This is a genomic window from Spirosoma pomorum, assembly GCF_054776615.1.
On sequence record NZ_BAAHBP010000001.1, the window covers coordinates 1,037,494 to 1,095,164 of the forward strand.

Consider the following 57,671-nt stretch of genomic DNA (forward strand, 5'->3'; position numbering starts at 1 on the left):
CGTTCAACAAACTCGCCCAACAGGCCGCCGGTGCCGACGTGGTGCTATTTGGCGAACTGCACAACAATGCTCTTGGCCACTGGCTGGAGCTGCAATTAGCCAAACGTTTGCAACAGGAGAAAAAAGGGGCGCTGGTGATGGGGGCCGAAATGTTTGAAGCCGATAACCAGCAGGCGCTAACAGATTACGTAGATGGCCGTACGACCGACAAAGAGTTTGCCACCCAGGCTCGGCTTTGGCCCAACTTTAACACGGATTACAAGCCTATCGTCGACCTGGCTCGTGACAACAAAGTGCCGTTCGTGGCAACCAACGTACCGCGTAAATACGCCAGCCTGGTAGCCAGAAAGGGACTAACGGCTCTGGATACGTTGTCCACAGAAGCCAAGCAGCAGATAGCTCCACTCCCCATTACGGTTGATCTGACGCTGCCGGGTTATAAAGGAATGCTTGACATGATGGGCGGGCATGGTTCAGGCGATAGCAAGAACCCACATGGCGGAAACGCGGATATATCGGCCAACTTCGCGCGGGCGCAGGCCATTAAAGACGCGACCATGGCGCACTTTATTTTGCAGAATCTGAAGCCCGGTCAGACGCTGTTACATTTCAACGGCGATTATCACTCTAAAAACTTCGAAGGGATTGTCTGGTACCTGCACAAGCAACGCCCCGACCTGAATATCGTAACCATCTCCACGGTCGAACTGCCCGATATTGAGAAACCTAAAGCCGAAAACAAGCAGCTGGCCGACTTTATCCTGGCTATCCCCGACGACATGACTAAAACGTACTAGCCATAACGTCGGGGAGTTCGATGCCACCCTGTTTAGCGAGCTTGCATGAGCATATCTCGGGTTACTTCTTTGTCAATATCGATGTATCCGGGATATTTTACTTCCTTTTTACCCAGCATTAACGTCGGTCTTATCTTCAACGTAATGCGAGAAGGCGAGGTCTGGTCACCACCAGCTAAGCTACGAACCAGATCGATGAAAGCCCGTCGGGTATTTGAGCTGGTCACTAGACCATACACGTTGGCGTTTACAGGGATGGGAACAACTACTTTTCCTCCGCCCGGCGGCACGGCTACTCGCCGGTCAACGATTCCCATCGCCAGTTCGTTGCCATCTAGCAGCAATCGGTAATCAAACTGATTGATGGCCGCTGTATCGTTGGTTGGGTTAACAATTTCCAGGTTGATATTGGCGCCGAAGGGAACGTTCCGCTCAAGTAAACCCGCTGCGATTCTTGGGTATTTGAGTGGGTTTACATCTTCGATTTTCTGGATATCTCTGAACTCTCTGACGTCATAACCGGCTACCGTAACGTTGTCGGCGGAGCGCACGGCGTAACGACTTTTGCTCAACTGCTTGGCCTGTTGTACCTGTCGGTTAACACCACACTGGGAAAGCAAGAGGGAGATAGCTACAAGTGCTATAGTGGCCGTTAGTTGCATCAGTATGCTACGGCGTCGGTTAACGTAAGCGGTACGTGAATAATACATTGAGTGTAGGTAAGTAACCATATTGGCGGAGTTTAGAATCGATTTCATTGTCTAGGCTGCTGTACAGTCGTTGGGTGACGCCAAGTGCATCAACGGTTAGTCGGTTAGAAGAGAAGTTGTTTTGTGTCGTTAGTACTTTCCCCAGGCCTAGCTCCGTGTTCAGGCCGAAGCGTGAATCCCCAAACTGAAACGAGCGTCCCAGCCGAATGCCGGCTACCCAGAGTGTTGATTGCAGATTGAAAACAAATGATGGTGAGTTGAGCAGCCCAAAATCGGAGAAGTCTCGATTGAAATAGATCCCCAGGCCGTCAGCGGGCGTAATCGGTCCTGCCGCAAAATGAACATACTGCCCAAACAGGGTGCCATACCAGGGTGAATTCGCGTGCACACTTACTCCCAGACTAGCCGAGCTCCCTTGTCGAAATGAACGATCGATAACCCGGCTCAAGTTAGGATCCAGGCCAAAACCGTTTAAGAGCCTTAGTGTGTATTGTTCAAAAGGAGCGGCAATCAGTCCTCCCTGTATCTGCGCAGAAACCCGCCGACTGAACCGGAACTGGTACCCCGCGGTGTAGTTCAGGGGAATTTGAAAGCCCGCGAATACTGTATGGGTAGCAACGAAAGGTTGTTGGCTGACAATAAGCGTATCCTGAGCGCGAACAAACGAAGAAAGGCAAACAAGCAGCAGGAGGCTGCCTATCCAGTTAGTAGTGTTTTTCATGATGGGTTGTGTTGAGTGAAATCAGAACTAGTATCCATTACTTAGCCGATGGGGCTGAACGAACAGTGCGATAAGCAAAGGATGTGCTTTGCGCCGGGATAGCCACTCAGAACAATGGACGGCATCCTTTCTGTGGCAACAAAAGCGGCAACAACGGGCGAGACCTAATGAACCAGATTGTTATCAATATCCCTGATCTTATCGATGCTAGCCTGTGCGCTACTTTTAGCCTTATCGGTATAGGCGTCGAATTCATCTTGCACGTCGTTGACAAGCGCCTTCGTGTCAGACGTAGCATCGGAAAAGGTTTGTTTTGCCTGGGATTTACCTTTTCGCCATTGATGCCGCAGCTCGTCGCTTTCGTCTTTAGCAGCACCGATCAGCTTGTCGCGTAATCTCTTACCCGACTGAGGAGCAACGAGAAACCCGATGACCAGACCAACCGCACCACTGATTAGTGTTCCAACCAAGTTATATTGACTAGCTAGTTGATCCAGAGTGTCCTTCCTCTTATAGTTGATAGGTAGCATAGCGACGAGTTAGTTATATTTTACGTAACTCACAGCCACAGAAATAAATGTACCAACAAGATATTATTTGTTCAACTTCTTGATTATCAACAGCCAATTACTATGTAAATAGAATAACTACTAGCAAATGTGTAGGTAATATTACCCAAATTGGGCAATATTACCTAACCGCCTTGTGGCAGGATGCTTGGTAGACGTAATACACTTAGTATGGTTTGATCTGTTTCACTCAGATAACCTGCATGGTACTGTTTGTGCTTAATGCATTACGCTCGATTTTTGACCCGGTAATTAACTTCTTACTACCGAACAGGAAGCAACTGCTTCCACTCCTGACACTATAGATTCTGCTTTACCAAGAGTAGGGGATGATTTAAAAAAGTAGATTTTTATACACCGTATAAATAACTATCTATCAATTAAATACACTCTATTCACAACAAAAATAATTACTAAGTATATTCTAAAAAATTAACTAATAGCTATTAATTACCAACAATTACGATTTCTTTTTTTATTACTCAATATAGTTTTGTACACTGCAACATCATTCGTAATGAATGGTATACACTTAGAAAAGTAAGTAGGCTTATTTTTCAATATTTATATTTTTTCTTTCATTACATGCGTAATTGTTTTACGTTTTTTGTCGCTTTATTAATTGCATCGCTGAGTAATAATCCAGGTCAGGCGCAACAGATACGGGAGAAAAGTACTTATTGGTTAAGCGGGGGCCTTGGCAAGACTCAATTCCTGAGTGGAATGATCGCTGCGGGCTATGAACCAGCGAACAACCGATCAATATTGATTGGCCGTTATTCAGTCAACGCTGAGTTCATGCAAGCCGTTGAGCCCGGCATAAAAGTCAATGAGTTAGGCCTTCTGTACGGCGTCAGAACAGGAAATTTTCGGTTTGCAGCTGGTTTGAGCAGTATCTGGGGAAACAATCGAGGGCAACACCTCTATACTGACCCCGATCCACTCTGGGGTTCTGGCAAGTACTATGAGTTTATCAGCTATAAGACAACAGGCGTACCAGCAGAAATTCGTTTTATTACGTCCTTGAAACACGTAGGCATCGGCGTTACCGCCTTTGGTAACCTTAATTCAAAACGTTCTTTTGCTGGCCTGAATCTATCGCTTTATGTAGGAAAGATGAAGTAAAATCTATCTCGTTGCTAGCCGACGTAAAAACACTAATTGCTTAAATTATTCTATACTTGACCCGTGCTTTATTTACTATTTGACGTGGCAGTATTGTTTATAATTAGCGGCTCGCGTTAACCTTAAAGCAAAGGATATTCGTAGATCAGTTTTTTTATAACGTTCATCTACTCAGGAAATATTCAGTCTGCAAAAATAAACCAGTTGCTACGTAATTTTTGTCCTCCCATTATTATCACTTAGCACCCGGTACTCGGTCAGCAACGCCCAATTATGGGCCTCGCACTGCCAGCGCATCTGCACCCAGCGCTGGTCGGCAAATCGGCGCAACCAAGGCTGCTCGTAAGCGGTCAGCATGCCCGCGATAAAGAAATGAAACGTATCAAACGCCTGTTCAATATTGGCCAGATCAACGGGGGATGGGCTCTCACCCAACCAGTGCAGCGCCGTTGTCAATAATACCTGATCCAGCTGGTTTGTAGTTCGATTGCATTGTTCGTATGCGTCGACAATCAGTCGGGGTCGGCTAACTTCCAGTTCTGGAATAGGAAACGCATTGAGCAACCTCGCCAGGTGATAGATTAGTAGCGAGGTTCGGGCGTAATGAGGAGCACACTGAAATGGCGCTGTTACGTACCGCCCCGTTTCAACGATCGACCGTATGTAGGTCAACGCGTCGGCATCGTGCTGATTGCGGGGCAAATCATTCTGATACACCCAATACAGCAGATTACTCAGCGCACAGGCGTCAAAATCGACGGGCATGTTCTTGCCAAACCAGGTTGAATAGGCTCGTAACTGTTGGTAGTCGGGATACGTATTTTGGATCAGGCGGGGTGGCTGACTCCCGTTAGCGTGCTGACTTAGTTTCTCCTTTAGCCACAGACGCTCGGTCGATGTCGTTTCCGTAGTCAGGTAGACCATCGCCGTGTCGTCAATATCGTCCGGGATGCGGAAATGTTCGAAATGCCGAAATAGGTAGCCGTTGGAAAAATGCTGCGACGGACGCGTTGGCCAGAAGTTATACGTTTTCAGACCATCTTTATTCTGGAACCGCCCGTACGCCCGTTCGGCCCGTTCGGCAATCTGGTCGATCTGTTGCTGAGCAGGTACCGAAACCGACTCCCGCAACCGCTGCAACGTAAAGACGGTAATAACCGTAAAAAAGATGTTGGTATCCGAACGCCGGTAGCGCAACGTCGCGTTGCTCCGGTATGATGCAAACAAACCATCAGGCTGCTGCAAGCGGGTAATCCGGTTAATGAGTACGTCGGGCGTCAACAAAACGGGCAATGATTTCGACAAAAGTAAGCGCCAATGTTAAGAAAATGCTACGTTCATTACAGACCCTGGTTTAGCCTCTGCTTTTCCGATTTAAGGTCGGATATTTGCTATTTAGAACAAGAAGAACGAGGTGAGATAGAAAAAGAAAGACTAATGCTCAGGCCGACCTGTTAGCTCCCATCTTTTATCTTTCGTCTTTCATCGATAAAAAAATGTCCAATCTGATTTTATTCGACGAACCCACGCTGCGCACGGCGTTACTCCCCTTTACGTTTACCCGCCCAGTAGCTGGTATTCGCGTAGGGATTCAGACGGTGGCCGAAAAATGGGCCGACACGGTCAACGTTGCGCCGTCGTTTTTGACGGTGGCGTATTTACAACCGAAATTTCCGCTACTCCCCGGGGTCGATAATTTATACATTAACGGAGCTCTGTGTCCAACATCCGAACTCCAGCAGGCTATAGATCGTCTGGAGTTTGATCAAGGCTTAACTACGCCCGATGGAATGCTGCTAGCGTTACGTACCGAACGCACGCTGACCGAGGTTCCAAGCGCCAACGATACTACGTACTCATTTCAGCCCTTCACCCAACCGCTGACGATTATCCGGCACGTTTGGGACATTTTCGGGGCTAACGGCGAACAGATCCGTGCCGACTTTGCCCGGATTACCGCCGGTCGCCAATCACAACTCATCACCGATCCGTTTACGCGCTGCTATGCCCCGGAGAACATCTTTCTGGAAGAAGGTGCCACGGTGAAAGCCGCCATCCTGAATGCCGAAGCGGGACCTATCTACATTGGCCGGAATGCAACGGTTAGCGAAGGTGCCATCATTGTCGGACCGTTTTCGCTGGGTGAGGAATCAGCGGTTAATCTGGGTGGAAAGATGCGCCCTAATACTACCGTCGGCCCGTTTAGCAAAGTGGGTGGCGAGGTCAACAATGCCGTTTTCTTTGGCTACAGCAACAAAGGGCACGACGGTTTTCTGGGTAACGCGGTCATTGGCGAGTGGTGTAACCTGGGCGCCAACGTCAACAACTCGAACCTGAAGAACGATTACAGCAGCGTCAAGCTCCACTCCTACGTAACGGGGCAGCTTGAAGACACGGGGCGTATGTTCTGTGGCCTTATGCTGGGCGATTTTTCGCGGGTGGGCATCAGCACCATGTTCAATACGGGCACGGTGGTCGGTGTCAGCACCAACGTTTTCGGCGGTAATTTTCAGCCGAAATTCATTCCGTCGTTTGCCTGGGGCGGTACTACCGACGGGTTCACAACGTATCGGATCGACAAGGCACTACAGGTCGCCCGCGAGGCTTTCGCCCGGCGCGGAAAGTCGTTCGATGGCGTCGAAGAATCGATTCTACGTACGATTGCCGACCATCCGCAATCTCATCGTTAACCGTCAGCCAATATGCTTTTCAACGAAATTATTGGTCAGGACGATACCAAACAGTTGCTGCTGCGAGCGGTCCAGACAAACCACCTCGCCCACGCGCTGTTGTTCGATGGTCCGCAAGGGAGCGCTAACCTGGCTTTGGCGCTAGCCCTGGCTCAGTACGTCAACTGCGAGGATAAACAGCGGTCTGACGGTTTGGCTGACGATGCTTGCGGGCGGTGCGCGTCCTGCGTCAAGATGCAGAAGCTCGTCCATCCTGACCTGCACATGGTGTTCCCGGTGGCGAACATGGCGAAAGGCAAAACCTCCGAAGCCTACCTGGCCGACTGGCGTAAATTCCTGCTCGACCAGCCTTATCGAACGTTGTCAGAATGGCTCGAAACGGTTGGCGCTGATAACAAGCAGGGCAACATTTCGGCCGAGGAAGCCCGGAATATCTTACAGAAACTGTCGCTAAAATCGTACGAGGGGGCATACAAGATCATGCTGATCTGGTTGCCGGAACTGATGAACGTTACGTCGGCCAATGCCCTGCTGAAGGTATTGGAAGAGCCCCCCGCCCAAACCTTATTTCTGCTGGTAACAAATCAGTCGGATAAACTTTTGATCACGATTTTGTCCCGGACGCAGCGCGTGGCCGTTTCAGCTTTCTCCGACGAAGAGGTAGCTACCTACCTGCGGCAGCACCAGAATCTGGACGAAACCACCGCCCGGCGACTGGCGTACCTAGCCGACGGCGACCTATCGGAGGCCCTGCAACGTAGCCGATCGGAAGCCGGCGGAATCGAAAGCTCGTACACCCATACCTGGTTTGCCGAGTGGATGCGTACCTGCTACCGGCAGGATCTGATTATGCTTGTCAAGCAGGCCGACCAGTTTGATGCATTCAGCAAGGAAAAACAGAAAGGGGTGCTCGAATATAGCCTTCGTTTATACCGCGATCTGTTTTTGTGGCAGCAGGGGGCCAGTGCTTTGTTACGGCTACCCGACGACGAACTGGCGTTTGTGAAGAACTTCGCCAAAGTATTGACCATTCAGCACATCGAGCGAATTGTATCCGATCTGAACGAGGCTCTGTATCACCTCGAACGGAACGCCCGCGCCAAAATGCTGATGCTGGATATGTCACTGACGTTTAGCCGATTGATTCGTTCCTGACCGGTATGACAGCCCGCGATTTTTTACCCAACCGGCTTATCGGTATGACTGATCGGATCGACTTCCCTGATCTGGGCCTGACCGACGTGCCGGCTAAAATTGATACGGGAGCGCTGACTTCGGCGCTACACTGCCACGACGTATGGCTTGTTCCGTCAGAAACGCACTCGATCCTGCATTTCCGAACTATTGATCAGCACGGACAGGTCTCTCGTCCGTTTACCCGTAATCAGTATAGCCAGCGAATGATCCGTAACTCATTCGGCGTGGCCGAATTGCGGTACGTCATCGAGTTGCGCCTTGTTCTATTCGGCGAAATTATTCAAACCGAATTTTCTCTGGCCGATCGGCAACAGCTTCGCTTTCCGGTGTTACTGGGCCGTCGGCTGTTACGCAACCGTTTTGTGGTCGACGTGGCTCAGAAAAACCTTTCCTACGCGGCCAAACAGCAGAACCGCCCGCAACAAAAAAATTCTTCGACAAACTCAACCGATGGCCCGTCGGCCTAATGACGGACCTCTGACTAATCTTTTCCAGATGCGTATCGCCATCCTGTCGACTAATCCGACATTATATTCGACCCGTCGGCTACTCGAAGCCGCTCAACAGCGGAATCACGAAGCCATTGTGTTGAACCATCTTAACTGCCAGGTGATGATCGAGGGCGGTAAACCTTCGGTATTGTACGAAGGTCAGGAGCTCACCTCCGTAGATGCGATCATTCCTCGTATTGGTGCATCAGTAACCGACTACGGCTGCGCGATTGTACGCCAGTTTGAGATGATGAAGGTCTTTACCACAGCCAAATCGCAGGCCATCAGTCGGTCGCGGAATAAGCTGCGGAGCTTGCAGGTTCTGTCCAAAGCGGGTGTCGAATTACCCAAAACGGTCTTTGCCAATCACCCAAAAAACGGCAACGTAACGCGGCTGATCGAGCTGGTGGGTGGGCCGCCTGTCGTCATCAAGTTACTCGAAGGGACCCAGGGAATCGGTGTTGTATTGGCCGAAACCAGTAAAGCCGCCAAGTCAACCATTGAAGCTTTTTACGGACTGAAGAAACACGTACTGGTCCAAGAGTTTATTGCGGAAGCCAAGGGCTCCGATCTCCGCGCGTTTGTCGTCGGTGGCCGTGTAGTCGGGGCCATGAAACGGCAGGGCATCGACGGCGAGTTTCGGTCCAACATTCACCGGGGCGGCAACGCGGCTCCCGTTACGTTGACCGCGGACGAAGAGCAGACAGCCATCGAAGCCGCCCGCGCACTCGGCCTGAAAGTCGCGGGTGTCGACATGCTTCCCTCCGACCGGGGCCCGCTGGTGCTCGAAGTCAATTCATCGCCCGGCCTGGAAGGCATCGAAACGGCCACCGGCCTGGACATTGCCGCCGATATTATCGCCTATATCGAAGACAAAATCCGCGCTGACGAAAGCGATATGGTGGGGGTTTAACGGCGGCACTAAGTGTCCATTTTTCACTGATCTGAACCACACTCAAACGGTATAATCTCGGTATAAAAAAATTCTGGCGGTTTGTTATGGTTTTCGCCTGCTCTCAGGCTTACAATGCTCCAGATGCCGGTTGCCAGGCCAACCATTAGTTCGTCGGCGGGCAAGTCATCAGCTATGAGACTGATTATTCGGCTTAAAGCCGTTTTGATAGCATCAAACTGCTTTCAGGCATTATACCTGCTTTATACTACTGGCGTTTTAATGAGTGAGTTAGTTGATGCTGATGACTACTTTTCCTTTGGCCCGGCCACTTTCCACGTAAACCAGGGCGTCGTTGGCTTGCTCAAACGGATAAATCTTGTCTACGACGGGTTTGATGATACCCGCTTCCACCAGTTTACTAATTTCGGTCAGTTGTTGGCCACTGGCCCGCATGAACAGGAACTGATAAGTAATGTTCCGCTTTTGGGCTTTTCGCCGGATGCCCATGCTCAGTAAGTTCAGCACGATTTTTACGAACCAGGGCGCGTTTTTCTGATCCGCCAGATCACCCGTGGGCGGGCCCGAAATGGAGATGATCGTACCACCGGGTTTCACTACGTTCAGCGATTTTTCGAGGGTTTTTGTGTCCTGGCTGTTCAACACGACGTCGTAGTCGGCCAGGATCGTTTCAAAATCCTGGGTCTTGTAATCGATCTGTACATCGGCACCCAGCTTTTTCAGGGCGTCGAAACTGGCGGCTCCGGCAGTGGTAGCGACGGTGGCCCCCAGGTGTTTGGCAAGCTGAATGGCGACGGTACCAACCCCACCGGAACCCGCCTGAATGAACACGCTCTGCCCTTTTTTCAGGTGAGCTAGTTCCACCAGCGATTGCCAGGCGGTCAGCGACACCAGCGGCAGAGAAGCTGCTTCCACCATCGAAATATTTTTGGGCTTAAGGGCTACGTCGTTTTCATCGATGGCAATGCATTCGGCGAAAGTGCCGATCCGGCCGTCGGCTGGACGGGCGTACACTTCATCGCCAATCTTGAATTTTTTCACCCGTTTGCCCACCTGGGTAACGACCCCCGCTACGTCGTGGCCCATGATCAGGGGGAGTTTGTAGGGTAAAATCAGCTTGAACTCGCCGGCTTTTATTTTGGTGTCCAGCAGGTTTAGCCCGGCCGCATGAATGGCTACCAGCACATCCGTGTCATTGACTACGGGCTCGGGTACGTCTGTGAGCTGCATGCCCCCCGCCTTGTCGTATTTGTTAATCATGAATGCTTTCATGGTAATTGCTTTTTTGTGAGGACGTTTTTTGGTCCTTCTACTGACCAAGCCGGCGATAGGCGAACGTAATGCCATTGGCAGCGGTAACGAACTGGGTCGGTACCGTCGTGTAGGTTGACTGGTGAGTTGTCATGGCCGCGCTTTAGTGAATTCTAATTGTAGAGAATGGCTGGTATACTGTTCTCAATGGCTGCTGGCTGAAAGCGACTCGGCTAACTGATGGAATCGTTTAGCATCGCCAACCGGCACCTCAAACTGGTCGGTAGCCAGCGCCAGAAACAGTTCGTCGGCTACTTCCGAAGCCGGAATGCCGTTGGCGCCCCCTATCTCGGCCGAAAACTCCGTATTGACCAGGGGCGGATATACTTCGTAGACGTTCAGTTTATCATTGTTGGCAAACGTATCGCGCAGGCCCTGGGTGTAGCTGTGCAGAGCGGCCTTGCTGGCCGAGTACGTCGGCAGGTATTTGTTACCCCGGAAAACCGCGATGGACGTTACGTTGACGATGGCTGCAGCCTCCTGTTTCAGTAACTGGGGCAGTACTTTGGCCGTAAAATCAATGATGCTCAGGTAATTTGTATTGATCTCCTGGTAAGCTTTTTCGGTCGCGTTATTGGTGCTGTCGCTCAGGTCGTTCATAAACGCAGTCCCCGCATTGTTGACAACGATATTGACGTCCGGGTGCTGTTCGGCCAGTTCACGGACGATCCGGACCCGGTCCGCTTCCAGCGACAGATCGCCCTGAATGGCTACCGCACATTCCAGCTCGCCCAGGGCTTTTTGCAGCCGTTCGGCACTGCGCCCATTGATGATAACTTTGTTGCCTGCTGCGCTCAGTCTTTTGGCAATCGCCAGCCCGATGCCTGCACTGCCTCCGCTGATAAATACGGTATTCCCTGTCGTTTTCATGGTTTTCGATTCGTTAAAAATGGTGGTTTAATCAATGGTTGGGTAATTAATGTGCGTCATTTTATTAGCTCATTTTAGACCAAATGGTCTATTTTTTGACAAAAAAAATTAAGGTTTGTACTGGGTCAGTTCCGATTTCAGGCTTTTAATCAATGTCTGCATTGGCTCTACAGATTCCAGGATCCTGCACATGATAAGCCCGCCCTCTACTGCGGCCACGATTTTAAAGGCAAAGGCCTTTGGGTCCAGATTAGTCGAGAATTCACCGTTTTGAATACCGGCTTCCAGCACCTGCGTAAGCTCCTGCTGACCGATTCTGATTAAAGCGGCCACCTTTTGTTTGATAATTGGGTAGCTATCATCAGCTTCGACAGCCGTATTAAAAATAGGGCACCCACCTGGAATAAAGGTCTGCATTGGATCTTTGTAAAAATCCAGAAAGGCAAACACCTTCGCTTTTGCCGTTTTGGCGTTGTAAATAGCCTGGCGCATTCGGTCGGTAGTTTTACGCAGTGCCAAATCAATGACCTGCTCAGAGAGATCTTCCTTACTCTGAAAATGACCATACAGGCAGCCTTTTGTCAGCTTTGTGGCAGTAAGCACATCGTCTATACTCACCCCAGCGATTCCCTTCGTATTATACAGGGGAACCGCCGTTTCCAAGATAAACTGCTTTGTCCTTTCAGCTTTCGTCAGCATGGCATGAATTGCTAGTCAGTCCGCAAATATACTAAATAGTATATTTTTCAAGCAATAATAATTTTGATATTTTGTAAGTATGCTCCTCTACAGGCATCAATTACTATTGCTTGCTAATTGCCGCAAATAGCTTTCTTGTTTCTATACTCTCAAGCGATCTATACGATACTTTTGTCTGCCATTTGATTGTTCGTGAATCGCTCTAATTTATGATTTAGTGAATCGTCCGGACCGCCGAAGCGGAGCGAATTACTGACGCGTTTTCTTCATTTCTTCCCATATTCGCCCTTTTCTCCTATTCCTCCTTTTCTCCTATCTTTGCCCATGCCCACGCTCGACCCTGAACTCAAGAAAGCCATTGTGCGGATGCCGGTTGGCGAGAAAGACAAACTTCTTTTACGTCTGGTTGCCAAAGACGCGACCCTAACCGAGAAACTTCAGTTCGAGCTGGTCGAAGAAGGCAGTACGGTCGAAGAACGACGTGAGCTGATCCGGCAATTTATCCGCCGGACGGCGAATCTGGGCCAGGATTCGGCGGGGTGGGTCATGATGGACATGCGCACCGTTAGTGGCTACATTACACGTCACCTGAAGGTAACGAAGGACAAATACGGTGAGGTGGAGCTGATGTTGTACATGCTCAATACGTTCTACGACCACAACGCGCACCTGCTGCAGAAATATAACTCCCGGACCGACAAAGCTGCCGAGTATATTGCCAAACGCGCGGAGCAGGCGCTCAAAAAAGTGGCGAAACTCGATCCTGATTACCACATCGAATTCGCTGATGATATCAACAAACTACTGAGCTGGGTCAATTATGCCGCGCCAGCCCAATACGCCCGCCAACTTGGCTTACCGAAAGAGTGGCGAGCGTAAAGTAATTTCATTGTTGACTTACAGCTATTTAATTTCTGATCGCTTCTCTCTTATCGTATAAGCCTCCTGTTTTGGCAAACCCAATGCATCTTGGTCGGTTATGTAGATAGTACTATTTACAGACTCACCGGATGAAACAGACTATTCTTATCACTGGCGGCACAGGCGTTATTGGCCGTCGCCTGACTCAGCTGTTGCAGCAGCAAGGATACCAGGTCAGTTACCTCAGTCGATCGCTAGAATCCATGCCAAACGTCAAGGTCTACCAATGGGACATCAAGAAAGGGCACCTTGATCCACAGGCAATCATGACGGCGGATCACATCGTTCATCTTGCCGGAGCGGGCGTGGCCGACGAGCGCTGGACCGACAAGCGAAAAGACGAAATCCTCAACAGCCGCACGCAGTCTACGGAACTGCTGGCGCAGGCGCTGGCCAAAAATTCGCACCAGGTAAAATCGTTCGTTGCTTCTTCGGCCATCGGCTATTACGGCAGCGATACCGGCGATCGTCCCTTGAATGAAACTAGTTCCGGTGGCTCTGATTTCCTGGCACAGGTTACGCGTGCCTGGGAGCGATCCGAAGATCAGGTCGCGGCCCTCGGTATCCGAACGGTAAAAATTCGGACGGGCGTAGTACTCGCTCCGGACGGCGGTGCGTTACCCAAACTCGCCCAACCCATCCGGCTGGGAGCGGGCGCTCCGCTGGCTTCCGGGCAGCAGTACATTTCCTGGATTCACCTCGATGATCTATGCCGTATCTATATCCAGGCGATTCAGGATGAGTCGTGGCAAGGCGTTTACAATGGTGTAGCACCAGGCCCGGTAACCAATGAGTCGTTGACGCATGCGATTGCCAACGTCCTGCATCGTCCGCTGATTCTGCCCAACATTCCAGCTTTCGCCATCAAACTGATGTTCGGTGAGATGGCAACCACCGTAACGGGCGGCAACTACGTCCTGAACAAACGGATCGCTGACGAAACGAATTTCCAGTACCAATACGCAGACCTGCATCTGGCGCTGGAAAATCTGCTGAAGCCATAAGCAAGGGAAGTAAACAGGCGCTTTTTTTGTTCTTCTGGTATCATGACTGACTATCTAAAAGATGCTCTGCGCAAAGCCGCTATGTTCTGCGCCTACCAGGAGCGTACGCAGCAGGAAGTTCGCGACCGACTAAAGGATTGGGGGGTAGTGTCCGATGATGCCGAAGAAGTTATTGCCGAGCTGATTCAGCAGAATTATCTGAACGAAGAGCGGTTTGCCAAAAGCTTTGCTGGTGGCAAATTCAGGGTTAAAGGCTGGGGAAAACGGAAAATTAAACAGCACCTGCAGCAGCGTGGCATCACGGGCCACAACCTCGATCAGGCCATGAAAGAAATTGCGTCTGATGACTATCGAACAACACTTGCCGATTTGCTCGATAAAAAGCGACGGAGCCTGCGCGACGATAATCCGCTGGTGATTAAACAAAAGCTCGTACGGTACGCCCTCAGCAAAGGGTACGAGTCAGACCTGATTTTTTCGGTACTGGGTAACGAAGAAGCTAGTTTCTGAAACTGCCCTTTTTTAGCCAATTTTACGGTTCATTTTCCCACCGACCGTATGCCCAGCCTTTTTCTTGACACAGAACGGATGTCCAACCTTACCAGTGGATTAGGTCAGGTTTGTCTGAATCTGGGCCATGAGCTGGTTCGGCAGCAACCGCCCGGCTGGGAGTTGACTTTTCTAGTCCCCAAGAATCTGGTCGGTGTTTTTGGTCCACGGGCGAAGTACATTGTAGCCAGTCGCTGGCGTCGGATGATTCACCCCTGGACGTTCGATGTGTGGCACTCGTTGTATCAGGGATCGCGTTTTTTGCCTCAGCGCAAGAGCAAGCTGATCTATACGATTCTGGATTTAAACTACCTGTCCATGCCGGATTATTCGGCGGCTAGGAAAGCTAAGCAAAAACGTCGTTATCAGCAGGCTATTGACCAGGCAACGGCCATAACGACCATTTCGGCTTACGTAGCTGAGGACGTTAAACAACAGTTAGTGGTACCACCAACAACCCCCGTCGACGTAATTTATTGCGGAGTCAATACGCCCGACGCCCTACCCGACCAAGTTCCATCCGTCAAGCCCAATAAACCGTTTTTGTTCTTCATCGGTATGCTGCAACCGTACAAGAACGTCCATACGCTGCTACCGATCCTGAAAGCTTTTCCTGACTACCAATTGGTGCTGGCTGGTCCCGACAAACCCGCTTACAGCCAACGTATCCGGGAGCAGGCAAACCAACTGGGCGTTGCGGACCGGGTGGTCCTCCCTGGCCCTGTCGATGAAGCAACCAAGTGGTGGTTATACGCCAACTGCGACGCGTTCATGTTTCCCTCCCGGCTCGAAGGGTTTGGAATTCCGGTAATCGAAGCCATGTCATTCGGGAAACCCGTCTTCTCATCGCCCCTGACGAGCCTGCCCGAAGTGGGGGGCAATGAAGCCTTTTATTTCCCCGATTTTACTCCGGACACCGTTGTCGATACGTTCCGGTCTGGTATAGCTGCCTACAAGAACGATCCTACAATGCCGGATCGCCTACGGGCGCAGAGCCAGAAATTTAGCTGGGCTTCCGTTGCAGCCGACTACTGGAAATTGTACCAGCGTGTCTAAGGTGTTCCGTTTCAGAGAGCCCATATTCACCCAACCGTTACGTTGATGTCCTTTCTTCCCTCTTCGTTAAAGCCGTTTACCATTGCTTTTTTTATCCTGCTAGTTGCGCTCCTGTTTACCTGCTACCACCGAGCTGAACATTTTGACGATGCCTGGTTTGCCGAACAGTCCTACTGGCTGGTGCAAGACGGATGGGTTCGCTCCGAATTATTTCGAGGGCTGAATGGGTGGGAAGACCGGATCTACGTTTTCCACAAACTGTTTATTTACGCGGGCGCCTTGGTTATGAAACTAATCGGCTTTTCGCTGCCCGCCAGCAAGATTCTTACGACATTGTGTGCTCTTGCCGCCGGTTACCTGATCTGGGTTTACAATCAGCGAACGTCGAAAAAACAGCAGTTGCTGGCTGTTATCCTCTATTTCGGCTGTGGAGTAATCATCCGGTACTTTTCCATCAATCGGCCTGAGATTATGTGTATGCTGTTGGGGCTAGGCTCCTATCTGGCCCTAGACAGACCAAATAACAAACCACCGAACCTACTACTCGCCGGCTGCCTGGCGGGTTTGGCAGCGCTGACCCACTTGAACGGAATTATTTATCTAGTTGCAGGGGTAGGTTGGCTATTGGTAAAAACCAATTGGCGACCCGTAATCTGGTTCAGTTTATTCGGTGTCCTTGCCCTGGGCATATATGGTCTTGATGCGCTGGCTGACAATCAGTTTGGCTTTATGCTCGATCAGTTTATCAATGACCCAGCTACGCAATCCAATTTTAAGCTGATTGATAAGCTACACGTAATGCTTAACTACCACCAACTATTTTTTCATAGTCACGGTGAAGTTCCCTTGAGCGTTTTGGTACTTCTATGCATACTTGCTTTCCGACGAGAAATATCACTTTCTCAGCCTGTCCCCCTGTACTTGACGCTACTCGTCGTTTCGTTCTGGCTGTTAACGAAGAGTAATTTTGACTTCTATTATATTCTTTTTGTCCCCTGGTTAATTCTCTTGGCTTCCCAGTGCTTGACCGTTTACCTGCCAGCCCGTCCGATCTGGCAACAACGAGTCGGCGTGGGCATGTTGATCGTTTATTACGGCTTTGCGTTGTTCAGCATCGGAAAGGTACTGGAAGAGAACTACACGACTCGTTACGTTCCTGCCTACAACGATGCGCTGGCTCAGCACATGCCTGATCGGCAAACCAGGATCATAGCCCCCATCAGCTTTTTCTTTGGTCAGATGGACAACTATCGGATTCACGGATTGAGCTATTACGCAACGAAGCATAAAAACGCTTCGTTGGAAGAATTTTTTCGGCTGGCGGATCAGGAGAATGCCAAGTATGTAGTAAGCGATGGGTATAAGACGGCCAGCTATGTCATTCCGCTTGACGCTCCGGATCAGATAGGTGCTTACAAACGGATCTTTCGCGATGATATGACCAGCATCTACGAGCGACAACGGTAACTTCTACGGCCACTAAGGCTGGCTATCGATGACGTATAAACGTTAACTCTTTATTTCTTTTAGTGTAAGAAAAAACCAGGAAGGCCCTGCTGAACACTGTTCGCGCAGGGCCTTCCTGGTTTGAGAAAACTCACTTCTAAGTCGACTTAGAAATCAGCATCCATAGTAAATCCTTTCGGTTCTTCCGCTACCGGCACGGTCGTCTGCTCAGCGCCCTGAGGCTGCTGCGCCTGTGCTTTCATAGACCGGAATTTTGACATGACCTCACCACGCTGGTATTCACCCACGCGCTTTTCGAAGAAGTTCGTCTTACCCTGCAGCGAGATCATATCCATGAAATCGAAAGGGTTTGCTACGTTGTATAACTTCCGCAGGCCCAGGGTTACCAGCAGGTGATCGGCGACGAAAGCAATGTACTGCTTCATCAATTCGGCGTTCATGCCAATGAGTGATACAGGAAGCGCATCGGACACAAACTCCTGCTCAATCTCCACCGCATTACGTATGATGTCGTAAATCTGCGACTCCGGCATTTTGTTCTTGATGTGATCGGTGTAGAGCATACACGCAAAATCACGATGCAGACCTTCATCGCGCGAAATCAGCTCGTTTGAGAAGGTCAGACCCGGCATCAATCCACGCTTTTTGAGCCAGAAGATCGAGCAGAACGAGCCCGAGAAGAAGATACCTTCTACAGCAGCAAATGCAATCAGCCGCTCAGCAAACGTACCATTATCGATCCAGCGCAGCGCCCACTCCGCCTTTTTCTGTACACAAGGAATCGTGTCAATAGCGTTCAACAGCCGATCTTTCTCTACCGGGTCTTTGATATACGTATCGATCAGCAGCGAGTAGGTTTCGGAGTGTATATTCTCCATCATCACCTGAAATCCGTAGAAGCACTTGGCTTCGGCGTACTGTACCTCCGAAAGGAAGTTAACGGCCAGATTTTCGTTGACGATCCCATCCGATGCGGCAAAGAACGCCAATACGTGCGAAATGAAATGCCGTTCGCCGTCGTTCAGGCTAGCCCAGTCTTTCAGGTCCTGACCGAGGTCAATCTCTTCGGCCGTCCAAAACGACGCTTCATGCGTTTTATAGTATTCCCAGATATCCCAGTGCTGAATTGGGAACAACACAAAGCGGCCTTTATCTTCCTGTAGAATCGGCTCAACTACTTCATTCTGTAACATAATGTGGCTGTATTTTATACGATGAAGACCCGGCCAACGCAAAAGATGACGGGTCTGAAAGCAAGCGAAATCGAGTTAACAAATTTAGGCGTTCTGGCCGCTTATCCAAGTTGATTAATCGGCACAACCCATTTATTACTAATAACTCACCCTTGTAACTTACAATTAATCAGTTACTTAAAATAGATACTTACTATTAAGTTCTTGAAATAGTTCAGCGTTTTTGAGCTAATGCAAAAAACGGCTCGTTCTCTAGAGTATGCCCCGGCTAATCAAACAAATTAACAACCGTACCAACCCATCAAATCCAACCACTTACCGGAAACTCCCCCCGCCTGTTTTACGTTGTTTTCTAGAATAAGCCGACCTCAACGATAGGCTGAACCAACGACAACGTGATCGACGAAAAAGCAACCGGACACCAGGCCGGATTATCTGATATTGACCTGACGGGCTACGAGCATATTGAAGTGCTGGGAGCCCGTGAACATAACCTGAAAGACATTGACGTTACGATCCCCCGCAATAAGCTGGTGGTTGTAACCGGTATTAGTGGCAGCGGCAAATCATCGCTGGCATTCGATACCATCTACGCCGAAGGCCAACGGCGCTATCTGGAAAGCTTCTCGGCCTACGCCCGTTCGTTCATCGGCAATATGGAGCGCCCCGACGTGGACAAGATAAATGGGCTAAGTCCGGTTATCTCCATCGAGCAGAAAACTACGTCGAAAAACCCCCGCTCGACGGTTGGTACGACGACGGAAATTTACGACTTTCTGCGCCTGCTCTACGCCCGCGCTGGCGAAGCGTTTTCGTACGTAACGGGGCGTAAAATGGAGCGCCAGTCGCAGGACCAGATCATTGATACGATCCTGGAACACTACGCTGGTCAGAAGCTGACGCTGTTAGCCCCCGTTATCAAAGGCCGGAAAGGGCACTATCGTGAACTGTTCGTGCAGATCGCCAAGATGGGTTACACCAAAGTGCGCGTCGACGGTACGGTACAGGAAATCGTGCCGAAGATGCAGCTCGACCGGTACAAGATTCACGATATTGAGATTGTAATTGACCGGATTGTCCCCAAGCCCGAAGATCGCTACCGCCTGAGCCAGTCGGTACAGACGGCACTCAAACAGGGAAAGGGAGCCATGCAAATGCTTGACGGTACCGGGTCGCTGGTTTATTTCTCCCAGAACTTGATGGACCCAGAGTCGGGCATTAGTTATGACGAGCCATCGCCGAACTCGTTTTCCTTCAACTCGCCCTACGGTGCTTGTCCAGTCTGTAACGGGCTGGGAGTAATCGAAGAAATTACGGAAGAATCCGTTATTCCGGATAAATCGCTGAGCGTTAGTCGGGGCGCCATCGCTCCGCTGGGAGAATACCGTGAACTGTGGATTTTCCGGGAGATTGAATCGCTGCTCAAACGGAATAAGCTAAATCTCAGTACGCCCGTTGCCAAATACCCGGAGGCCGTATTGAAAGTACTGCTATACGGGGCTGATGAGGAAGAGGAAGTCGCGCCAAAGAAAGGGAAAGCAGAAACGCCCGCGCCCCGCTTTGAAGGCATCATTAGCTTTTTGAAACGGCAGCAGGAAAACAGCACCGACAAAATTCAGGAGTGGCTGAAAGACTTCATGGTCGTCAAGACCTGCCCAGAGTGTCACGGTGCCCGACTACGTAAGGAATCGCTTTATTTCCGGATCGACCAGAAAAACATCTCCGAACTGGCCCGCATGGACATTTCGGAACTGACCGCCTGGTTCGATGGCCTGGAAAATCGCCTGAGCAATCGCCAGAATGTTATTGCCAAAGAGATTCTAAAAGAAATCCGGAAACGTATCGGTTTTCTAATCGATATCGGCTTAGATTACTTAACGCTTGACCGATCGTTACGTACGCTTTCGGGCGGTGAAGCGCAGCGCATCCGACTGGCTACTCAGATCGGGACCCAACTCGTTGGTGTCCTCTACATCATGGATGAGCCCAGTATCGGGCTGCATCAGCGCGACAACGTAAAGCTGATCGATTCGCTGAAGAACCTGCGCGATCTGGGCAACACAGTACTGGTCGTTGAGCACGACAAAGACATGATGCTCGAATCGGACTTCATCCTGGATATTGGCCCCGGCGCGGGCCGACATGGTGGTCAGGTCGTGGGTATCGGTACGCCCGAAGAGTTTCTGAAAAACGGCAGCACGACGGCTTCTTATCTTAGCGGTCGACGTAAGATTGAGGTACCCACCGAACGCCGGAAAGGCAACGGCAAATTCATCGTCATCAAAAACGCGACGGGCCACAATCTAAAGAACGTAACATTACGGTTGCCCCTCGGCCGAATGGTGACCATTACGGGCGTGTCGGGCAGCGGTAAGTCGTCCTTGATTCACGAAACGCTGTTTCCGGTTCTGAACCGGCATTTTTACAAATCGAAGCGCGAGCCATTACCGTTCAAAACGGTTGAAGGATTAGAACATATTGACAAAGTAATCGAAGTAGACCAGTCGCCCATCGGCCGGACGCCCCGCTCGAACCCGGCGACGTACACGGGTATGTTCTCGGAAATCCGGACGCTTTTCGCCGAATTGCCCGAATCAAAAATACGGGGTTACAAACCGGGGCGATTCTCGTTCAACGTCAAAGGTGGCCGCTGCGAAGACTGCGAAGGCGCGGGCATGAAAAAGATTGAAATGGAGTTTTTGCCGGACGTGCATGTCATGTGCGAAACCTGCAAAGGCAAACGTTTCAACCGCGAAACGCTGGAGGTTCGGTTCAAAGGTAAATCTATCGCCGATATACTGGATATGACTGTTGAGCAGGCACTGGAGTTCTTTGCCAGCCAACCCAAGATTCTGCGCAAAGTAACAACGCTAAATGATGTGGGACTGGGCTACATTACGCTTGGGCAACATGCAACAACCCTCTCCGGGGGTGAAGCACAACGTGTCAAACTGGCCGAAGAGCTATCGAAGAAAGACACAGGCAAAACGCTCTACATCCTCGATGAACCGACAACGGGATTGCATTTCCAGGACATCGCGCACCTGCTCGACGTATTGAATAAACTGACCAACAAAGGCAACACCGTCCTGATTATTGAGCATAACCTGGACGTCATCAAAGTCTCCGATCACCTGATCGACCTGGGGCCAGAAGGCGGCAACAAAGGTGGTCAGATTATCGCCGAAGGCTCCCCCGAAAAAGTAGCTGAAGTGAAAGGAAGCTATACGGGCAAATTCCTGAAGATGGAGTTGGAAGCGTAACTACACGATTAGATAAGATACTTGAAAAAGCAGCGGGCGCCCTCAACTAATTCTGAGAGCGCCCATTTTCTTATTTACCAGTCGATGTCTTATTGGCTTTCGTAACTTCTAATTCTTTCAGCAATTCGCTGACTGCTACGTCCAACTGACTGTTTTTGTCGGTGTAGCTCTCCCCAATTGGGCGCGATACAGGAATATCGACCGAACGAGGAGCCAGCTCCATATTCTTGCCCGTGTTATCGGTGATGCGGGAAAATGGGAGCCGGATGGTCGATCCGTCGATTAGCTGAGCGGCTGACGTAAAGATAATCCAGCCCGCCGTGGATTCACCGACTACTTTACCCAGTTTCAGGGTCCGGTAGCCTTCCGTGAAATCTTCAGCATCGGATAGTGAGTGCTGATTCGTCACCAGAATTGTTGGCGTTTCGAGCGCTCGCTGGCCCAGTTGGGTTCGCGCTGGGGCCGCTGGTAAACCGCGGGAGGTCATGGTTAGGTAACCTTTTCGGGCGAATACATCGATGGCGTAAGCGTTCACAAACCCGCCATTGTTGTTCCGTACATCAATAACGACACCTTCGCGGGCGTGATTATCGGCATCGAGGTCCAGGTAAAGCTGATTCAGCGACTCGGCCGACATATCGAACATGTGCACGTAACCTAGCCGGCCTTTGCTGGCTTTGTTCACGTACTCGCGCTGTTGCTGCACCCATTGTTTGTACAACAGACCTTTCTCCGTAGCTAAATTGACTGGCGATACGTTTACGTCCGTGGCTTTGGCCGTAGGTGATGACGCAATACCCAGCGTTACGCGCCGGTTGATCTTATTACTCAGCAGTTGATCCAGATTCGTTTTCTCATCAGTCGACACGCCTTCAATCGAGACAAGATAATCGCCCGGTTTAATCGTACCGACAATGGCGGCTGGACTCAGGGCGATGACTTCGGTGATCAGCAGTTTGCCGGTGTTCTCATACGTAACCCGGTCGAAGCGCAGTCCCAGCCGCCCCGTCGAAATATCCGCTGAACCAGCGGGAGCACCGACACCCGAGTGCGAGGCATTCAGTTCGCCAACCATTAGGTTCAACAGTCGACGTAATTCATCGGGCGTACGGGCACCAGCCGCCAGAGGTTCGTACGTCTTGCGAACGTCCTGCCAGTTTACGCCATGAAACTCAGGATCGTAAAACCCTTTGTTTTGTACATCCCACGCTTGGCTGAATAGTTGCAGCTTCTCCGTGGAGAAATCAATGTCCTGTTCGGCTGTTACGCTCAGCGGTTTGGGCTCACGCTTATCCAGCGATACGGTCTGAATGCGCCCTTGTTCCAGATAGAAAACCTCTTTCCCGTCGGGCGAAAATTGCGCGTTGCTTTTGCCACCGGGTGTACTGGTCAGCTGGCGAGCTACCGCCCGTTCGCTACTGTTTTCATCCAGTGAGTACGTGTAGAGGTTTTCACGCCCAGCCACGCTCGCTGTCAAAAGCAAGGTTTTTCCGTCTTTGCTGATCGTCTGCGCGTCGATGTCCATACCCAGCGGCAGCAGCGTCAGCCGTTGCCGAATGTCGTCAAACACAATCCGGGTAGCGGTTTTATCAGCAGATTTCGCTTTTTCGGTACCGGCCAATGTATCGCGCACGGGTGTCTTGTCAGCCGGTTTGGGCGACGTAGCAGGTTTTAGCGTTTTCGGAATTTCTTCGTTGAACAAATCCCGGAACTGATCCTCGCGGAATTTAGGCAAACGAGCCAGCAGATCAACCCGGGCGACCTGCGCCGTTTCGGTTCGCTGGTTCGTATTGAACAGAATGTATTTCCCATCAGGACTCCAGTTTACGTTACCGCCGAACGTATTGGCCAGAAAACTAACCGGGCGGCTGTCACCACCAGCGGCCGGTACGACCCAGATATTACGAAAAGTCTTGGTGCCGTAAGCCGCAAACGCCAACCATTTTCCATCCGGTGACCAGACAACGGCCCCCGTACTCGAAAATGGTGCCCGGCCCAGATACCCTTTATAAAGCTGCCGTTCCTTTTTGCTGCTTAGCTCCAGTACGCGCAACTCCTGCCCGTTTCGTACGAAGGCGACTGATTGCCCATCGGGCGAGATGACCGGCGAACTATCATCCAGTTTATCGTCGGTGAGTTGGGTTTCATCGCGGGTAGCGAAATCATACCGGAATAGGTTCGCCGTACCCGTCCGGGTACTGACGTAGATCAGCGATTGACTATTGGGCGTCCAGGCCAGTTGCGACTCTACCGCCGGGCTGTTACTCACCCGGATAGCGTCGCCCCCGTCCTTCGCCGAAGCGGCAAATACTTCGCCGTGTGACGTAAAGGCAACCTTTTTTCCATCCGGCGATACGACCAGATCCCGAAACTGGTTGGTTGATTTCAGGTGATCGACCGATAAACCGGCTGCTGCACCCCGCAACTGAATCGCTACTGGCGACGCCTGTTTGGATGCTATGTCGTATTTCCAGATCTGAAAATCGCGCTCGAACACAATCGACTTACCATCCTGACCCATAGCTGGCCACAGTACCCGGCCGTCTTTGAACGAGGTCAACATGGTAGGCTGGCCTTTCAACGGCTTCGACCACAGGTTCTGTTTCCCCCCGCGGTCGGACACGTAATAAAGCGTCTGCCCATCGGCACTCCACATGGGCCATAACTCTTTCGCGCCACCTTCGGTCAGCCGTTCGTAGGTCGGCTTGTCGCCTTTTTTTGTCCCAATCGTACAGGTCCAGAGTTCCGTCTGGTCGAGGTGGCTACTGCCGTTTCGCCACCACTGGGCAGCGGCAATGCCTCTTGCCGAGAACGCCAGCATTGTGCCATCGGGCGAGGGCGCGCCAAAGAACTCGCTCGCATACCGGTCAGCCGTGACGGGCATGGGTGTTCCACCCGCAATGGCTACCCGGCAGATGTCGTTCATGCTGGAGATATCCCGGCTGGCCGACTGAAAGTAAACCATTTTCCCGTCGCGCGACCAGGCGCTGAGCGTCTCTGGCGCATCGTCGTAGGTCAGCCGCCGGAGCTCCCCAGTTGCCAATTTCAGCATGTAAATATCCCCGTTCCCTGTCCGGGTTGAACCAAATGCCAGGTATCGCCCGTCGGGTGAATATAGCGGCCGGGTTTCGTTGTCGGCGTGAGCGACCAGCAAGCGGGCTTCGCCCCCACCGGCGGGTACCGTCCAGATATCACCTCCGGAAATGAAAGCGATTTCCTTCCCATCGGGCGAGATTGTCGGTTCCGCGAAGGCAAATCGGGGTTCTACCCGCGCGTCTGTCTTCTTCGACTGCGCTAACAAAACTGGGCTTAGGCTGCCTAGTAGAGGCAGAAGCGTGATGAAGCGTCGTAAATTTTTGTGCATAGGCGAATTTACGTTTTGAACGCGCAGAGTCCACCAGTATCCCCTAAATTATTCGGCTCGCGCAGCCCCAACGAATAACAACGCAGCTAAACACGAAACGTATGCTCCCTTACGTTGCAGTGTGGACATTCACTATTTTCGCCACCTGAATACTGATCCGAGTTGATTTATGCGTAATCCCTTTTTTTATGTTCTGTTAATCGTCCTCGTCGTACTGGACGGCTGGCTTCTATCGCACCCCAACCTGGTTGGCCGGGCGGGGGTGTTCTTCTTTGATTATACCTACCTCGAAACCTTTCCTAAAGCGCTGGCGACAGTAGCGGTTGTGGTAGGGCTGGCCCAAGTAGTTGCCTGGTTTGCAGGACGCCTAGGACAGGCTGCCGGTATTGTCATTTCCGTCGGCTTACTGGCCGCATCAGTGTTCTGGCTTTTCCAGAGTTATGGGCAGTACAACACGGGGGTTTACAAACTTACCGGTGCGGGTTTCCGAGCAGGTGCCATTTTACTACCAGGCCTGCTGGCTCTGGTATTTGCCAATGCCGCCTGGAAATACATTGGCGGACGTAAAACGAAGTAACAAATAGTAATGCGTCAATATCTGTTGACGGTCCTTAATCCCATTTGGCAAAACAGGCCATTTTGCTAAGCTTTCCACAAAAAGCGTACTGTTTCCCAAATTTTTCAACAATCTTGCCTTATAATTTAATGTAATACAGCCTTAGGCCGATTTTGTTGAAAAGCATGAAGGAATACATCCGCCCGATTAAACGCCTGCTGGTTGCGAACCGGGGCGAAATCGCCATCCGCATTATGCGGGCGGCAACCGAGCTGGGCATCACCACCGTCGCTGTTTATACGTACGAAGATCGCTATTCGCTGCACCGGAACAAGGCAGACGAAGCCTACCAGATTGGCCGGGATGATGAGCCGCTAAAGCCCTACCTTGACGTGGAAGGCATCATTCTGATGGCCAAACGTCATCAGGTCGATGCGATCCATCCCGGTTACGGCTTCCTGTCCGAAAACGTTAAGCTCGCCCGGCGGTGCCGCGAAGAAGGTATTATATTTGTTGGTCCATCGCCCGAAGCTATGGAAGCCCTGGGCGACAAGGTCCGGGCCAAAAACCTGGCGACCACGGCGAACGTACCGCTGATCCCGGACTCCCGCGAGGAGAATATGAGTCCGGAATTTGCTCGCCAGGAAGCCGAACGGATTGGTTTTCCGGTTATGGTCAAAGCCGCAGCGGGTGGTGGCGGACGCGGTATGCGCGTAGTTCGGCAGCCGGATGATTTCGACAAAGCGTTCACCGAAGCGAAAAACGAGGCCCGTAACGCGTTCGGGGATGACACCATCTTCCTCGAAAAATTCATTGAAGAACCTAAGCACATCGAGGTGCAGTTACTGGGCGATCAGCACGGTAACATTGTTCACCTCTACGAACGCGACTGTTCGGTACAACGACGGTTTCAGAAGGTGGTCGAGATTGCGCCATCACTTGGCCTGAAGCAGGAGACTAAACAGAAACTCTACGATTACGCCCTGCAACTGGGCCGCGCCGTCAATTACTCCAACGCCGGTACGGTTGAGTTCCTGGTCGATAGAAACGAGAACATTTACTTCATTGAGGTAAATCCCCGGATTCAGGTTGAGCATACCATTACGGAAGAAGTTACCGGGATCGACATCGTTCGGACCCAGTTGCTGATTGCAATGGGTTATAAGCTCTCCGACAACGGTATCTATATCCATCATCAGGATGAGATTCCGCTGAACGGCTTTGCGATCCAGTGCCGGATTACAACGGAAGACCCCGCCAACGGCTTCAAACCCGATTTCGGTACGATCATCGCTTATCGGAACGCGGCTGGCTTTGGTATTCGTCTGGATGAGGGCAGCAGCTACGCGGGCGTCAAGATTTCGCCGTATTTCGATTCGATGATCGTGAAGGTATCGGCGCGGGGCCGGACGCTTAAAGGTGCCTCGCAGCGACTTGCGCGGGCGCTGGTCGAATTCCGGATTCGGGGCGTAAAAACCAACATCGGTTTTCTGCTGAACGTAATCAGCCATCCGCTTTTCCAGCGGGGCGAAGCGCGGGTGTCGTTCATCGAGAGTCACCCCGAGCTGTTCATGCTCAAGCAGCCACAGGATCGCTCAACGCGGGTACTTAACTACCTCGGCGACGTAATTGTCAATGGTAACCCTGAAGTCAAAAAGAAGGACGACAGCAAGGTATTCCGAATGCCCATTGTGCCGCCGTTCGATGTATTTGGTCCGTACCCGTCCGGGAATCGGGACCGGATGAAAGAACTGGGTCGAGAGGGCTTCGTGCAGTGGGTAAAGGATCAGAAAAGTATCCTGTACACCGATACGACATTCCGCGACGGGCACCAGTCGCTGCTGGCTACCCGCGTCCGGACACAGGATTTACAGAAAGTTGCCGAAGGTTTTGCCAAAAATCACCCGGAGCTATTTTCGATGGAGGTGTGGGGTGGCGCTACGTTCGACGTATCGATGCGCTTCCTGTACGAAAGTCCGTGGAAACGCCTGGAAGCCTTGCGTGAAGCCATGCCGAACATGCTGCTCCAGATGCTGTTCCGGGGCTCCAACGCCGTCGGTTACTCGGCTTATCCGGACAACCTGATCGAGAAATTTGTCGAAAAATCCTGGGAAACGGGTATCGACATCTTCCGGATTTTTGACTCGCTCAACTGGGTCGAAGCGATGAAAGTGAGCATGAAAGCCGTACGGGAACGTACCGATGCGCTCTGCGAAGCGGCCATCTGCTACACCGGCGACGTTCTGAACCCAAGCGAGCACAACAAGTATACTCTACAGTATTACCTCGACATGGCCCGCCAGTTGGAGGACGAGGGTGCGCACCTGCTTTGTATCAAGGACATGGCTGGCTTGCTAAAACCACAGGCCGCCGATGTCCTGATTCGCGAGCTGAAACAGGCGGTCGATATTCCGATTCACCTGCACACGCACGACACCGCGGGAATTCAGGCCGCTACGTACCTGAAAGCTGTTGACGCCAACGTCGATATTATCGACTGCGCCATCGGTGCCCTGTCCGGTCTGACCTCGCAGCCTAATTTCAACTCCGTTGTGGCCATGATGCAGGATCACGAACGCGAGTGCCCCATCGATCTGAGGTCGCTGAATGCGTATTCTACGTACTGGGAAGACGTTCGGGAGTATTACTATCCGTTTGAGTCGGGTATGAAAGCGGGCAGCGCCGAGGTCTACGAAAACGAGATTCCGGGTGGCCAGTATTCAAACCTGCGCCCGCAGGCTAACGCAACGGGGTTGGGCGACAAATTCGAACTGCTAAAGAAAAACTATATCATCGCCAACCAGCTTTTTGGCGACATCGTGAAGGTAACGCCATCCTCGAAAGTGGTGGGCGACATGGCTATTTTCATGACCGCTAACAACCTGAACCCCGACGATATTCGGGAGCGGGGTGAGTCGCTGGCCTTTCCCGAATCGGTGAAAGAGTTCATGAAGGGAATTCTGGGGCAACCCGTTGGGGGCTTCCCCAAAGACATTCAGGAAATTATTCTGAAAGGCGAAGAGCCGATTACGGGTCGCCCGAACGAACACCTGAAGCCGATCGACTTCGATGCCGACTTCAAAACGTTCCAGGAGAAATACCCCAAAAACGACGGTTTCCTGGATTACCTGTCGTACCAAATGTACCCGAAGGTGTACGACGAGTATTATAAGGCCATTGAGCAATACGGCGATGTCAGCATCATCCCAACACCCGCCTTCCTGTTTGGTCTGAAGGAAAACGAAGAGATTCTGATCAATATCGAAGCGGGTAAGACCATTCTGGTACGGCTGCTGTTCATGTCGGAGCCCGATGAGTTTGGTATGCGAACCATTACGTTCGAACTGAACGGCCAGAGCCGGCAGGTACAGGTTCGCGACAAAGCGTCGAAGGTTGAAAAAGAGATCAACGCCAAGGTCAGCAAACCCGGTGATGTAGGCGCGCCCTTGCAGGGACGTCTGACCCGGATTCTGGTGAAAGAAGGCGATACGGTGAAGAAAAACCAGCCGCTGTTCGTAATCGAAGCCATGAAAATGGAAAGTATTGTATCGGCGCCCAAAGAAGGCAAGGTCAGTAAGGTTATTCTGAAAGAAGGCATCGTGGTGGAGCAGGACGACTGGGTTATTGAACTAGCGTAATCTTCACTTGTCTATGTTCACGTAAGACCCTATCGAATCTCGATGGGGTCTTACGTTTGGCGGGGCAACACTAACATTACTAGCTATCAGCGGGTTATACCGGAGAAATATTCACATAAGCTACTCTTATGGAAAATCGACCACCAACTTCGCCTTACTCAAGCCAGCCCCCGTTTAGCGACTCAGACAGCCGCACCTGGGCCGTTATCACCCACCTTAGCGCTATTCCGGGCTCGTTTGTCGTGATCGGTAGTGTACTGGCCCCACTCATCATCTGGCAAATCCAGAAACAACGCTCTGAATTTCTGGATTTTCACGGCAAGGAAGCCGTTAACTTTAATATTACGATTGCCCTGGCAGCAGCCGTCTGTTTTGTGCTTTTCCTGCTTTTGATCGGGATTTTCCTTTTGTGGATCGTTGGGGCTATCTGGTTGATTTTTACCGTCATTGCCGCTATCAAAGCCAGCAATGGCGAATACTATCGGTACCCGATCAGCATTCGATTTATCAAGTAACAGCATACTCTTTCCGTGTTCATTACGCCATTGACAGCAGACGTTTCTGTTTTCAATGGCGTAATTCGTTTATCGCACCTATTCCGGTACTTTTACCAATCGCTTACCAAGACATTCGCATTTTATGAATCCAAAATTTGGTGCTTCACTCCTATCCTGGATACCGCCCCGCTGGACACCCGAAGGTGGTTTGTACGCCATTCAAAAGACCGCAGCCGCGGGTTTTGACCTGCTGGAAATTCTGCTGCCCCCGTCGATGGAATTTGATGCCGTGACAGTCAAAAAGCAATTAGCCGATCACAACCTAGCAGCTGTCTGCTCCCTGAATCTGCCCCCCACGGCGCATATTCCGTTTCATCCGCAGGAAGCGACTAGACTCATAAAGGCAGCGCTCGACAAAACGGCTCAACTGGACGTAACGTTTTTGGGGGGCGTGCTGCACAGCGGCATTGGCGTGTTTAGTGGTCAGCCCCGTACGCCGGAGGAGGAAAGCACCGTTTGTGAGGTCTGGGCCGACGTGGCTGATTATGCGGCTCAGCTGGGTATTACCATCGGGGTTGAGCCGATTAACCGCTACGAAAGTTACGTCTGCACCTCTGCCGACGACGTGCTGGGCTTGTTGAAACGCATCAACAAGCCGAATCTGGGGCTACACCTCGATACGTTCCACATGAACATTGAGGAGTCGAATTTCTACGATCCGGTCATCACGGCAGGATCGTCACTCAAACACGTTCACATGACCGAAAGCGACCGGGGTATGCTTGGCGAAGGTAATGTGCACTGGGATGACCTGTTCCGGGCGCTGAAAGCAATTAATTACGGCGGTAATCTGGTGCTGGAAAACTTCTCGTCGGCGGTGCCGGGTATGGCCAGCGCGGTGTCGCTCTGGCGTTCGTCGCGCTATGATGCCGATGAACTGGCGAAAGGTAGCTTGGAATTCATGCGTCGGAAAGTAGACGAGTTTAATCAGCAGTAGTTATGATTCAATTCAAGCGGTTAGACCATATTCTCATCTCCATACCAGTGGGAAAGACGGCCGAAGCCCGCACTTTTTATAGTCAGATACTGGAGTTGACCGAGATTCCGGGTAATCATCCGAAGGGAGCTATTTGGTTTATCATCGCCGACATTCAACTGCATCTGCGCGAAGAAGCAGGTAGCTATTACTCTTCCCGGCACCCGGCTTTTGAAGTGCTTGATCTGGAAGCGGCCAAACAGGAACTCATTCAGAAAGGGATTACGATAGAATACTCCTCCGAAATCGACGGGCGGCAGCGATTCTTCATCCGCGATCCGTTTGACAACCGGATTGAGTTTCTGCAGTACATTGCCTAAAACAGTTGTCGTCCCGCCTTAGGCGGGACGACAAAAAGGTAACGCTATTTTCTGCTACCAGTTATTGCTTACATCTCCGTCCCTTCTTCGATAGGCTCGGGCTGCGGTTTTCCGTCAATACCTAATGCAGGCCGTAAACGACGGCGGTTGACAAGATAGAATAGCGGTGGAATTAACAAGGGCGTAAAGATCAGCGTGGTCGTCAGACCACCGATGATAACCGTCGCCAGCGGTCGCTGTACGTCGGAACCGATACCACTCGAAATGGCTGCCGGAACCAGGCCAATAATTGCCACGACCATAATGGCCATGATCGCCCGGAATTGCTCCTGCGCCGTCTCAATCGTCACCTCCAGTAGTGACTTGGTACTGTGTTCAAGGCTCCGATTCAAGGCCGATACCAGAATTACGCCCGCCATCACGGATATACCAAAGATCGATACGAAGCCTACGCCCGCCGATACGTTGAAGTTGTAGCCCCGCAACAACAGCGAGACAATGCCACCTGCTAGTGCAAACAGCAGACAGGTCAGCGTCAGCAACGTATCACGCACGTTGCCGTAGAGCATAAAGAGGAAGAGAAACACCACAACAATCGTCAGCGGGATCGAAACAGCCAGTTGTCCACCGGCCCGCTCTAGGTTTTCGTACTGCCCCCCGTAGATGATACTGTAGCCCTCGGGAATGTGAACGTGCTGGCTCACTTTCTGGCTGATCTCTTTCACAAAACCGCCCTGATCCCGCCCGCGAATGTTCGTCCGCACGGTAATCATCCGCTTGCCGTTGATCCGGTAAATGTTGGTCTGTCCCTGTACGTAACGAATGTCAGCCAGTTCGCTCATCGGAATCAGCGCTCCTGTTGCGGAGGGAACCTGCAGCTGCCGGATAGCATCGATGCTACCCCGACTTTCGGGCGTAAAGCGAACCACGAGATCATAGCGTTTAGCCTCGTCGTAGATCGAACCAACAGCCTTGCCACCAATGGCGGCTTCGATCATCCCTTCGATCTCCGATACGTTGATACCATATCGAGCCGCAGCTGGCCGATTGATGCGAATGGCCAATTGATCCTGCGGTCCTTCCTGCTCAATATTTACCGATACCGCGCCGTCCATACCGCGTACCAGCGTAGCGATACTGTCAGCTCTGGCCCGCATCAGTTGCAGATCGTTACCAACAATGGAGATAGCCAGGTCAGCCGCGCTACCGGTTACGATTTCCATTACCTGGTCGATAATTGGCTGGCCGGATGAGAAGAACGCACCGGGAAACGCTTCCTGTAGCTCAGCCTGCATCGACCGGACAATTTCCTTTTTGGATATACTATCCGACCAGGTACTATAATCCTTTAGCCCCACCAGAATTTCGGTTCGGTCGGATGGGAAAGGATCGGTTCCGTCGTCGTTACGTCCCGACTGGGTAATGACAAATGCAACGGGTTTGTACTTGCCGATGATGTCGCGGATTTTGGGCGCGATCTTGGCGTTCTCCTGAATGGTAATACCCGACGGCATGAACGCCCGCATAAAGATTGATCCTTCGTCCAGTTCGGGTAAAAATTCCGTACCCAGCTTCAGACCAAAACCAATCATAACCAGCACCATCGTCATTCCTACCCCCACGACCAGCCGGGGCTGCCGGAACAGTGTCGACCGGAGCAGTCGCTGGTAACCCCGTTCCAGGGGCGACAACAGAAAGTTTTTATGCTCTTTCATCGGCTTACTGTTCGGGTCGAGCGCTTTCCTAAACGCGAACGACAGTAGCACCGGAATCAGCGTCAGGGCGCAAAGTAGCGATCCGATCACGGCGAACGACAGCGTTAGAGCCATCGGGCTGAACAGCTTCCCTTCGACCCGCTGCATCAGCAGAATCGGCATGTATGCCAGGATGATAATCGTGACGGAGAAGAAAATTTCCCGCGCTACTTCGCCCGCCGACTTGGTGGTAACCGTAACCAGCCCTTCCGTTCGGTCCATCGGTCGGGGGGATCGGTATCGTCGGATCAGGTGCTCAGCCATCACGCTGGCGCCATCCACGATGATCCCGAAATCGATGGCTCCCAGCGACAACAGGTTAGCGGGGATACCGACGAGTTTCATCAGGATAAAGGCAAACAGCAGCGAAAACGGGATCGTTACTGTCACAACAAGCGCGGCCCGGAGACTACCCAGGAACAGCACCAGCAAAATGGCGACAATAGAAATCCCTTCGATCAGCGTGTGCGCTACGGTTTCGAGCGAATGGTCGATCAAAAAGCCCCGGTCATACAGGATGCGTAGGTGAACGCCTTTAGGCAGTTCGCGTGCTTCCAGATCGGCGATCTTTTCTTTCAGCAACTCCAGTACCTCGCTGGGATTTTCGCCCCGACGTAACAGGACAATCCCTTCCGTAGAACCAACCGCATCCAGGTGTTCATCCGGAATCCGGTACCCCAGAATCCCCGACGGCGATGGTGGGTTGATCTCAACACTGGCGACATCCCGAACGAGTACGGGTACCCCTTCGTTGGTTTTAAGTACGATGTTCTGTACGTCCTCGGGTGTTTTCAAGGCACCCAACCCACGAACGGCAAACCCCTGTCCACCTCGCGCGATGATGTTCCCGCCGGTATTCTGGTTGTTTTTCTGCAGGGCATCGACCACTTCCTGTAGGGTCAAGTCGAATTTGCGCAGCTTGGCCGGATCAGGAATAACCTGGTATTGTTTGATTGGCCCACCAAAGGTCGTTACGTCAGCCAGGCCAGGTACCTGCAGGAGCTGTGGAATGATGATCCAGTCCTGCAGATCGCGCAGTTGCATGGGCGTGAACGACGCCGGGGCTTCGATCACGTATCGGTAAATCTCGCCCACCGCTGTTGTCAACGGAGCCAGTTCCGGCTCAACGCCGTCGGGTAGCTGCGCGTTACTGAGTCGCTCGATGATCTGCTGCCGGGCAAAATAATCGGTTACGGCCTCGTCGAAGTTAAGTTGCACCACGGACAGCCCGAAGATCGTCCGCGACCGTCGATCCGTAACGTGTGGTACGTTGTTGAGCACCCGCTCGATTGGAATCGTCACTTGTTGCTCAACCTCTTCGGCTGCCCGGCCGTCGTATTTGGCAATAACGATGACGTTGGTATCGGCAATGTCGGGGTAAGCTTCGATCTTGAGCAGTTTGAAGCACCACAGGCCTAGCCCCATCATTGCCACCGCCAGCCCTACAACGGCCCAGCGGTTACGCAGGGAAAACGTGATTAATTTCTGAATCATAAATAGGAGGAGGAAAGGGAGGAGGGGGAGGAAAGGGAGGAGGAAAACCGGAACGGATACAAATGAGTATCGTCAATCCTTTCCTCCTCTCCTCTTTAGTATCCAAAACTTAGTCCTTTCAACTGCAACGTGTTGGCAGCAACGACGGCATCCTCGCTACGTAAGCCGCTTTGCACCACAATGCGGTTATTCTGCTGCTGACCAAGCCGAATAGATCGACGCTCAATGCTTTTGGGACCGGTTTTTACGAAAACATAATCCTGCCCCTGCACCGTCACAACCGCGTCGCGCGACACGGTGATAGAATTTCCTTCGACCACGCCGAACTGCACCGTAGCATACATTCCCGCTTTCAGCCGCCCGTCCGGGTTGTCGACGGCAATGCGTAATTTGATCTGGCGAGTGGTGTTATCAACGTAATCGTTGATGTCATCAATCCGACCCTGAAAGCGCTCGTTCGGAAACGAAGCAAAATTTAGCGTACAGGGCAGTCCCTTGCGGATGCTGCTGAACTGGTTTTCTGGAATTTCGCAGACAACCAGAATCGTATTGGGCTTAGCGCGACGTAACGCTTCCGGATCAAAGCCGGCCAGTTTTAGCGTAGCCTCATCGCTAATGATGGCGGCTTCTTCATTGGCCAGCTGCGTCTGGGCTTCGATTACTTCCTTGCCTGATGCAGCCCCATGTGCCTGCAAGTCCCGCACCCGCGCCAGGTTACCCCGCTGAGTCTGAATGTTGATTCGGTGTTGCAGGATGGCCGTGTAGTTGGCCGACAAATCCGGATTATCGAACAAAACCAGCCGCTCAGATGGGCTTTCGATGGACCGAACTACCATAGCCGCTACGTGTCCGGGCGCAGTAAAGTCATTTCGGATAGCTCCGGGCGCAGCGGATTCGGTGCTGAAAGGCTTCATCATCGCCACATCCGGAAATGTAATTTTTGCGCCGTCGGTGCTCACCGCTGGTCGGGGAACAGCCGTAACAACCGGCTTGGCTTTTTCTTTACAGGACGCCGTAAGCAGTGCCAGTACGACAAGAAGTTGACGAAATGATAACATTGGTGAGATGGCCTGATTGATTAGTAGGTATTGATCTGACCGGTTGCGTACAGCAGCCGGATGTAACTCTGACGATAGGTATAGGTCGCTTCGTAGTAGGCCGTCTGCGTCTCGAACCAGGAGCGTTGCGCTTCGAACAAGTCGATCAGCGTTGTAGCACCCCGCAGATAGGCGTAACGAACCGAAGCCAGTACCTGATCGGCATCGCGCCGGATACCCGTATACCGCTCCAGATTGCGACGGCTGGCGACGAATGATTCGTAGGCCGTACTTACCTCCGTTCGAATGCGAGCCTGGACGAGCGAAGCGGCCTGCCCAGCCTGTTCTTGCACTACCTGCGCTTTCTGAATCTCCCCCTGGTTGCGATTATAAACGGGTAGTTCGAGTGTCAGGTAAATGCCGGCGTAGGGCACACTATTCTGGGGGTTCCAGATGAGGCCAGCTTCATTACGAGGTTTGGCAAGCACCCGTTGCAAAGCCAGATTCTGCCGGGCCGCGTCGATAGTAGCCGTTGCCACGCCCAGATCCGTTCGATTCGTGGACGCCAGTTGCAGTAAGCTATCGACGGGGGCCAGCGGCACAGGATGCAGCACGAGCGGATTCGGAACGGCGGGGTTTACGATTGAGTCGTTTATGACTACGTTGATACTGTCGGTGGTCCCCAGCACCAATCGAAGTTCGTTCAACCGATTTCTCAAATCCTGCTGGGCGGTACGTGTCTGCAAATCATACTGATCCAGCAATAATCGTGTACGGGTCAGATCCGTCGTGGAGATCGCCAGGTTTTTCAGTCGTACCCGGTTCACCTGAACCAGCGTATCCGTACTGGCACGAGCCCGATCCAGTAACGTCAGTTGAATCCGGGCGTACCAGGCGTCCAAAAACCGGTTGGCGGCATCAAAAAGGATGTTACGTTCCGTTTCAGCCAAGCTTCGCGTCGCCAGCGTTGTATTGGCCTGGGCAAAACGCGTCCGGTATTCCCGTTTGTGATGGATATCAAATTCCTTAGTAGCCTGCAACCAAAATTGCCGTCGTTGCCGACTTAGGCTACCGGGCGCATCGGTAACCGGCACAGCCGGCTGCCCTTGATTGAGTTGAAATAAAGTCTGGTTATTAAGGACCGGATTGGTGCGCAGATTAGCCGTTATTTCGTCAGCCTGGGCCGCGTTGACGTTCAGCCGTTCGATACGTAACGCCGGACTACTGGTCCGCACCTGTTGCAGCGCCTGTCGTAGCGTCAGCGAAGTTTGCGCGTGGGCAACCAGATTTAATCCGCTGATTAATAAAGTGAAAAGTAACCGATTCCTGAGTAGCATTGGTTTCAGAAGCAATGGGCAAAATAACTAAATGCCCCTCCCAAAACGGCAGATACTCAATTAAAAGGCTGTTAAATATACTCAGTCTAGGCAAAACGGCTTCTTAGCCAATCTTACACTGTTTTCTAGAACCAGGGTCGGCGAACTTTGAACGATCGGCGGAGACCACTGATCAGCAGGAAAGCACTGACCAGTCCGAAGATAATTGCCAGCAGCGTAATTTTCAGAATCGCAAACAGAACGGCAATCAGAATAATGATTACTGCCGCTTTTAATTTCCAGCTGATGCGCTGCCACCAGTTCAATTCCTGACGCAAGGGCATGCCCAGGCTTTGCCGAATCCGGTTACCCAGTCGCATTTTCTTCTGCGGCTTCGGACGTGGTTGCTGAGCTGTTTCCTGCCTACTGCTTTTAGTTAGCAACGTTTGTATCCGCTGTGCCCGCTGCTCGAGCCGACGGCTGGTTGCCTGCTGAGGTATACCTGCCCGACTAGCAGTAACGGGCTCGCTTATGACCGTCAATACATTTTCCGTTGGCGTTTCCGACTCGTTCGGCAAAGTTGCTGCTGCAGTAACTGAATCTTCTATAGGTTTACTGGCTACGACCGGCAGACGGCTGGCAGCCACGCGGAATGTCGGTTGAAAATAAGCGACAGGACGCTGGCAGGAAGTCACGACTAGACAACTAATAACCGAAAGAAAAGAAAGCGTATATTTCATCAGAAGAGTACAAAGGCCTGCAATACCGGTTTCGAAAACCGTTTAGACAACGAAACAGAGGCAACGGTTGATATACCCCCACCCAGAAAAGCACCGTCTAATTTCCCTGCCGCAGGATACGATACGTAAACTGTTGTCCTGTTTTATCTACCGCAACCCGAACCAGCACAATCGGGTTCGACCAGGGCGTCAGGTTGATTTCAGCGACCGACTCCGACGTGCGCTGCTGGGTCAACAGTCGTCCGGTAAGATCAATCAGTTGCACCGTAACGGGTTTTGGTAGGTTTGTCAGTTCAATCCAGACGCGATCACTGGCCGGGTTTGGATACACCCGAATAGCAGGAGCTAACACCGGCTCTGTGGCCGTTACCAGTTCAACCCGTGTGATTGATGGTTCCAGGAGAGCGCCCGCTCCGCACGCATTCGACACGGCCGTAATCTGATAGGCACCAGCACCCGTAGTGGGCTGCCAGTCCAGCACAGCCGATTTGGTGGTAGCGGTGAATGTCCGGTTTATCTGCCCGGATTGCACACTGTACGTCCAGGGACCGTCCCCCGTAAACCGCAGTTTAACCTGAACCGCTTTATCGGGCTGCAACAGATACATTGTCGAATCGAAGCTGGCGGTAGGACTGCCAACGGCCTGATACGTGAACGGGTTGGCTCCACTAGCGACATTGGCGTCGCTGGCTACTACCCGAATCCGATAGCCCGCGCTGGATGGCAGGTTAGCGGGAATGATCGCCCGGAGTGGACTGCTGCTGCCCGTTGTCGTTAGCGTTTTGAAGTTCGCCCCGGTCGAATCCGATAGCTGAACGGTAAAGGTATTACTTGTTGAGAAGGTACCCGTTGTCTCGTACTCAACGGCCATGGTTGTATTACTACACAACAAATCCGACGATACGTTTGTGGCGGTGACGGTCTTTTCGCTAGCTGCATTAACGGTTACCGTCACCATACCCATGGCGCGGCCGGTGCCACAGCTGTTACTTACCGAAACCAGACTATAGCTGGTTGTCTGCGTTGGTGACACCTGAACGATAGCGCTGGTCCCGTGGGCGGTGAACGCCCCCTGATAACCCGTCGACAGCGCGTAATTAACCTGTTCAGAAGTGCCTGTCCCGCCAGTATTGGTGAGCTTTAAATACGTCGACTGACCAGCGTTAATAATTGTATTTCCAGACAGCGAATAAGCGGGTAACCCACTTACGGCAAAATTGCTGCTCAGCGTTTCACCTTGACTACCCGAAGCCAACGCCCGCACCTGATACGTACCAGCCGCGACTGTCGTCGGTAAAGTCAACGAAACGGGACCGCTGGAAAGCGATGCGGTCATCAGCGCCGTTTCAGCTTTGGTGGCAGTATTGATAAGACTGTATGCTAACGTAGTACCCGCCGAAAAATCGCCGGTATTGGCTAACCGGAACGACACGGGCTGTCCCGCACAAATAGCCTGTCCCACCGCCGATGTTATGGCAAGCGTAATCGTTGGTTTGACTGTAATTGCAGCTTCACCCGTTGCGGTTCCGTACCCGCATCCATTCGTCACGCTGCGTATCGAATACGTCTGACCAGTAGTTGCGGTCAGTTCACGAACCGCCGGTGAGGTGGTGAACGTCTGACTGATTTTGTCGGAAAAGAGCACTTGCCAGGGGGCTTCGCCCGTTAGATTCACGGTCAGTTTTACGGGACTACCCGCACCAACCGAAGCCGGATTAGCCGCGACCAGCGTTGCCGTTGGCGGTTGTGATACACGCACCAGCAGGGCCGCCGTTCGGGCGTCTGAGTTTTTAGCGATTAATCGCAAGTAATAGTCTCCCGTCGTTAGCGAAGGAGAGATGGTGGCAACTGCGGGCGAAGTCGTGGTTATGGCAATAGTGCTGAATACCGAATCCCGACGCGACGCCAGCTGCAACTGGTACTCGGTGCCAGCCGGGGCCGATGGGTTGGTAATGAACGGCAGACTTAGTGTGGTACCACCGCAGAACGTAAAATAGTACGAGTTGGTCGCGGGCCGCACAGGCAGTTCAATTCGGTACGCTTGCGGGATGTACGTAATCTGCTGATTCGACACAGTTCCTACTCCACAGGCATTGGCAATGGATTTCAGCCGATAGGTCGTTTTGCCGACGGGTTTCACCGTTACACTCGTTCCGGAGGCAGCCGTAAAGTCGGTTGTTCCGTTGGTATACAAGGTTGTGAAAGGCCCTTTCCCCGTCAACTGTGTTACGTTCAGCGTAACTGCACTTCCCGCCGGAATGGTGTTGGGCTCGGAGCCGTAGAGGTAATAGCTGTTAATAACCTCAGGAATTTCGAGTGACGCCGTTGGTTTTTGATTCACACTTACCCGAAACTCGTTACTGGCAACGGCAGAATTTGTAGCACTGATACGTACTTTACGATCTTCCGGCAATTTGATCCGAATTGGGCTACGGGTCCCCTGTCCGACAACAGCGGCCTCTGTCCAGCCCCAGCCTTCACCCAGTGATGCAGCAGCGGCCTGTACTTTGAACAAGTTGTCCACATCGAACGTACCCGTGGTGTGGAAAAACACCTGAATACTATCACCATTACACTTGTTCTGCTCGACCGAATCAATTTCCACACTAGCCGCGTTCGGTTTCTCAACAGTGACCGTAGCACTGGTCGCCAGATTGTCCGCCCGGCCGCAGCTATTCTCAAAGTAGTCGATCTTGAACGTCTTTGTCGCCGGCGCGTACACCTGAACGCTCAGGTCATCGCAATTCAGGCAGGTACTGGTCTGGGCCGGACTGCCGCTTAGTTTATACGTAAACGGTCCCCCACCAATGTTCTGAATACGTAACGCTACCGTACCAGGGCTTTCCAGCGCACGTTGGCGATCATCAACTGCAAAAAAGGGCTGTGGTTTGTGCGTAACAACGAGTGTCTGGTTAGGGTCGGATGCTCCTTCGGTTTCGGGCGCGGTCGTTCGAATGCGCAGACTGTAATTTCGGGTGGCCAGATAGCCACTGCTGTCGGTAGGTAGAGCCGGCACCGTAAACACCAGCATCCGGCCGTTTTCCAGCGTGGCCGGAGCCGAAGCCAGTACGTTACCTCCTCCCCCGTAGCGGAAATCAACGAAGTACTTGGTCGCTGACTGCTGGAGAAAATTCAGGGTGACGGGTAACCGAAGCTGCTGCCCTTCACAAACGGGTCCTCGCTGGTAATCTTTACCGGGTAACGAATCGACCGAAATCCCCTGCCGTACGGCGATCGTCGTACTGGATGGACTGACTATCGCCGATCCGCAGGTACTCTGAAAACTCGTAATCCGGTAGGTCGTTGTTTGTCTGGGTCGAACAATCAGATTACCGATCCCAGACCCGCTCCCGGACTCATCGATCGCCAGTTGCAGACTGTCGTTCAGGACCACCTGATAAGGCCCACGTCCACGTGCCTGCACGGCAATGGCCTGTCGCTGCCCGGCGTCAATCGTTAGAGCAGGCGTTGTAATCTGGGCCGCTGCCGCCGGACTAACCGTTAGCTGTACTCCCGTCGGGTCGCTGACCGTTACGGGATTGGATGTGATTACCTGTACGTAAAACGACGATGTGCCTGTGAATGAGGCAGGCAGTTGTACTTTCAACCCTCCGCTGGTTTCAACCGCATTCAGGTCGTACTGGCTGCCACTGGCTGGCACCTCTGCAGCGAATGGATTATAACTAATCAGTCGGACTTTAAACGTATTGTCCGCCCCGAAGCTACCCGCTCCTTTGGAGTAAGCGACCAAGAACTCATTACCCACACAAATCACGGCAGGCGATACCGATACCGTTTTCATGGCAATGGAATTAATCGTCAGCGTGGCCGTTCCGCTCCCCGCCCCTACTCCACAACTGTTGGCAACAGACGCAATCGTATAGGTAGTACTCTTTTCGGGGTAGACCGCCACGCCTTTTGTAAACTGAGTATTGCAGCAATCAGAGAGCTCCTGCCGGGTACCATCGCTGAGTGTTACGCTTACGGGCGAGCTGCCCTGCACCGTGTACTGTAACGTAACAGGCTGGTAGGGATTGGCTATCATCGGTGAAACTACATTAGCCAGGCTAACAACAGCGGGCGTCACCACTTTTGGCCAGTTCGTCCAGGCACTTTCGGCGTATGGACTACTGCTCACAATCCGGTATTGGTACCGGCCTTCTTCGGTATAATTGGGTAAGCTGGATGGCAGTTGAACCTGCGCTGGACTGGCAGAAAACGCCTGTGTCTGAAGCAGAATTTCCTGTGTGTACTGATTTCGAATCTGAACGATAAACGTGTTGCCGGCTTCAAACTGCCCCGTCACGGTGAAGGGCAAACTGGTAGCCGTATTAATACAAACCGGACCAGCGACGTAAGCTGGCGTAATCGTCTGACCCAGGGTTACATGCCCTACTAACCATACCGCAACAATGCCCAACAGGCGAGAAAAACGCGAACGTAACATACTGAAAAACAAACCCAGAACCGTGGTCGACACTACCATCTATCCTCCTCTTACTTGTGCGTTGACGAATGTTCTTCCAGCAAATCAGCATCGCTTTACTTCTTTACGGAAGTAGTAAGCATCTCATTTACTGGGAATTTACGAACGCTTTTTACGAATTTATCCTGCTACTTTTCCTCTTGACCGACCATCTCCGCGGCTATCTATCAACAGCCTGATTCGCATCTTTAATCCATTCACAAGACCAGCATTGGCTTTTCCGAACCCAGATTCCAGCGACACTTACACCGTATCGTACGTTCTGGCTCGGCTAGTCATCACCTCCTTAGCTAGGTCACCAAAATCAATGATTAGGGATCAACAACCGTGCCACAGAGACTGCCTGTTCGTTACCGCATCCGCAGCGGTAAAGGCGACGTAACGCTTTACGACGGGTAGCACTATCTGCGCTTTGCCAATGCGTTAGTCCGGTAGCGGCCCTACCTTTGCGGTATGACACTCAACAATGATCCACGGCCCTGGCAGATCGAATCTTCGGAATACTTACACCGTTTACCCTGGTTTACAGTACGTAAAGACGCGGTTCGCATGCAGAACGGCGGCTATATTCCTGACTATTACGTTCTGGAATACCCTGACTGGATCAACGTAACGGCCATCACCACCGACGGACAGCTGGTTATGATCCGGCAATACCGGCACGGCCTGGCACAGATTTCCTACGAACTCTGCGCCGGTGTAGTTGATCCGGGCGAAGATCCGCTGGTAGCGGCCCAGCGTGAATTGCTGGAAGAAACCGGTTTCGGCGGAGGAAACTGGGAACTGATGATGACGCTGTCGGCTAACCCCGGTACGCACACCAACCTGTCGCATTCTTATCTGGCGATGGGTGTTACGTTGCAACAGGCCCAGCACCTGGAATCGACGGAAGAGATTACGGTGCACCTGGTCTCGCCGGTGCGGGCGCTCCAGCTTCTGGAGTCGGGTGATATTATGCAGGCCCTCCACGTGGCCCCGCTCTTAAAGTATCTACTTTCGCGCGCGGTTTCGTCCACAGAACCAACCCGATATTTCTAGGAGCGTGACGGAATAATCCCCGTATCTTTGCCGCTCCAAACCGACTCGGTTGTTTTATCTGACAATTACTTTGGTACGTTGTGTACCGCACTGGCAATGATTATCCCTCTGGCTCACCGTGCCGACCAAACGCAGGAATACTACTTCTCGGTTAAACTAGCCGAAGTTCGAAAACTGCAGGCGGCTGGTCATGATGTCATCAATATCGGCATCGGCAATCCCGACATGATGCCCTCGTCCAATACGATCGATGCGCTTGTTACGTCGGCGCAGCAGCCTGGTTCGCATGGTTATCAACCATATAAAGGAACACCGGGCCTGCGTCAGGGCGTAGCTCGTTTTTATGCGCATACGTATGGGGTAACGCTGGATGCCGATACCGAGATTCTACCGTTGATTGGCTCGAAAGAAGGTATTACGCATCTGTCGCTGACGTTCCTGAACGAGGGCGATGGGGTACTGGTGCCCGAGCTGGGTTACCCGGCTTATCGTGCGGTTAGCCAGATGGTCGGTGCGAACGTCCAGGAATATCCCCTGCTGGAACATGGCGGCTGGCAGCCCGACTGGGCGGCTATGGCGGATCTGGTAACGGATACTACCAAGATCATGTGGATGAATTACCCACATATGCCTACCGGTGCTCCAGCCACACCCGCCCTGTTCGAGCGCACGGTCCGGTTTGCCAATGACCATAAGATTCTGCTTTGCCACGATAATCCGTACAGCCTGATCCTGAACAAGAAATCACCGATCAGTATTTTGTCGGTTGATGGCGCAAAAGATGTAGCGATCGAATTGAACTCGCTCAGTAAATCGCACAACATGGCTGGGTGGCGGATTGGGTGGATGGCCGCGGCTAAAGCGTACGTCGATGCCGTACTTACTATTAAGAGCAATGTCGACTCGGGGCAGTTCAAGCCGTTAATGGACGCAGCCGCCGAAGCGCTGACGAACTCCGACGACTGGCACCGCGAACGTAACGCCGTTTATGCCGACCGCATGGAAGCCGCTCACGCCCTGCTCGACGCGCTGAAATGCACCTACGCCACCGATCAGGAAGGTATGTTCATCTGGGCCAAGTTACCCGACTCGGCAACCTCCCCCGAAGCACTGGTCGACGACCTGCTCGTTAACAAGCATATTTTTCTGGCTCCCGGCTTTATTTTCGGACCCAAAGGCCAGCGGTACATTCGTATCTCGCTCTGTCTACCGAAAGAACGTATCTGGGAAGCCGTCAACCGTATCAACGCATGATCGTCAGTATCGTAGGAATTGGGTTATTAGGTGGATCATTCGCTCTGTCCCTCCGGGAGAAATACCCAAAAATGCACTTTATCGGCGTCGACGCGTCGGCGGTGAATGGGCAATTGGCTTTAGCGAAGGGTATTGTCGACGAACTACTGCCGCTGGACGAAGCCGTCGCCAAAAGTATGCTGGTGATTCTGGCCACGCCGGTCAATATTATCACGGATTTGTTGCCCGTTATTCTGGATCAGTTACGTCCCAACGCGACGGTTATTGACCTGGGCTCAACCAAAGGGCTAATCTGCGCAGCTGTCGATACTCATCCTAAACGGAGTCAATTTGTGGCGGCTCATCCGATGGCGGGTACCGAAAATTCAGGCCCTGGAGCGGCCTTTCGGGAGCTCTTGCCGGGTAAAAATCTGATCATCTGCGACCGGGAGAAAAGCCGTCCCGATAGCTTATTGCTGGCCGAGAGCCTGTTTCGCGACATCGGGATGAAGCTGTTCTTCATGACTCCGCAGGAGCATGATCTGCACCTGGCTTACGTATCGCACCTCAGTCATATCAGCGCTTTTGCGCTGGGCTTGACGGTGTTGAAAAAAGAGCAGGACGAGCAGGCAATCTTTGACATGGCCAGTACGGGCTTCAGTTCGACCGTTCGATTGGCCAAAAGCTCCCCCCAAATGTGGGCCCCTATTTTCGACCAGAACCGAACAAACGTATCGGATGCGCTGGCGGCTTACATCGATTTCCTGCAACAGTTCAAACAGGTAATTGACGAACAGGATTTGACGACCTCACTTTCGTTCATGCAGCAGGCCAACGTGATTCGTCGGGTACTGGACGGTATCGAGAAACGGTAAAAACTATTTTATCGGTAGCTACACAAAAAACGCTTTCGTTGGTTTTATACTATGGGCCCGGCGCGACGCCGGGTCCGTAACTCAACAAACCCAACAGCGTTTATGCAATCTGTTGATCAACAACCAGCCCAACAGGCTGGGACGATTACCATCGGCGGTGATCTGACCGTCAACCGTATGGCGTATGGTGCCATGCGAATTACCGGCGACGGCATCTGGGGGCCCCCTAAAGATCATGATGAAGCCATTCGCGTGCTGAAACGCACGGTTGAACTCGGCATCAACTTTATCGATACAGCTGATAGCTATGGTCCTTACGTATCAGAGGAACTGATCGCCGAAGCCTTATATCCTTACCCAAAAGAACTGGTTATCGGTACAAAAGGCGGTCTGTTACGTACCGGCCCGAATCAGTGGCCCGTGGATGGCAGCCGCAAGCACCTCGAAGAAGCCCTGGAAGGCAGCCTGAAACGTCTGAAATTGAATCAGATTGATCTCTATCAGTTACACCGTTTCGATGACAAGGTGCCATCCAAAGAGTATCTGACATTCTTGAAAGAAGCGCAACAGGAAGGCAAAATCCGGCACATCGGTTTGTCAGAAGTAAGCGTTGAGCAGATCAAGGAAGCCCAGGAATATTTCGATGTTGTGTCGGTACAGAATATGTACAGCTTCGGGCAACAGAAATGGAACAGTGTACTGAAGTACTGCGAAGAAAACGGTATTGCCTTTATCCCCTGGTACCCACTGGGCGGTGGTGACCTTGGCGCAGAAAATGCGGTCAAGAAAGTAGCTGAGCGGCATGGTGCCACCGAGTTCCAGATCGCGTTGGCCTGGCTGCTGGCAGCTTCGCCGGTTATGCTGCCCATTGCCGGAACCTCATCCGTTAAACACCTGGAAGAAAACGTGCAGGCGGCCACAATTAAGCTGACCGACGAAGACTTGCAGGATATGCCTTTACCAGCTTAATGGTTCTCGTAAACTCAAGTAAACAAAAAGGTCCGGGTATCAATTGATACCCGGACCTTTTTGTTTACTGAGTAATATACTACGCTGCTTTGTGTAGCGCTTTGATTTTTTCCTGGGCAGCTTTCAGTTCGCTGAGCTGCTTGGTTAGATCTTCTTTGATGTAAGCCGGAATGTGATCCTTTTCGATCGCGTCTTCGTAGGCTTCTACGGCTGCGTTCTCACCGAACTCGACGGAACTCAGGATCGTATCTTTGTCTTTGCCCGTTACGGCGGCTTTGATGTCAATCCAGGCGCGGTGAATCTTGCTAGAGACGTCGGTTGACGTCGCGTCAGATACAGCTAGTCCATCGATACGTACGATATGCTCAGCTAGCTGGCTCCGGAAATTCTGGCTTTGTATGATGTAGTGACGAAACAGATCATCGAGTCCAGCATCTTCATTATCTTCTACTGCTTTTTCGTAACCCTGAATTCGGTCGTTGTTGATTTTTACCAGGTCGTTGAGATCATCAACGATTTCTTCGTTCTTAATCATAACCAATGAGTTCTATAGTTTGCTACTAGAACCACAGAGGTTCGTAATTGTTATCCCAGCTATTAATTTTTGAGGTTATATCCGTTACAAAGCTATTTGCTATAACTAAAAACTAATTTTCTCTTTATACAATACAATTAAATGACATTTTTTGGTCGACTATATAATGTTAATTTTCCTTAAAACAACCAAAGCGTCTATTTTTTTTTAAAAGGAATTTATGTATACCGTATGATCAGTAAAGCGACCGCTCACACGATATGTGTTACTTTCCCAAATCCTTTTGAGGGTCTAACGCGTAGTTATGGTAATTCTGCCGATGGGCGGCAGGAACTCTTCCTTTAACGTATCAGTAACTCAATGGAAAAACAATCCAACGACCAAGCTGGCGTGAGTCAATTACTTTCTGACGCGAAGTCAGCAATGGTAGGTCGCCGACTCTTTATGCGCTATCTAGGTACTACGGCAGCAGCTGGTGTTGCACTTAGTGCCTGCACGAACCAATTAGAAGATGCGGTTCCTACGGGTGCTGCTCGGGCCGGCTATCGCACGGTTGATTTAGGTGATCTGGGTAGCAACGACGTTGGTATCCTCAACTACGCCTACGCTCTGGAGCAACTCGAAGCTGCTTTCTACACACGAGTTATGATGAATCCATACTCGGGTATGACGGAAGCGGAAAGAGTAGCCCTGACGGATATCCGTGATCATGAGATTATCCACCGCGAATTGTTCAAAGCTGCTTTGGCAAGTGCTGCTATTCCAGGTCTGACTCCAGACTTCACCAGCATCAATTTCAGCAGCCGGGCTAGCGTTCTAGGAGCAGCTGCGCTGTTTGAAAAAATCGGCGTATCGGCTTACAATGGTGCCGGTCAGTTTATCAAAAGCGTAGACTATCTGTTGCTAGCTGGTAAAATCGTTTCGGTAGAAGCTCGTCACGCAGCTATTATCAACGCACTGTTATTCCCGGACGGAGCAGAGTTCGCTGGTGACAGCGTAATCTACCCATCTTCGGGCTTGGAAGAAATCCGCGTACCAGGCGAAGTTCTGACTCTCGTTGCTCCTTACGTGTATGAAACCATTAACGCAATGCCAGTTAAACGTATTGCATAGTCTAAATCCCCCTATCTGTCATGAACTTACAAAACATTCTGAATGAAATTGAGCAGGTGGATGCCGACATGTACGAACGGCTTGACCATGTATCGCGTCGCCATGTTTTCTCCAACTTCCTGAAGAAAGCAATGGCAGGTGCCGCTCCGGTTGCTTTCGCAGCCATTCTTAACAAATCTTACGCTCAAAACAGCTCAGTAGCCGACGTTCTGAACTTCGCTCTGTTGCTCGAATATCTAGAAGCAGAATTTTACAACAAAGGATTAGCAGCTCCTGGCCTGATTCCTTCAGGTGTCGGTCGTAATGTGTACGATCAGATCGCTAAACACGAAAACGCTCACGTAGCCCTGCTACGTTCAGCACTGGGTGGTGCAGCTATCGCTAAGCCAAACTTTGACCTGACGTACAAAGGTGCTTTCGCTGATGTGCTGACGAACTACCAAACGTACCTAGCCGTATCGCAGGCGCTGGAAGATACCGGTGTTCGCGCTTACAAAGGCCAAGCTGGTGCGCTGATTTCAGCTCCGGCAGTACTGACAGTAGCGCTTCAAATCCACTCTGTAGAAGCCCGTCACGCAGCGCGCGTTCGGATGCTGCGCGGTCAGAAAGGATACATCGTTAATGCTGACGCAGGTGGTGTTCCGGCAGCAGTATACGCTGGTGAAGACAACGTGACGCAAGGTGGTGTTAACCTGGTATCGGCAACTGGTTACAGCATGGCCCGTGTAACGGAAGCGTTCGATGAACCGCTGACGAAAGCACAGGTACTGGCTATTGCTACGCCATTCTTGGCCTAGTCAACAACAGTAAAACAAAAAGGGAGCGACTCTTTCAAGTCGCTCCCTTTTTGTTTTACTGTTAAAACCAGAACACTGGCTGTGTTTTAGTTTGGTCGTGTAGCCGTCAGACTACGTATCCGCACCATAGATCCTGCTTCAGCGCCCTGCTGGTTAGCTGCTGGCGTCAGACAAAGTTGATTGACAACACCATTCCACCCCCCTCGGCCATTCATATCGATCTCATAAACCCGGTATTGCCCGTCGCCAGTGATGGGAAACTCGACAAACCGTTCCGGAACATCAATAAAATCAGGGTCTTCGGGCTTACGCCATACTAGCCGGGCGGTCGTCGCGCCGGTTTTGAACGCTGCGTTTATATACAATTTGGGTACATCGGCGGTACGCCAGTAGGCCATCGGACTCATGATTCGAAAGAGAGACTGAGTTTTATCGAATCGCTCCCACTTCACGGCCAATTCGTTCTGGATTGGCCAGCCCAGATCTCTGGTATTATAATAGTACCAGCCCAACCGGTTTTGCCCGAATTGAAAGTTCGGGACCGTCGCAGGACGAGGCTGGGTGTAAGCGAATTGCCGGATATCAGTCAACGATCCAACTACCAACGTGTACTCGTACTCATACGTACCGTTGTGATCAATCACCAGGAAGCTATCGCCGTTAATGTATCCGCTTGGTATATCGAACTCCCCCCCTACGAGCGTCGTCCCGAATCCAGCCGTACGATAGCGGTATTCGTTGGGTCGGAAAAGGCCAACCCCCCGGCCACTATCGTTTAGTAAGGCTATCCAGTTCTCGGAGCCGTAGCGGGTAATCATATCCCGCTCCTTGTATTCGGAAACAGGCCCGTTTGTAAAGGGTTGATTCCCCGTATACGTCACCATACGGTAGTAGGGTCCATTGAGATATACACAGGGCATCTCCTGGGTCCGGGCTTCGTACTGAGTGGTATCGGCCCGATTTACGACAATGCGGCAGCGGACATGCACCGTGTTGTCTTTAATTTCCAACCAGTGTTCCATGGTGCAGTCGGCGGGCTCGTCGAACAGGGGCCAGATCAGTGGAATCGTTTTTACGTAGATTTTAGTCTGCTCCTGCTGATAGCTGACCACCCGCGCCGGATGATTGAACACGTCACCACTCTGCACGGGGTTCCAGCCCAGGTTACGCCACTGATACACCGGGTCTTTTCCGTTCACACTGTACGGGTATGGGCCGGCGTAAATGGATGTCTGGAGCTGGCGTCCCAGATCAGCATTGTTCACCATATTCTCGTTACTACCCGCTTCGGACAGGTAGTTGATCGCTCCGCCCATGCTGAGGTCAATCGCCACTTTTACCTTGTCGTTTGACAAAAACAATCGCTTTGGAGGAGCAACTGGTACCTGCGGGGGAGTGGTGGGCGTGCCGGTGCCAGGCGTTGTTGGGTTTGTGGGGGGCGTGTACGGATCTGTAGCCGGAAAGTCACGGCTGCAAGCCATAAGCAGCGCTATTGCTATACCAACTAAACCAGACAAACGTGGAAGGCTCATATGTAACGAACGGACGTAGATAGTCAAAAATAAGGTCAGAAAAAGCCTTTTCCTACCTTATCAGTAAACTCTTACCCGGTGGTCCCGGCTGGTTTTACCGTATCTATAGAACGCAGTTATACTGTGTATTCGTCCGTTTGAGACCAGTATAAAGTCCCTTGACCAGAAGATATTTGTCACCCCTCTATTAAGTTTTTACAAATTTTGCGGTAGTGTCTGCGAGAAGCCCTAATTTTGCGGGATTTTTAGGCCGCCTTCACCGGTGCCTATCTGTCAGAAGAAGAATCTTCATTTTTCATTTGCCCCGTTGAAAAATGCCTAAAAACGCCAGCATTCGCTCCGTACTTATTATTGGCTCTGGCCCCATCGTTATTGGTCAGGCGTGTGAATTTGATTATGCCGGTTCGCAGGCTGCCCGCTCCATTCGGGATGAAGGGATTGAAGTTGCCCTGATTAACTCCAATCCGGCAACGATCATGACCGATCCGATCAATGCCGACTACGTCTATCTGAAGCCGCTGGAGAAAAAATCCATCGTCGAAATCCTGAAGAAACATCAGGAAATGGGTAAGCCCATCGACGCGGTCCTGCCGACGATGGGCGGTCAGACAGCACTCAATCTGGCTATTGACTGCGATAAGGCCGGGATCTGGCAACAATTTGATGTCAAGATCATCGGTGTGGACATCAAAGCGATTGAGACGACAGAAGACCGCGAGAAGTTCCGGCTATTGATGCTTCAGTTAGGCGCTGGTGTCTGTAAAGGTCGTACCGCCCGCTCGTTCCTGGAAGGCAAAGAGATTGCGCAGGAAATTGGTTTCCCGCTCGTTATCCGCCCATCGTTTACGCTTGGCGGCACAGGTGGTGGCTTTGTAAATACCCCCGAGGAGTTCGATAAAGCCCTGACCAACGGTCTGCACGCATCACCGGTACACGAGGTGCTGGTTGAGCAGAGCGTAATGGGCTGGAAAGAATATGAGCTGGAGTTGCTTCGTGACAACAACGGCAACTTCATCATCATCTGTTCGATCGAGAACTTCGATCCGATGGGTATCCATACCGGCGATTCCATTACGGTAGCTCCGGCCATGACCCTGCCCGATACGTTGTATCAGAAAATGCGGGATCTGGCCATCCGGGTTATGAGTGGCATCGGTCAGTTCGCGGGCGGCTGTAATATCCAGTTCTCCGTAAACCCACAAACCGATGATATTATCGTCATTGAAGTAAATCCACGGGTAAGCCGCTCATCGGCGCTTGCCTCGAAAGCGACGGGTTACCCCATCGCTAAGATTGCCGCTAAAATGGCCGTTGGGTACAACCTCGACGAGCTGATCAACCCGATTACGGGTACGACTTCGGCCTTCTTCGAGCCTGCTATTGACTACGTAATTGTTAAAGTACCCCGCTGGAATTTCGATAAATTCCCTGGTGCCGACCGATCACTGGGTCTACAGATGAAATCGGTGGGTGAGGCTATGGGTATCGGCCGTAACTTCCAGGAAGCCCTACAGAAGGCCTGCCAGTCGCTCGAAATTCGGCGGAACGGGCTGGGTGCCGACGGTCGTGAACTCACCGATCGTGATGCGCTGACCCACAGCCTGAAAAATCCGAGCTGGAACCGTCTGTTCCACATCTACGACGCCTTTAAGGCTGGGATGTCGTTCCGCACGATTCAGCAGTTGACAAAGATTGACCCCTGGTTCCTGCATCAAATTGAAGAACTGATCGAACTGGAGCGGGAAATCCAGCAGTATGACCTAGAGGACCTGCCACCCGAACTGTTACGTACCGCCAAGCAAAAAGGGTACGCTGATCGGCAGTTGGCGCATATCCTGAGCGTTAAGGAAAGTAAAATTTATGAGTATCGGCAGCAGCACAACATCCGCCGGGTGTTTAAGTGCGTTGATACCTGCGCGGCTGAGTTCGAAGCGAAGACGCCGTACTACTACTCGACGTTCAACAACCAGTTACCCATCACGCAGGATCGGCCAGAGCCTGTTTCTGATCTACCTGGTAACGAGTCGATCCGGTCAAACCGGAAGAAAATTGTCGTACTGGGTTCGGGGCCAAACCGCATTGGCCAGGGTATTGAGTTCGATTATTCCTGCGTACACGGCGTGTTAGCGGCTAAGGAAGCGGGTTATGAGACGATCATGATCAACTGTAACCCCGAAACCGTTTCGACGGATCCTGATATTGCCGATAAACTGTATTTCGAACCGGTGTTCTGGGAGCATGTTCACGCCATCATCCAGCACGAGCAGCCGGAGGGTGTGATTGTGCAGCTGGGTGGCCAGACGGCCCTGAAAATGGCGGAGAAGCTAACCCGTTACGGTATCAAGATCATTGGTACGAGCTGGGAAGCGCTTGATCTGGCCGAGGACCGCGGTCATTTCTCCGATATGCTGCGGAAACTGGATATTCCCTATCCGAAATTCGGTACGGTACGCGAGGCCGAAGCGGCACTGGAACTATCGCGTGATCTGGGCTTCCCACTGCTAGTGCGTCCAAGTTACGTACTGGGTGGCCAGAACATGAAGATCGTGATCAACGAGAGCGAGCTGGAGCAGCACGTTATGAAGATCCTGCAGGACATTCCGGATAACAATATCCTGCTCGATCACTTCCTCGAAAACGCTATCGAAGCCGAAGCCGACGCCATCTGCGACGGTGAAGATGTGTACATCATCGGTATCATGGAGCATATTGAACCAGCGGGTATCCACTCGGGCGACTCCTACGCCGTGTTACCGACGTTCGACCTGAGCGAGAACGTAATTCGTCAGATTGAGGAGCATACGAAGAAGATTGCCGTAGCACTGAAGACGGTTGGTCTGATCAACATTCAGTTTGCCATCAAAGACGAGGTTGTCTACATCATCGAAGCCAACCCACGCGCTAGCCGGACGGTACCGTTTATCTGCAAAGCCTACCAGGAGCCATACGTCAACTACGCGACGAAGGTGATGCTGGGCGACAAGAAGGTGAAGGATTTCACGTTCAATCCTGTCAAGAAAGGTTATGCGATCAAGATTCCGGTGTTCTCATTCAGCAAGTTCCCGAACGTAAACAAGGAATTGGGGCCAGAAATGAAATCGACTGGTGAAGGTATCTATTTCATAGACGACCTAAACGACGACTTCTTCCAGAAGGTCTACGCCGAACGGAACCTGTATCTAAGTCGGTAAGTCGATTAAGATTCCGGTGTTCTCGTTCAGCAAGTTCTCGAACGCAAATAAGGAGTTGGGGCCAGAAATGAACCGGGCTGGCGTACCAGTCGACGGGTGAAGGTATCACTGGAGCGCCAGCCCGGTTCATAGACGATCTGAACGACGACTTCTTCCAGAAGGTCTATGCCGAACGGAACCTGTATCTGAGTCGGTAAATGATAATCTAGTTAGTTTACAAGTAAGCCACGCCTTTTGGGCGTGGCTTACTTGTTTTTAAAAGAGGCTCGAAGAACAAGTAAGCTAATCCCACGTCAGCTGAAGCAGTGAAACACCTTGTCTGGGCAGGGTCAGTTTTATGTCCGCTTCGCCCTTCGCCACCGCTACCTGCTCGGGCGCAGATATCTGTTGCAATTGTCCCGCTTTTTCAAGTTGAGCGATCTGCTCCGAGGACGGGCTTTTCGGCGAACCCATCTTCTTCCAGGCTTCATACGAATTGCTGTACTTCTGATCAATGCGGTAATGGTGCAGCGTCATCTTTTTGTTGGGTAGTCCGTTCAGGTGAACACTAACTGATGCGTCAGGACCGGGCAGGTTGTCGTCGTGATAATTCCAGACCATCACCGCGGCAGACTTAGCGTCTTTCGAGGCCAGCGCGTTGATATCCGCTTCGCCCCGCACACTTTCGTCCCGTATCCGGGCGTAATCGTACGCCAGTCCGTTTTTGACCTCCACCCGGTTCGTGGGCATCATCCCGAACATGCGGAACACGTTCAGCACCGGTTTATCGACTCCATTGGTAGCCAGATCACGGAAGCCTCTAAACCAGGCCTGGTCTTCAAATTCAAACGCCCACGTAACCGCTCCGGCCAGATTTACGCCCCGCGATTGGGCCAGATCATATTGCCGGGCAAACGAAGCTGCGGTGTAACTGGAATACATCGTACTGTTTCGGTAGGCGTTCTGCGGACTCACATCTTCCGAACAGGCGGCACAGCCCTCCGGATCGGATTCGCCGATGATAATCGGCAGGTTTTTCAGACTGGGATACGACGCTACTATTTCGAAACCCTTATCAATATCGCGCAGCTGCGTCCCCATGTTCATCTGCACGTGGCCGTCGACCACTTTGGGAGCTCCTTTGGCGTGAAACGTAATAAAATCAATTGGCGTACCCGTCTTCCCCGTTACGTAGTTCTTCCCGCTGACAACATGCTCCATAAACGGTTTAAAGAACTTGCTCGATCCTTCCCAAGATGGACCGGTCACTTCTGGTCCACCGATTCTGGCCGTTGGAAGCGCTCGTTTGACAGCATCAGCCGTGTAATCATACAGCTTGATGTATTCTTCGGTTGTGCCTTTCCAATAACTGATATTTGGTTCATTCCAAAGCTCCCAATACCAGCTTTCCACTTCCTTTTTGCCGTATTTCTGAACGGAGTGCTTCACCCATTGATAAACCAGTTCGGCCCATTTGTTGTAATCTTTGGGTGGGTAAGCCCATCCTAGGTAAATATCATCGTATTTGTCACCCGGTTTCCAGTGGTGTCGATATGGCTCCGGTTTGGTCGACAGCGCCTGGGGCATGAAGCCAATCTGAGCGATGGGTTTCATGCCTCGTTCGATGAACGTATCAAAGATTTTATCAACGATTGTCCAGTTATAAATGGGCTTCCCATTCGCATCTTCCGTATACGCATTCGTTGAGCCCCATTTGAGGGCGGCTTCCCCATCACCCGTTACCAGCAGGCTGTGCACGCGCACGTAGACGGGTACTTTACTGAGTTGGGAAATTTCGGTAAGTAGTTTCTTACCGTCCTTCATGTAGGTGTAGTTGGGTTCATCGTAGCCAAACCAGGCCCAGATTGGCTTCAGTTGTCCTTTGTCTTTGGTCAGGTCAACCTGAATAGTGATCGGTTTTTCGGTAGTACCCTGGGCCAGACTGTCGGCACCAGGCAGCAGACAGAGCGCGCCCACGCCAAGAGTTATCATTGTTCGCCAAACACGTGTCTTACGTTGATTCATGAATTAAATAAAATAAAACAGATGAACTACGTGACTCGCTTTGGCAAGTCAGTTACGTTACTAAATCCAATTTTTCACCAGATTTACCCAAGGCTTCGCTGAAGAGACGTATTTTTGATCGAGCCGAACGACTCAAGAAGACAGCATAACACGTTTGTCGTTTTATGCTCTGGACAAGATATGATCTCGGCGTGATAAACACGTAGTAACTGACGGTGTCGAGTTACTAACATCAGTAGTTCGGTGCGATACACTTCACACAAGCCTCTGTCGCCTGCCTGAATCTGTTTAATTTTTGCTATCTTGATTACAGGCAAGCATTCCACATAATGAGCGGATACGAACTGGATTTTTTTCTTAGCCTGGGTTACTTTCGGATGCAGCAGGAAGTATTCACCTGCCGATACCTAATTCTTGACGATAACCTGCACCCTGTTTATTGGCTCCGGCTTAACCTGGAAAACGTTACGTACGGTCCCAAACAATCGCGGTTGCTACGGATCAACGATGCCTACTCGGTAACCGTTACTCCCTTTGTGCTGACCGATGAGCTAGAAGAACTATACGCCATTTACCGGAACTCCATTGATTTCGACGCTCCCGAATCAGTCCGGTCGTGTTTATTCGGTGCCAGCATCGGCAACGTGTTCGATACCTATGTCGTTCAGGTGCGCGACAAAGGGCAACTAATCGCAGCCGGGATTTTCGATAACGGGGCACGCAGTATTGCAGGAATCATGAATTTTTACCACCCCGCTTATCGTAAACAAAGCCTGGGAAAATACTTGATGCTGCAAAAAATAAACTACGCCCGGCAGCAACAGAAGCTATTCTACTACCCTGGATACATCGTCGGTAATTACCCCAAATTTGATTATAAACTATTTTCCTGTCAGGCGGCTACTGAAGTGCTCGATGAAACTAGCGGGACCTGGTTACCTTTTTCCTGGGAGCTGGTTAGCCAGCTATCAGTTAGTAAGATGAGTGAACGTTAATTACAGTGACCGCTCTGCCCTATTCATGAATGCCGGGTGCGTCATTCACCAGCGAATCGACTACTCCCTGCTGCGTTCTTAACAAAACAACCTGCCCGACTTGACGCGGACAGGCTGATTAAGCTTCTGAATAATACATGACTGCATTTACCCGTCAATCAGGCAAGATTCGGGCCATTAATCCAATTAGCCGCTTACTTGTTTGTCAACTCTTTGACTCGTCTGGCTATCTCCTTGAGCAGTAACGGGAAAGCAGGTTCGGCCATACCACCATGATCGTAACCCTGTAATTGAAAAAGTCGGGTACGCTGATGCCCGGCCAGCTTCATCATTCTGTTCAGATAGGCGTTCTCTTCGTACCGCCCCAACAGTTCCATTTCAGCGTCGCCCGTAATTAGCAGCATAGGCGGAGCATCTGCCCGAACGTGATATAACGGCGCATACTTATCGATAGTAGGCTGCGTGTCCTTAATGCCCTGTTCTTGCCGAACCGTAAAGTGCGTTATCGCCTGTCCGCTGAAAGGAATCAGACCAGCAATGCGGTTAGCATCAATATTGTATCGCTCCAGATAGGCCTTGTCCAGCGTCAGCATTGTACCTAGATACCCGCCCGCCGAATGGCCGGAAACGAAAATCAGGTTGGGATTTCCACCGTACTCATTGATATGTTTAAACACCCAGGCTACTGCCGCAGCCGCATCGTCAATGTAGGCAGGGTTCTTCACCTTGGGCGATAGTCGGTACCCAACGCCGACCACGGCATAGCCTTTTTCCTGCAGGGCTTTAGGCACCTCTTTCCGGCCGGCTGTCAGCCCTCCGCCATGAAACCAGACGATGGTCGCTACGTTTTTTCCGCCTTTGGGATAATGAATATCCAATAAACACTGGGACTTGATGTAAGGATCTCCAGCGGCAACTGACTCAGGATAATATGAAATGTTGGCTTGGGTAGTGTAGGCCTGTTGTGCTCTGGCCGTCGTTATGATCAGAGCAAACAGGAATAAGAACAGTTTTCTCATAGCTTGGCTGCCTCTCTGCTGAGTTTGGTTACAGGTTGGCCTAGAAATATAGCGACTAGCCGGAGAAAACCGATTTCTTATACGTTATTCATTCCTGAAAGCAGTGTGTACGTGAAGCTGGCTTTTAAAACTTCATTGTGCCGCAACGACGTTCTTAGCGATCTTTGTCCGGTCGGGTTTTGATGACGATAAATACCGCTGTCCCCAGTATTGTACATACCCTTTGTCCCTCCCATGCCGCACAAAAACAAAGCGTCCATTCGGATTACGCAATCGGGTACTACTCACAATTGTATCGCCCTGCCGGACAGTATGTCGGATCGGACTCTGATTTGATTTTCTGTTGTACAGATCATAGGCTGTTTCAGCCCGGTAGTAATGCTCATTTCGAGCACAACTAATTAACACAAAAGACAAACCGATAAAAATAAGTAACTTATTCATAATTAACGATATAGCTTGTTTGCTAATGCAGATTACAGCTTAGACTGGTTACACAGTATTTGGTAACGCTACTCTATGTACGTCACAGCATCGCTAGCAATGAACTATAAGTAGAATTACTGGTTCCGCTTATCGGTATATC

The 57,671-nt window shown here is 51.5% G+C and carries 44 protein-coding genes (1 of these 44 running past the window's edge); 25 read left to right on the forward strand and 19 right to left on the reverse strand.

Features of this window, described 5'->3' with window-relative positions; genetic code table 11:
- On the forward strand, positions 1-797 hold the 3' portion of the coding sequence (locus tag ACYVAD_RS04325; RefSeq protein WP_461138226.1) for a ChaN family lipoprotein. Its footprint begins 97 nt before the window's first position; only the last 797 of its 894 coding nucleotides appear in the window; its start codon lies beyond the left edge, outside the window; the stop codon is at positions 795-797.
- A 32-nt stretch (positions 798-829) separates the two neighbouring features.
- Here the strand turns inward: ACYVAD_RS04325 and ACYVAD_RS04330 are convergent, their stop codons facing one another.
- The 3 genes from ACYVAD_RS04330 to ACYVAD_RS04340 all read right to left on the reverse strand — a co-directional run bounded on the left by ACYVAD_RS04330 (position 830) and on the right by ACYVAD_RS04340 (position 2,758).
- Positions 830-1,507 carry a hypothetical protein gene (locus ACYVAD_RS04330; protein ID WP_461138227.1) on the reverse strand — a complete coding sequence of 226 codons (678 nt, stop codon included), beginning with the start codon at positions 1,505-1,507 and terminating at the stop codon, positions 830-832.
- Complete coding sequence (locus tag ACYVAD_RS04335) at positions 1,479-2,228, reverse strand: hypothetical protein (RefSeq protein ID WP_461138228.1); 750 nt, start codon at positions 2,226-2,228, stop codon at positions 1,479-1,481. The genes ACYVAD_RS04330 and ACYVAD_RS04335 overlap by 29 nt, the downstream gene beginning before the upstream one ends.
- A gap of 164 nt (positions 2,229-2,392) precedes the next feature.
- A complete protein-coding gene (locus tag ACYVAD_RS04340; RefSeq protein WP_461138229.1) occupies positions 2,393-2,758 on the reverse strand; it encodes a YtxH domain-containing protein in 366 nt (121 codons plus the stop codon).
- A 624-nt stretch (positions 2,759-3,382) separates the two neighbouring features.
- Here ACYVAD_RS04340 and ACYVAD_RS04345 point away from each other — a divergent pair.
- Positions 3,383-3,922 carry a hypothetical protein gene (locus tag ACYVAD_RS04345; protein WP_461138230.1) on the forward strand — a complete coding sequence of 180 codons (540 nt, stop codon included), beginning with the start codon at positions 3,383-3,385 and terminating at the stop codon, positions 3,920-3,922.
- A 207-nt stretch (positions 3,923-4,129) separates the two neighbouring features.
- On the opposite strand, the gene ACYVAD_RS04350 is transcribed toward ACYVAD_RS04345, so the two are convergent.
- Positions 4,130-5,227: a hypothetical protein gene (locus ACYVAD_RS04350; RefSeq protein ID WP_461138231.1), complete on the reverse strand. Its 1,098-nt coding sequence runs from the start codon at positions 5,225-5,227 to the stop codon at positions 4,130-4,132.
- A 191-nt stretch (positions 5,228-5,418) separates the two neighbouring features.
- On the opposite strand from ACYVAD_RS04350, the gene ACYVAD_RS04355 reads away from it, so the two are divergent.
- Genes ACYVAD_RS04355 through rimK form a run of 4 tightly spaced genes read left to right on the forward strand, consistent with a single transcriptional unit; the run spans position 5,419 to position 9,213 of the window.
- Positions 5,419-6,612, forward strand: coding sequence for a putative sugar nucleotidyl transferase (locus ACYVAD_RS04355; protein WP_461138232.1), 1,194 nt, complete (start codon positions 5,419-5,421; stop codon positions 6,610-6,612).
- Positions 6,613-6,624: 12 nt separating this feature from the next.
- On the forward strand, positions 6,625-7,767 hold the full coding sequence (locus ACYVAD_RS04360; protein WP_461138233.1) for a DNA polymerase III subunit: 1,143 nt from the start codon (positions 6,625-6,627) through the stop codon (positions 7,765-7,767).
- A gap of 5 nt (positions 7,768-7,772) precedes the next feature.
- On the forward strand, positions 7,773-8,276 hold the full coding sequence (locus ACYVAD_RS04365) for an ATP-dependent zinc protease family protein (RefSeq protein WP_461138234.1): 504 nt from the start codon (positions 7,773-7,775) through the stop codon (positions 8,274-8,276).
- Positions 8,277-8,304: 28 nt separating this feature from the next.
- On the forward strand, positions 8,305-9,213 hold the full coding sequence (gene rimK / locus ACYVAD_RS04370; protein WP_461138235.1) for a 30S ribosomal protein S6--L-glutamate ligase: 909 nt from the start codon (positions 8,305-8,307) through the stop codon (positions 9,211-9,213).
- 270 nt (positions 9,214-9,483) lie between these two features.
- Here the strand turns inward: rimK and ACYVAD_RS04375 are convergent, their stop codons facing one another.
- The 3 genes from ACYVAD_RS04375 to ACYVAD_RS04385 form a co-directional block, all read right to left on the reverse strand.
- A complete protein-coding gene (locus ACYVAD_RS04375) occupies positions 9,484-10,485 on the reverse strand; it encodes an NADP-dependent oxidoreductase (RefSeq protein WP_461138236.1) in 1,002 nt (333 codons plus the stop codon).
- A 183-nt stretch (positions 10,486-10,668) separates the two neighbouring features.
- A complete protein-coding gene (locus tag ACYVAD_RS04380) occupies positions 10,669-11,394 on the reverse strand; it encodes an SDR family oxidoreductase (protein ID WP_461138237.1) in 726 nt (241 codons plus the stop codon).
- Between the two features lie 108 nt (positions 11,395-11,502).
- Positions 11,503-12,093: a TetR/AcrR family transcriptional regulator gene (locus ACYVAD_RS04385; RefSeq protein ID WP_461138238.1), complete on the reverse strand. Its 591-nt coding sequence runs from the start codon at positions 12,091-12,093 to the stop codon at positions 11,503-11,505.
- A 324-nt stretch (positions 12,094-12,417) separates the two neighbouring features.
- Between ACYVAD_RS04385 and ACYVAD_RS04390 the strand changes: the two genes are divergently transcribed.
- From ACYVAD_RS04390 to ACYVAD_RS04410, 5 genes are all read left to right on the forward strand, one after another.
- A complete protein-coding gene (locus tag ACYVAD_RS04390; RefSeq protein ID WP_461138239.1) occupies positions 12,418-12,972 on the forward strand; it encodes a hypothetical protein in 555 nt (184 codons plus the stop codon).
- Between the two features lie 131 nt (positions 12,973-13,103).
- Entirely contained in the window at positions 13,104-14,018 is a 915-nt protein-coding gene (locus tag ACYVAD_RS04395; protein WP_461138240.1) for a TIGR01777 family oxidoreductase, read from the forward strand.
- A gap of 42 nt (positions 14,019-14,060) precedes the next feature.
- Positions 14,061-14,528 (forward strand): regulatory protein RecX, encoded by a 468-nt coding sequence (locus ACYVAD_RS04400; protein ID WP_461138241.1) that lies wholly within the window; start codon positions 14,061-14,063, stop codon positions 14,526-14,528.
- A 48-nt stretch (positions 14,529-14,576) separates the two neighbouring features.
- Positions 14,577-15,623, forward strand: a complete 1,047-nt coding sequence (locus ACYVAD_RS04405; RefSeq protein WP_461138242.1) for a glycosyltransferase family 4 protein — start codon at positions 14,577-14,579, stop codon at positions 15,621-15,623.
- A 45-nt stretch (positions 15,624-15,668) separates the two neighbouring features.
- Positions 15,669-17,090, forward strand: coding sequence for a glycosyltransferase family 39 protein (locus ACYVAD_RS04410; protein WP_461138243.1), 1,422 nt, complete (start codon positions 15,669-15,671; stop codon positions 17,088-17,090).
- A 146-nt stretch (positions 17,091-17,236) separates the two neighbouring features.
- Here ACYVAD_RS04410 and ACYVAD_RS04415 read toward each other — a convergent pair whose 3' ends face one another.
- Positions 17,237-18,283, reverse strand: coding sequence for a ribonucleoside-diphosphate reductase small subunit (locus tag ACYVAD_RS04415; RefSeq protein ID WP_461138244.1), 1,047 nt, complete (start codon positions 18,281-18,283; stop codon positions 17,237-17,239).
- 395 nt (positions 18,284-18,678) lie between these two features.
- Between ACYVAD_RS04415 and uvrA the strand changes: the two genes are divergently transcribed.
- Positions 18,679-21,546: an excinuclease ABC subunit UvrA gene (gene uvrA / locus ACYVAD_RS04420; protein WP_461138245.1), complete on the forward strand. Its 2,868-nt coding sequence runs from the start codon at positions 18,679-18,681 to the stop codon at positions 21,544-21,546.
- Between the two features lie 70 nt (positions 21,547-21,616).
- Here uvrA and ACYVAD_RS04425 read toward each other — a convergent pair whose 3' ends face one another.
- On the reverse strand, positions 21,617-24,910 hold the full coding sequence (locus ACYVAD_RS04425; protein ID WP_461138246.1) for a S41 family peptidase: 3,294 nt from the start codon (positions 24,908-24,910) through the stop codon (positions 21,617-21,619).
- A gap of 169 nt (positions 24,911-25,079) precedes the next feature.
- Between ACYVAD_RS04425 and ACYVAD_RS04430 the strand changes: the two genes are divergently transcribed.
- The 5 genes from ACYVAD_RS04430 (at position 25,080) to ACYVAD_RS04450 (ending at position 30,957) form a co-directional block, all read left to right on the forward strand.
- Positions 25,080-25,487 (forward strand): hypothetical protein, encoded by a 408-nt coding sequence (locus ACYVAD_RS04430; RefSeq protein ID WP_461138247.1) that lies wholly within the window; start codon positions 25,080-25,082, stop codon positions 25,485-25,487.
- Between the two features lie 164 nt (positions 25,488-25,651).
- The gene (locus ACYVAD_RS04435) at positions 25,652-29,104 is read left to right on the forward strand and encodes a pyruvate carboxylase (protein WP_461138248.1); all 3,453 of its coding nucleotides are present in this window, start codon (positions 25,652-25,654) and stop codon (positions 29,102-29,104) included.
- A gap of 128 nt (positions 29,105-29,232) precedes the next feature.
- A complete protein-coding gene (locus tag ACYVAD_RS04440) occupies positions 29,233-29,619 on the forward strand; it encodes a DUF4870 domain-containing protein (RefSeq protein WP_461138249.1) in 387 nt (128 codons plus the stop codon).
- A gap of 124 nt (positions 29,620-29,743) precedes the next feature.
- Positions 29,744-30,598: a sugar phosphate isomerase/epimerase family protein gene (locus ACYVAD_RS04445; protein ID WP_461138250.1), complete on the forward strand. Its 855-nt coding sequence runs from the start codon at positions 29,744-29,746 to the stop codon at positions 30,596-30,598.
- A 2-nt stretch (positions 30,599-30,600) separates the two neighbouring features.
- Positions 30,601-30,957 carry a VOC family protein gene (locus ACYVAD_RS04450; RefSeq protein ID WP_461138251.1) on the forward strand — a complete coding sequence of 119 codons (357 nt, stop codon included), beginning with the start codon at positions 30,601-30,603 and terminating at the stop codon, positions 30,955-30,957.
- 68 nt (positions 30,958-31,025) lie between these two features.
- On the opposite strand, the gene ACYVAD_RS04455 is transcribed toward ACYVAD_RS04450, so the two are convergent.
- The 5 genes from ACYVAD_RS04455 to ACYVAD_RS04475 all read right to left on the reverse strand — a co-directional run bounded on the left by ACYVAD_RS04455 (position 31,026) and on the right by ACYVAD_RS04475 (position 41,745).
- The gene (locus tag ACYVAD_RS04455; RefSeq protein WP_461138252.1) at positions 31,026-34,205 is read right to left on the reverse strand and encodes an efflux RND transporter permease subunit; all 3,180 of its coding nucleotides are present in this window, start codon (positions 34,203-34,205) and stop codon (positions 31,026-31,028) included.
- 95 nt (positions 34,206-34,300) lie between these two features.
- Positions 34,301-35,263: an efflux RND transporter periplasmic adaptor subunit gene (locus ACYVAD_RS04460; RefSeq protein ID WP_461138253.1), complete on the reverse strand. Its 963-nt coding sequence runs from the start codon at positions 35,261-35,263 to the stop codon at positions 34,301-34,303.
- A 20-nt stretch (positions 35,264-35,283) separates the two neighbouring features.
- Positions 35,284-36,579 carry a TolC family protein gene (locus tag ACYVAD_RS04465; RefSeq protein ID WP_461138254.1) on the reverse strand — a complete coding sequence of 432 codons (1,296 nt, stop codon included), beginning with the start codon at positions 36,577-36,579 and terminating at the stop codon, positions 35,284-35,286.
- 125 nt (positions 36,580-36,704) lie between these two features.
- Complete coding sequence (locus ACYVAD_RS04470) at positions 36,705-37,298, reverse strand: hypothetical protein (protein WP_461138255.1); 594 nt, start codon at positions 37,296-37,298, stop codon at positions 36,705-36,707.
- Positions 37,299-37,395: 97 nt separating this feature from the next.
- On the reverse strand, positions 37,396-41,745 hold the full coding sequence (locus tag ACYVAD_RS04475) for a T9SS type A sorting domain-containing protein (protein WP_461138256.1): 4,350 nt from the start codon (positions 41,743-41,745) through the stop codon (positions 37,396-37,398).
- A gap of 492 nt (positions 41,746-42,237) precedes the next feature.
- On the opposite strand from ACYVAD_RS04475, the gene ACYVAD_RS04480 reads away from it, so the two are divergent.
- The 4 genes from ACYVAD_RS04480 to ACYVAD_RS04495 all read left to right on the forward strand — a co-directional run bounded on the left by ACYVAD_RS04480 (position 42,238) and on the right by ACYVAD_RS04495 (position 45,899).
- Positions 42,238-42,822, forward strand: coding sequence for an NUDIX hydrolase (locus tag ACYVAD_RS04480; RefSeq protein ID WP_461138257.1), 585 nt, complete (start codon positions 42,238-42,240; stop codon positions 42,820-42,822).
- 96 nt (positions 42,823-42,918) lie between these two features.
- Positions 42,919-44,076: a pyridoxal phosphate-dependent aminotransferase gene (locus ACYVAD_RS04485; protein WP_461138523.1), complete on the forward strand. Its 1,158-nt coding sequence runs from the start codon at positions 42,919-42,921 to the stop codon at positions 44,074-44,076.
- Positions 44,073-44,930, forward strand: coding sequence for a prephenate dehydrogenase (locus tag ACYVAD_RS04490; protein ID WP_461138258.1), 858 nt, complete (start codon positions 44,073-44,075; stop codon positions 44,928-44,930). The genes ACYVAD_RS04485 and ACYVAD_RS04490 overlap by 4 nt, the downstream gene beginning before the upstream one ends.
- 102 nt (positions 44,931-45,032) lie before the next feature.
- Positions 45,033-45,899 carry an aldo/keto reductase gene (locus ACYVAD_RS04495; RefSeq protein WP_461138259.1) on the forward strand — a complete coding sequence of 289 codons (867 nt, stop codon included), beginning with the start codon at positions 45,033-45,035 and terminating at the stop codon, positions 45,897-45,899.
- A 79-nt stretch (positions 45,900-45,978) separates the two neighbouring features.
- Here the strand turns inward: ACYVAD_RS04495 and ACYVAD_RS04500 are convergent, their stop codons facing one another.
- The gene (locus ACYVAD_RS04500) at positions 45,979-46,434 is read right to left on the reverse strand and encodes a PA2169 family four-helix-bundle protein (RefSeq protein WP_461138260.1); all 456 of its coding nucleotides are present in this window, start codon (positions 46,432-46,434) and stop codon (positions 45,979-45,981) included.
- A gap of 360 nt (positions 46,435-46,794) precedes the next feature.
- Here ACYVAD_RS04500 and ACYVAD_RS04505 point away from each other — a divergent pair, with 360 nt between their 5' ends.
- Positions 46,795-47,547, forward strand: coding sequence for a ferritin-like domain-containing protein (locus tag ACYVAD_RS04505; RefSeq protein WP_461138261.1), 753 nt, complete (start codon positions 46,795-46,797; stop codon positions 47,545-47,547).
- Positions 47,548-47,567: 20 nt separating this feature from the next.
- A complete protein-coding gene (locus ACYVAD_RS04510; protein ID WP_461138262.1) occupies positions 47,568-48,344 on the forward strand; it encodes a ferritin-like domain-containing protein in 777 nt (258 codons plus the stop codon).
- 86 nt (positions 48,345-48,430) lie between these two features.
- On the opposite strand, the gene ACYVAD_RS04515 is transcribed toward ACYVAD_RS04510, so the two are convergent.
- Positions 48,431-49,876 carry a hypothetical protein gene (locus tag ACYVAD_RS04515; protein ID WP_461138263.1) on the reverse strand — a complete coding sequence of 482 codons (1,446 nt, stop codon included), beginning with the start codon at positions 49,874-49,876 and terminating at the stop codon, positions 48,431-48,433.
- 314 nt (positions 49,877-50,190) lie between these two features.
- Here ACYVAD_RS04515 and carB point away from each other — a divergent pair, with 314 nt between their 5' ends.
- The gene (carB, locus tag ACYVAD_RS04520) at positions 50,191-53,067 is read left to right on the forward strand and encodes a carbamoyl-phosphate synthase large subunit (RefSeq protein ID WP_461138264.1); all 2,877 of its coding nucleotides are present in this window, start codon (positions 50,191-50,193) and stop codon (positions 53,065-53,067) included.
- 282 nt (positions 53,068-53,349) lie between these two features.
- On the opposite strand, the gene ACYVAD_RS04525 is transcribed toward carB, so the two are convergent.
- Entirely contained in the window at positions 53,350-55,038 is a 1,689-nt protein-coding gene (locus ACYVAD_RS04525; RefSeq protein ID WP_461138265.1) for a GH39 family glycosyl hydrolase, read from the reverse strand.
- A gap of 362 nt (positions 55,039-55,400) precedes the next feature.
- Between ACYVAD_RS04525 and ACYVAD_RS04530 the strand changes: the two genes are divergently transcribed.
- Positions 55,401-56,066, forward strand: coding sequence for an arginine-tRNA-protein transferase (locus tag ACYVAD_RS04530; protein WP_461138266.1), 666 nt, complete (start codon positions 55,401-55,403; stop codon positions 56,064-56,066).
- A gap of 194 nt (positions 56,067-56,260) precedes the next feature.
- On the opposite strand, the gene ACYVAD_RS04535 is transcribed toward ACYVAD_RS04530, so the two are convergent.
- Both ACYVAD_RS04535 and ACYVAD_RS04540 read right to left on the reverse strand, forming a co-directional pair.
- Positions 56,261-57,085 (reverse strand): alpha/beta hydrolase, encoded by an 825-nt coding sequence (locus ACYVAD_RS04535; RefSeq protein ID WP_461138267.1) that lies wholly within the window; start codon positions 57,083-57,085, stop codon positions 56,261-56,263.
- Positions 57,086-57,217: 132 nt separating this feature from the next.
- Entirely contained in the window at positions 57,218-57,529 is a 312-nt protein-coding gene (locus ACYVAD_RS04540; protein ID WP_461138268.1) for a hypothetical protein, read from the reverse strand.
- Positions 57,530-57,671 lie beyond the last annotated feature (142 nt).

What these genes read in the sequence shown, in the direction of transcription:
- ACYVAD_RS04425 (WP_461138246.1), bottom strand. Translation starts at nt 24,910, where the DNA reads ATGCACAAAAATTTACGACGCTTCATCACGCTTCTGCCTCTACTAGGC.
- ACYVAD_RS04430 (WP_461138247.1), top strand. Translation starts at nt 25,080, where the DNA reads ATGCGTAATCCCTTTTTTTATGTTCTGTTAATCGTCCTCGTCGTACTG.
- ACYVAD_RS04400 (WP_461138241.1), top strand. Translation starts at nt 14,061, where the DNA reads ATGACTGACTATCTAAAAGATGCTCTGCGCAAAGCCGCTATGTTCTGC.
- ACYVAD_RS04410 (WP_461138243.1), top strand. Translation starts at nt 15,669, where the DNA reads ATGTCCTTTCTTCCCTCTTCGTTAAAGCCGTTTACCATTGCTTTTTTT.
- ACYVAD_RS04405 (WP_461138242.1), top strand. Translation starts at nt 14,577, where the DNA reads ATGCCCAGCCTTTTTCTTGACACAGAACGGATGTCCAACCTTACCAGT.
- ACYVAD_RS04500 (WP_461138260.1), bottom strand. Translation starts at nt 46,434, where the DNA reads ATGATTAAGAACGAAGAAATCGTTGATGATCTCAACGACCTGGTAAAA.
- ACYVAD_RS04485 (WP_461138523.1), top strand. Translation starts at nt 42,919, where the DNA reads ATGATTATCCCTCTGGCTCACCGTGCCGACCAAACGCAGGAATACTAC.
- ACYVAD_RS04480 (WP_461138257.1), top strand. Translation starts at nt 42,238, where the DNA reads ATGACACTCAACAATGATCCACGGCCCTGGCAGATCGAATCTTCGGAA.
- ACYVAD_RS04340 (WP_461138229.1), bottom strand. Translation starts at nt 2,758, where the DNA reads ATGCTACCTATCAACTATAAGAGGAAGGACACTCTGGATCAACTAGCT.
- ACYVAD_RS04515 (WP_461138263.1), bottom strand. Translation starts at nt 49,876, where the DNA reads ATGAGCCTTCCACGTTTGTCTGGTTTAGTTGGTATAGCAATAGCGCTG.
- ACYVAD_RS04525 (WP_461138265.1), bottom strand. Translation starts at nt 55,038, where the DNA reads ATGATAACTCTTGGCGTGGGCGCGCTCTGTCTGCTGCCTGGTGCCGAC.
- ACYVAD_RS04465 (WP_461138254.1), bottom strand. Translation starts at nt 36,579, where the DNA reads ATGCTACTCAGGAATCGGTTACTTTTCACTTTATTAATCAGCGGATTA.
- ACYVAD_RS04415 (WP_461138244.1), bottom strand. Translation starts at nt 18,283, where the DNA reads ATGTTACAGAATGAAGTAGTTGAGCCGATTCTACAGGAAGATAAAGGC.
- ACYVAD_RS04345 (WP_461138230.1), top strand. Translation starts at nt 3,383, where the DNA reads ATGCGTAATTGTTTTACGTTTTTTGTCGCTTTATTAATTGCATCGCTG.
- rimK (WP_461138235.1), top strand. Translation starts at nt 8,305, where the DNA reads ATGCGTATCGCCATCCTGTCGACTAATCCGACATTATATTCGACCCGT.
- ACYVAD_RS04530 (WP_461138266.1), top strand. Translation starts at nt 55,401, where the DNA reads ATGAGCGGATACGAACTGGATTTTTTTCTTAGCCTGGGTTACTTTCGG.
- ACYVAD_RS04435 (WP_461138248.1), top strand. Translation starts at nt 25,652, where the DNA reads ATGAAGGAATACATCCGCCCGATTAAACGCCTGCTGGTTGCGAACCGG.
- ACYVAD_RS04495 (WP_461138259.1), top strand. Translation starts at nt 45,033, where the DNA reads ATGCAATCTGTTGATCAACAACCAGCCCAACAGGCTGGGACGATTACC.
- ACYVAD_RS04360 (WP_461138233.1), top strand. Translation starts at nt 6,625, where the DNA reads ATGCTTTTCAACGAAATTATTGGTCAGGACGATACCAAACAGTTGCTG.
- ACYVAD_RS04470 (WP_461138255.1), bottom strand. Translation starts at nt 37,298, where the DNA reads ATGAAATATACGCTTTCTTTTCTTTCGGTTATTAGTTGTCTAGTCGTG.
- ACYVAD_RS04375 (WP_461138236.1), bottom strand. Translation starts at nt 10,485, where the DNA reads ATGAAAGCATTCATGATTAACAAATACGACAAGGCGGGGGGCATGCAG.
- ACYVAD_RS04475 (WP_461138256.1), bottom strand. Translation starts at nt 41,745, where the DNA reads ATGTTACGTTCGCGTTTTTCTCGCCTGTTGGGCATTGTTGCGGTATGG.
- ACYVAD_RS04445 (WP_461138250.1), top strand. Translation starts at nt 29,744, where the DNA reads ATGAATCCAAAATTTGGTGCTTCACTCCTATCCTGGATACCGCCCCGC.
- ACYVAD_RS04380 (WP_461138237.1), bottom strand. Translation starts at nt 11,394, where the DNA reads ATGAAAACGACAGGGAATACCGTATTTATCAGCGGAGGCAGTGCAGGC.
- ACYVAD_RS04355 (WP_461138232.1), top strand. Translation starts at nt 5,419, where the DNA reads ATGTCCAATCTGATTTTATTCGACGAACCCACGCTGCGCACGGCGTTA.
- ACYVAD_RS04385 (WP_461138238.1), bottom strand. Translation starts at nt 12,093, where the DNA reads ATGCTGACGAAAGCTGAAAGGACAAAGCAGTTTATCTTGGAAACGGCG.
- ACYVAD_RS04505 (WP_461138261.1), top strand. Translation starts at nt 46,795, where the DNA reads ATGGAAAAACAATCCAACGACCAAGCTGGCGTGAGTCAATTACTTTCT.
- ACYVAD_RS04335 (WP_461138228.1), bottom strand. Translation starts at nt 2,228, where the DNA reads ATGAAAAACACTACTAACTGGATAGGCAGCCTCCTGCTGCTTGTTTGC.
- ACYVAD_RS04460 (WP_461138253.1), bottom strand. Translation starts at nt 35,263, where the DNA reads ATGTTATCATTTCGTCAACTTCTTGTCGTACTGGCACTGCTTACGGCG.
- ACYVAD_RS04540 (WP_461138268.1), bottom strand. Translation starts at nt 57,529, where the DNA reads ATGAATAAGTTACTTATTTTTATCGGTTTGTCTTTTGTGTTAATTAGT.
- ACYVAD_RS04330 (WP_461138227.1), bottom strand. Translation starts at nt 1,507, where the DNA reads ATGTATTATTCACGTACCGCTTACGTTAACCGACGCCGTAGCATACTG.
- ACYVAD_RS04390 (WP_461138239.1), top strand. Translation starts at nt 12,418, where the DNA reads ATGCCCACGCTCGACCCTGAACTCAAGAAAGCCATTGTGCGGATGCCG.
- ACYVAD_RS04365 (WP_461138234.1), top strand. Translation starts at nt 7,773, where the DNA reads ATGACAGCCCGCGATTTTTTACCCAACCGGCTTATCGGTATGACTGAT.
- ACYVAD_RS04450 (WP_461138251.1), top strand. Translation starts at nt 30,601, where the DNA reads ATGATTCAATTCAAGCGGTTAGACCATATTCTCATCTCCATACCAGTG.
- ACYVAD_RS04510 (WP_461138262.1), top strand. Translation starts at nt 47,568, where the DNA reads ATGAACTTACAAAACATTCTGAATGAAATTGAGCAGGTGGATGCCGAC.
- ACYVAD_RS04490 (WP_461138258.1), top strand. Translation starts at nt 44,073, where the DNA reads ATGATCGTCAGTATCGTAGGAATTGGGTTATTAGGTGGATCATTCGCT.
- ACYVAD_RS04535 (WP_461138267.1), bottom strand. Translation starts at nt 57,085, where the DNA reads ATGAGAAAACTGTTCTTATTCCTGTTTGCTCTGATCATAACGACGGCC.
- ACYVAD_RS04440 (WP_461138249.1), top strand. Translation starts at nt 29,233, where the DNA reads ATGGAAAATCGACCACCAACTTCGCCTTACTCAAGCCAGCCCCCGTTT.
- carB (WP_461138264.1), top strand. Translation starts at nt 50,191, where the DNA reads ATGCCTAAAAACGCCAGCATTCGCTCCGTACTTATTATTGGCTCTGGC.
- ACYVAD_RS04395 (WP_461138240.1), top strand. Translation starts at nt 13,104, where the DNA reads ATGAAACAGACTATTCTTATCACTGGCGGCACAGGCGTTATTGGCCGT.
- ACYVAD_RS04455 (WP_461138252.1), bottom strand. Translation starts at nt 34,205, where the DNA reads ATGATTCAGAAATTAATCACGTTTTCCCTGCGTAACCGCTGGGCCGTT.